The organism is Collimonas sp. OK412, from assembly GCF_900112135.1.
Classification (GTDB): Bacteria; Pseudomonadota; Gammaproteobacteria; order Burkholderiales; family Burkholderiaceae_D; genus Collimonas; species Collimonas rhizosphaerae.
Genome location: NZ_FOLC01000015.1, coordinates 1 through 57490, shown reverse-complemented (window position 1 = coordinate 57490; position 57490 = coordinate 1). Strand labels below are relative to the sequence as shown.

The 57490-nt window shown below is 61.7% G+C and carries 51 protein-coding genes and 1 pseudogene (1 of these 52 cut by a window edge); 37 read left to right on the top strand and 15 right to left on the bottom strand.

The annotated features are described in order from the left end of the window. From BM062_RS16190 to BM062_RS16160, 7 genes are all read left to right on the top strand, one after another. Positions 1-2347: the 3' portion of a Tad domain-containing protein gene (locus BM062_RS16190; protein ID WP_254785109.1), read on the top strand. The gene continues 56 nt to the left of window position 1, outside the view; only the last 2347 of its 2403 coding nucleotides appear in the window; its start codon lies off the left edge, out of view; the stop codon is at positions 2345-2347. Positions 2348-2358: 11 nt separating this feature from the next. Further along, positions 2359-3534, top strand: a complete 1176-nt coding sequence (locus tag BM062_RS16185; RefSeq protein WP_139220075.1) for a hypothetical protein — start codon at positions 2359-2361, stop codon at positions 3532-3534. Between the two features lie 24 nt (positions 3535-3558). After that, on the top strand, positions 3559-4272 hold the full coding sequence (locus BM062_RS16180; RefSeq protein WP_139220074.1) for a hypothetical protein: 714 nt from the start codon (positions 3559-3561) through the stop codon (positions 4270-4272). A 29-nt stretch (positions 4273-4301) separates the two neighbouring features. After that, a complete protein-coding gene (locus tag BM062_RS16175; RefSeq protein ID WP_092398648.1) occupies positions 4302-4481 on the top strand; it encodes a hypothetical protein in 180 nt (59 codons plus the stop codon). 23 nt (positions 4482-4504) lie between these two features. Then, positions 4505-5803 carry a TadE/TadG family type IV pilus assembly protein gene (locus BM062_RS16170; RefSeq protein WP_092398646.1) on the top strand — a complete coding sequence of 433 codons (1299 nt, stop codon included), beginning with the start codon at positions 4505-4507 and terminating at the stop codon, positions 5801-5803. A 101-nt stretch (positions 5804-5904) separates the two neighbouring features. Next, on the top strand, positions 5905-6888 hold the full coding sequence (gene cpaB, locus BM062_RS16165) for a Flp pilus assembly protein CpaB (protein WP_092398644.1): 984 nt from the start codon (positions 5905-5907) through the stop codon (positions 6886-6888). A 26-nt stretch (positions 6889-6914) separates the two neighbouring features. Continuing rightward, complete coding sequence (locus BM062_RS16160; RefSeq protein WP_175501040.1) at positions 6915-8558, top strand: type II and III secretion system protein family protein; 1644 nt, start codon at positions 6915-6917, stop codon at positions 8556-8558. 15 nt (positions 8559-8573) lie between these two features. On the opposite strand, the gene BM062_RS16155 is transcribed toward BM062_RS16160, so the two are convergent. Further along, positions 8574-8912, bottom strand: a complete 339-nt coding sequence (locus tag BM062_RS16155) for a DUF192 domain-containing protein (protein ID WP_092398640.1) — start codon at positions 8910-8912, stop codon at positions 8574-8576. Here BM062_RS16155 and BM062_RS16150 point away from each other — a divergent pair. Genes BM062_RS16150 through BM062_RS16135 form a run of 4 tightly spaced genes read left to right on the top strand, consistent with a single transcriptional unit; the run spans position 8911 to position 12867 of the window. Further along, entirely contained in the window at positions 8911-10761 is a 1851-nt protein-coding gene (locus tag BM062_RS16150; RefSeq protein WP_092398638.1) for an ATPase, T2SS/T4P/T4SS family, read from the top strand. The two genes, BM062_RS16155 and BM062_RS16150, sit on opposite strands and share 2 nt — an antisense overlap. Beyond that, on the top strand, positions 10754-11611 hold the full coding sequence (locus BM062_RS16145) for a type II secretion system F family protein (protein WP_092398636.1): 858 nt from the start codon (positions 10754-10756) through the stop codon (positions 11609-11611). The genes BM062_RS16150 and BM062_RS16145 overlap by 8 nt, the downstream gene beginning before the upstream one ends. 33 nt (positions 11612-11644) lie before the next feature. Next, a complete protein-coding gene (locus BM062_RS16140) occupies positions 11645-12538 on the top strand; it encodes a type II secretion system F family protein (RefSeq protein WP_092398634.1) in 894 nt (297 codons plus the stop codon). An 8-nt stretch (positions 12539-12546) separates the two neighbouring features. Further along, the gene (locus tag BM062_RS16135; protein WP_092398632.1) at positions 12547-12867 is read left to right on the top strand and encodes a hypothetical protein; all 321 of its coding nucleotides are present in this window, start codon (positions 12547-12549) and stop codon (positions 12865-12867) included. Between the two features lie 7 nt (positions 12868-12874). Here BM062_RS16135 and BM062_RS16130 read toward each other — a convergent pair whose 3' ends face one another. The 4 genes from BM062_RS16130 to BM062_RS16115 all read right to left on the bottom strand — a co-directional run bounded on the left by BM062_RS16130 (position 12875) and on the right by BM062_RS16115 (position 17162). Then, the gene (locus BM062_RS16130) at positions 12875-13774 is read right to left on the bottom strand and encodes an SDR family oxidoreductase (protein WP_092398630.1); all 900 of its coding nucleotides are present in this window, start codon (positions 13772-13774) and stop codon (positions 12875-12877) included. 48 nt (positions 13775-13822) lie between these two features. Beyond that, entirely contained in the window at positions 13823-14557 is a 735-nt protein-coding gene (locus BM062_RS16125) for an SDR family oxidoreductase (protein WP_092398628.1), read from the bottom strand. A 302-nt stretch (positions 14558-14859) separates the two neighbouring features. Next, positions 14860-16164: an LLM class flavin-dependent oxidoreductase gene (locus BM062_RS16120; protein ID WP_254785108.1), complete on the bottom strand. Its 1305-nt coding sequence runs from the start codon at positions 16162-16164 to the stop codon at positions 14860-14862. Between the two features lie 35 nt (positions 16165-16199). Further along, entirely contained in the window at positions 16200-17162 is a 963-nt protein-coding gene (locus tag BM062_RS16115; RefSeq protein ID WP_092398626.1) for an aliphatic sulfonate ABC transporter substrate-binding protein, read from the bottom strand. A 205-nt stretch (positions 17163-17367) separates the two neighbouring features. Between BM062_RS16115 and BM062_RS16110 the strand changes: the two genes are divergently transcribed. Then, complete coding sequence (locus tag BM062_RS16110; RefSeq protein WP_092398624.1) at positions 17368-18027, top strand: class I SAM-dependent methyltransferase; 660 nt, start codon at positions 17368-17370, stop codon at positions 18025-18027. A gap of 32 nt (positions 18028-18059) precedes the next feature. On the opposite strand, the gene BM062_RS16105 is transcribed toward BM062_RS16110, so the two are convergent. Beyond that, positions 18060-19304 carry an alkaline phosphatase family protein gene (locus BM062_RS16105; RefSeq protein WP_254785107.1) on the bottom strand — a complete coding sequence of 415 codons (1245 nt, stop codon included), beginning with the start codon at positions 19302-19304 and terminating at the stop codon, positions 18060-18062. A 226-nt stretch (positions 19305-19530) separates the two neighbouring features. After that, positions 19531-20874, bottom strand: a complete 1344-nt coding sequence (locus BM062_RS16100; RefSeq protein ID WP_092398788.1) for an MFS transporter — start codon at positions 20872-20874, stop codon at positions 19531-19533. 210 nt (positions 20875-21084) lie between these two features. Between BM062_RS16100 and cyoA the strand changes: the two genes are divergently transcribed. From cyoA to BM062_RS16060, 8 genes are all read left to right on the top strand, one after another. Then, the gene (cyoA, locus tag BM062_RS16095) at positions 21085-22026 is read left to right on the top strand and encodes a ubiquinol oxidase subunit II (RefSeq protein ID WP_092398622.1); all 942 of its coding nucleotides are present in this window, start codon (positions 21085-21087) and stop codon (positions 22024-22026) included. Positions 22027-22125: 99 nt separating this feature from the next. Next, entirely contained in the window at positions 22126-24129 is a 2004-nt protein-coding gene (gene cyoB / locus BM062_RS16090) for a cytochrome o ubiquinol oxidase subunit I (RefSeq protein ID WP_092398620.1), read from the top strand. Next, on the top strand, positions 24122-24751 hold the full coding sequence (cyoC, locus tag BM062_RS16085) for a cytochrome o ubiquinol oxidase subunit III (protein ID WP_092398618.1): 630 nt from the start codon (positions 24122-24124) through the stop codon (positions 24749-24751). Before cyoB ends, cyoC begins: the two co-directional genes overlap by 8 nt. After that, the gene (gene cyoD / locus BM062_RS16080) at positions 24748-25233 is read left to right on the top strand and encodes a cytochrome o ubiquinol oxidase subunit IV (protein WP_092398616.1); all 486 of its coding nucleotides are present in this window, start codon (positions 24748-24750) and stop codon (positions 25231-25233) included. The genes cyoC and cyoD overlap by 4 nt, the downstream gene beginning before the upstream one ends. Then, on the top strand, positions 25230-26078 hold the full coding sequence (locus BM062_RS16075; protein ID WP_092398614.1) for an SURF1 family protein: 849 nt from the start codon (positions 25230-25232) through the stop codon (positions 26076-26078). The genes cyoD and BM062_RS16075 overlap by 4 nt, the downstream gene beginning before the upstream one ends. Further along, complete coding sequence (locus BM062_RS16070) at positions 26068-27417, top strand: ATP-binding protein (protein WP_092398786.1); 1350 nt, start codon at positions 26068-26070, stop codon at positions 27415-27417. The genes BM062_RS16075 and BM062_RS16070 overlap by 11 nt, the downstream gene beginning before the upstream one ends. Further along, the gene (locus BM062_RS16065) at positions 27407-27943 is read left to right on the top strand and encodes a response regulator transcription factor (RefSeq protein ID WP_092398784.1); all 537 of its coding nucleotides are present in this window, start codon (positions 27407-27409) and stop codon (positions 27941-27943) included. Before BM062_RS16070 ends, BM062_RS16065 begins: the two co-directional genes overlap by 11 nt. A gap of 192 nt (positions 27944-28135) precedes the next feature. Further along, complete coding sequence (locus tag BM062_RS16060; RefSeq protein ID WP_254785106.1) at positions 28136-28633, top strand: acyl-CoA thioesterase; 498 nt, start codon at positions 28136-28138, stop codon at positions 28631-28633. 33 nt (positions 28634-28666) lie between these two features. On the opposite strand, the gene BM062_RS16055 is transcribed toward BM062_RS16060, so the two are convergent. Next, positions 28667-30124: a sensor histidine kinase gene (locus BM062_RS16055; RefSeq protein ID WP_254785105.1), complete on the bottom strand. Its 1458-nt coding sequence runs from the start codon at positions 30122-30124 to the stop codon at positions 28667-28669. Positions 30125-30317: 193 nt separating this feature from the next. Next, the gene (locus tag BM062_RS25160) at positions 30318-30524 is read right to left on the bottom strand and encodes a hypothetical protein (protein WP_139220073.1); all 207 of its coding nucleotides are present in this window, start codon (positions 30522-30524) and stop codon (positions 30318-30320) included. On the opposite strand from BM062_RS25160, the gene BM062_RS16050 reads away from it, so the two are divergent. Both BM062_RS16050 and BM062_RS16040 read left to right on the top strand, forming a co-directional pair. Further along, a complete protein-coding gene (locus BM062_RS16050; protein WP_092398609.1) occupies positions 30523-31086 on the top strand; it encodes an energy transducer TonB in 564 nt (187 codons plus the stop codon). The genes BM062_RS25160 and BM062_RS16050 overlap by 2 nt on opposite strands. A gap of 275 nt (positions 31087-31361) precedes the next feature. Further along, positions 31362-32516 carry a JmjC domain-containing protein gene (locus BM062_RS16040; RefSeq protein ID WP_175501039.1) on the top strand — a complete coding sequence of 385 codons (1155 nt, stop codon included), beginning with the start codon at positions 31362-31364 and terminating at the stop codon, positions 32514-32516. 12 nt (positions 32517-32528) lie between these two features. Here BM062_RS16040 and BM062_RS16035 read toward each other — a convergent pair whose 3' ends face one another. Then, entirely contained in the window at positions 32529-33473 is a 945-nt protein-coding gene (locus BM062_RS16035) for a LysR substrate-binding domain-containing protein (RefSeq protein ID WP_092398606.1), read from the bottom strand. A gap of 177 nt (positions 33474-33650) precedes the next feature. Here BM062_RS16035 and BM062_RS16030 point away from each other — a divergent pair, with 177 nt between their 5' ends. The 6 genes from BM062_RS16030 (at position 33651) to BM062_RS16005 (ending at position 39600) form a co-directional block, all read left to right on the top strand. Further along, positions 33651-34967: an MFS transporter gene (locus BM062_RS16030; RefSeq protein WP_092398605.1), complete on the top strand. Its 1317-nt coding sequence runs from the start codon at positions 33651-33653 to the stop codon at positions 34965-34967. Positions 34968-35018: 51 nt separating this feature from the next. Then, entirely contained in the window at positions 35019-36266 is a 1248-nt protein-coding gene (locus BM062_RS16025) for a CaiB/BaiF CoA transferase family protein (RefSeq protein ID WP_092398603.1), read from the top strand. Beyond that, a complete protein-coding gene (gene scpB, locus BM062_RS16020; protein ID WP_092398601.1) occupies positions 36263-37066 on the top strand; it encodes a methylmalonyl-CoA decarboxylase in 804 nt (267 codons plus the stop codon). Before BM062_RS16025 ends, scpB begins: the two co-directional genes overlap by 4 nt. 163 nt (positions 37067-37229) lie before the next feature. Continuing rightward, positions 37230-38333, top strand: coding sequence for an ABC transporter substrate-binding protein (locus BM062_RS16015; RefSeq protein WP_175501038.1), 1104 nt, complete (start codon positions 37230-37232; stop codon positions 38331-38333). Positions 38334-38374: 41 nt separating this feature from the next. Further along, positions 38375-39193, top strand: coding sequence for an alpha/beta fold hydrolase (locus BM062_RS16010; protein ID WP_092398782.1), 819 nt, complete (start codon positions 38375-38377; stop codon positions 39191-39193). Between the two features lie 2 nt (positions 39194-39195). Then, the gene (locus tag BM062_RS16005) at positions 39196-39600 is read left to right on the top strand and encodes a VOC family protein (protein ID WP_092398597.1); all 405 of its coding nucleotides are present in this window, start codon (positions 39196-39198) and stop codon (positions 39598-39600) included. Here BM062_RS16005 and BM062_RS16000 read toward each other — a convergent pair. Next, entirely contained in the window at positions 39597-40805 is a 1209-nt protein-coding gene (locus BM062_RS16000; RefSeq protein ID WP_175501037.1) for an IscS subfamily cysteine desulfurase, read from the bottom strand. The genes BM062_RS16005 and BM062_RS16000 overlap by 4 nt on opposite strands. A 280-nt stretch (positions 40806-41085) precedes the next feature. Between BM062_RS16000 and BM062_RS15995 the strand changes: the two genes are divergently transcribed. Next, the gene (locus BM062_RS15995) at positions 41086-41469 is read left to right on the top strand and encodes a DUF427 domain-containing protein (RefSeq protein ID WP_092398595.1); all 384 of its coding nucleotides are present in this window, start codon (positions 41086-41088) and stop codon (positions 41467-41469) included. Here BM062_RS15995 and BM062_RS15990 read toward each other — a convergent pair. Further along, positions 41466-42944, bottom strand: coding sequence for a MocR-like pyridoxine biosynthesis transcription factor PdxR (locus tag BM062_RS15990; RefSeq protein ID WP_092398593.1), 1479 nt, complete (start codon positions 42942-42944; stop codon positions 41466-41468). The genes BM062_RS15995 and BM062_RS15990 overlap by 4 nt on opposite strands. 119 nt (positions 42945-43063) lie before the next feature. Here BM062_RS15990 and BM062_RS15985 point away from each other — a divergent pair. The 5 genes and pseudogenes from BM062_RS15985 to BM062_RS15965 all read left to right on the top strand — a co-directional run. Continuing rightward, positions 43064-43768, top strand: a pseudogene (locus tag BM062_RS15985) (GNAT family N-acetyltransferase); the annotation flags it as partial. Positions 43769-44008: 240 nt separating this feature from the next. Then, positions 44009-45631, top strand: coding sequence for a gamma-glutamyltransferase (gene ggt / locus BM062_RS15980; protein WP_254785113.1), 1623 nt, complete (start codon positions 44009-44011; stop codon positions 45629-45631). 61 nt (positions 45632-45692) lie between these two features. Next, on the top strand, positions 45693-46910 hold the full coding sequence (locus tag BM062_RS15975) for an aspartate aminotransferase type Ic (protein WP_092398587.1): 1218 nt from the start codon (positions 45693-45695) through the stop codon (positions 46908-46910). A 212-nt stretch (positions 46911-47122) separates the two neighbouring features. Next, positions 47123-48154, top strand: a complete 1032-nt coding sequence (locus BM062_RS15970) for an MBL fold metallo-hydrolase (RefSeq protein ID WP_092398585.1) — start codon at positions 47123-47125, stop codon at positions 48152-48154. Between the two features lie 290 nt (positions 48155-48444). After that, on the top strand, positions 48445-49638 hold the full coding sequence (locus BM062_RS15965; RefSeq protein ID WP_092398583.1) for a glycerophosphodiester phosphodiesterase family protein: 1194 nt from the start codon (positions 48445-48447) through the stop codon (positions 49636-49638). Positions 49639-49670: 32 nt separating this feature from the next. On the opposite strand, the gene BM062_RS15960 is transcribed toward BM062_RS15965, so the two are convergent. After that, the gene (locus BM062_RS15960) at positions 49671-50300 is read right to left on the bottom strand and encodes a TetR/AcrR family transcriptional regulator (RefSeq protein WP_092398581.1); all 630 of its coding nucleotides are present in this window, start codon (positions 50298-50300) and stop codon (positions 49671-49673) included. 176 nt (positions 50301-50476) lie between these two features. On the opposite strand from BM062_RS15960, the gene BM062_RS15955 reads away from it, so the two are divergent. The 3 genes from BM062_RS15955 (at position 50477) to BM062_RS15945 (ending at position 56216) form a co-directional block, all read left to right on the top strand. Further along, positions 50477-51922, top strand: a complete 1446-nt coding sequence (locus BM062_RS15955; protein WP_254785104.1) for an efflux transporter outer membrane subunit — start codon at positions 50477-50479, stop codon at positions 51920-51922. Positions 51923-51987: 65 nt separating this feature from the next. After that, entirely contained in the window at positions 51988-53133 is a 1146-nt protein-coding gene (locus BM062_RS15950; RefSeq protein ID WP_254785103.1) for an efflux RND transporter periplasmic adaptor subunit, read from the top strand. Beyond that, positions 53130-56216, top strand: coding sequence for an efflux RND transporter permease subunit (locus BM062_RS15945; protein ID WP_092398577.1), 3087 nt, complete (start codon positions 53130-53132; stop codon positions 56214-56216). Before BM062_RS15950 ends, BM062_RS15945 begins: the two co-directional genes overlap by 4 nt. Before the next feature lie 145 nt (positions 56217-56361). Here BM062_RS15945 and BM062_RS25155 read toward each other — a convergent pair whose 3' ends face one another. Together BM062_RS25155 and BM062_RS15940 are read right to left on the bottom strand one after the other, a co-directional pair. After that, the gene (locus BM062_RS25155) at positions 56362-56868 is read right to left on the bottom strand and encodes a hypothetical protein (protein WP_139220072.1); all 507 of its coding nucleotides are present in this window, start codon (positions 56866-56868) and stop codon (positions 56362-56364) included. Positions 56869-57182: 314 nt separating this feature from the next. Then, positions 57183-57490: transposase (locus tag BM062_RS15940; RefSeq protein WP_139220071.1), on the bottom strand; the 308-nt coding region annotated here is incomplete at its 5' end.

The window sequence follows — 57490 nt, the reverse complement described above, 5'->3', positions numbered from 1 at the left end:
GCGCCAGCGCGGCGCGGTGCTGCCTATTGCCATCTTCTTTTTTGCGGTGCTGTGCGTGGGCCTGTTTGCCGTCTACAACATGGCGCAGGTGACCAGCGAGAAGCGGCAGCTGGTGAACGCCGCCGACGCCATCGCTTTCAGCACCGCTAACGTTGCCGCTGAAGGCTTGAACTACACCGCATATACCAACCGCGCCATGATTTCCAATTACCAGGCGGTGGGACAGATGACGGCGATGTGGTCGAGCGTCGGCATGTCGGACCAGTACTGGAAAAACAACAGCAAGGTATTGAAGGGCATCGCTGCCCTGACCAAATTCATTCCCTATATCGGCTCCGCCTTGTCGGGCGTCACCAACGCCATCTCCAAGTTCGGCGACTTCTGGGAAAAGATAGTGAACGGCGTGCGCCTCACCAGCCAGGTGCTGGCCAATGCCGGCACCGCCACCGTATCCTTGTCGAACTATGCGATCTTCGCCTCGCAGCAGGTGCACCTGGCGACCACGGTGTCCTCCATGATCAGCATGCAGAACGACCTGCTGGCAGCCAATGCGCCGCAAGCCGAATACATCCCGCAAACCATCGTCTACCAGATCGGCAAGAGCATGGTCGATTTCGGCAGCATGATCAAGCTGCACCAGCCGCCGCGCAAATTCCTCGGCCTGACCAAGATGCAGGAGGCCGGGGAAAAGGACAAGGACAAGATTGAATTCAACCTTGTGCATCATATGATGATGAAGGAAATGTTCAACTTCACCAGCGGCAGCGGCGGCCGCCGCCTGTTTCCGAATGCCGTCGGCCTGTGGGCGGTCGACGGCTGCAATCTTTCTGCCATCAACGGCATGCTGACCGGCCTGGAAACCAACGGCCTGGAACAGATCGTGCCGGCGCTGAAAGGCAATGTCGCCGCCGATGTCATCGGCCCTGTGATCGAAGCCTTCATGAATACGGTGGGCGTCATCGTCAGCCCCATCATGTGCCTGTATGAACGCACCGGCGGCACGCGCATGATGCAGATGCAGGACGGCACCTACGGCTGGAGCAACTTCGATGTGATCGACATCAATCCGCACCTGTTCAATATCCACATTCCGCTGGCCGGCGCCGTGACCATGTCCAAGGTCGGCCGCCAGGGCGTGGATGCAAACCAGGAAATTCCCGAGGACATGAAAAAATTCTCGGATGTGGTGAAGGCCGACGACGCTGCCAAAAAAGCCTATTGGGGCGAGGCGACCGGCCTCGACGATTGCATGTATTTCACCTTGCCCAGCGGTGAAATCTATGCGCCTCGCCTGGGCGGCAAGAGCGGCGCATGCGCTTCGCTGGCCGCCGGTTCGGCAAAAAAATACTACAACCGCGGCGTCATGAATATTGCCAGGGCGGCCGGCAACAGCGCCATGAAAGGCCAATCCGCCAACGCCAACGCCACCAGCACGCTCAACAACTCCATCGTGGCGCCGCTGGAGCCGGCGCTGGAAGCCGCCGGCAACGGCCTTAACTCAAGCAATTCGTCAGGAAGCGTGATCAACATGCCTAACGGCAGCACCAGCACCGTGCTTGGCGGTTCTCCCGCGGGCATGCCGGCTTCGGGCTCATCGCTGAATGCACCCAGCCCGGGCAGCGGCGATCCGGAAGTGCAGCTGGCGACCGCACTGGCGCAGCAGGCGGCGAATTTCCAGAATCTCTCGAACCTGGGCGGCAATGTGGCAACTTCCGTGTCGAACATGCTGGGACAAGGCTTTTCAATGGCCCAGGAAGCTGCCGGCGATCCGCTCAACAATGTCAACGGTTTCCTGAAGTTCCTTCTGAATGCGCTGGGCCTGGGCGATCTGATCGATGTCATCAACATGCGTACATCGCGCGGCACCGAAACCTTGTTCCAGCGCCCCGGCCTGGGCGGCGTGGTCGCAGCCGACATGGGCTTGCCGGCGGAACGGTTCGGCTTCTGGGAAATGCGCGACGCCAATATCGGCAACTACAAAATCGGCGACCGCGGGGCCAGCAACCTGTTTGTCGCTTCCAAGGAAATACAGGACAACGCCTTGAAGGACCTGGGGCCGTCGTTTGTAGTGGGGCTGCAGGAATCGGTAGGCGCAATGAAGTCGCCGTTGAGAGAGGAAGGCAAATTCAACCTGGGCCGCGCGCCGATCAAGGATTACGACACCGAAATCAAGCAGGACTACCTGCAGGCAATGGGCAAGGCGCGGGTGTATTACCGGGCGCCGGTTGAACGCTGGACCAGCCGCATGCAAGTGATATCGCACGCCAATTTGATGCTGCCTTACTGGAATGCGCGGCTGGAAGGCTTGAATTATCCGGAAAAATTATTGTTCTTCACAATAAATTGAACAGCGACCCCATGCCTATCTCATCCAGAATTTTCACATTGCCGCGCAAGGCCGGACCCGGCCAGCGAGGACAGGCCTTGTTCGAGTCGATCCTGGCCTGCAGCGTGCTCATGCTGTTCCTGTTCGGTTTGCAGTGGGTCTGGCGTTTCGGCGAACTGAAGCAGCTCAATACCGAAGCGGCGCGCTTCGCGGTGTGGGAGCGCACCGCCTACAAGGCGAACGGCGATGCCGATTACAAATCGCTGTACAGCGGCGACGCCGCCCTTGCTCCCAATGTGTTCCGCAACGTCTACCTGACGCCGCGCGGCGCGCGCCAGAGCCAGGCCGACGGCAGCACCGCGCTGCTGCAGGACCATGCCGACTGGATGAGCACCGCGGCGCGCTTCTTTACCGACAAATTCGAGAACGCAACCTTTGGCTCCATCGCCAACGGCGCCTTGAGCGTTTCCACCAATTCCAGCAAGTCGCCGGGCGGGCCGATGGGATTCGACCCGACCGGCAATACCCTGACCAACCTGACGCTGGACCGCGAACCCTACGAACGGGTCCAGGTCAGCGGCACGATCGGCCTCAGCGATTTCATCAAGAATTACATGGAAAAAACCTTCGGCATCGCCAAAGGGGAAACCGGCACACCTGCCGGCGGTCTCAATCCGCGCAGCCTGGGCAGCCTGACCATGGTCACCAATTCCTGGTCGGCGCCGGTGCCGGTGGCGAACCACCGCATCGCCGAGCAGCTCAGCCCGTTTTACGACGGCGCCGCCAGCTCCGGCAGCACCGGCAATCCGGTCGGCAAGATACTCAACAGTAATTACTTCAACCTGCCGGGACTGATCGGCGGCGCTTCCGGTTTCGGCGGCAATTTCCGGGTCGACCTGGCCGGCATCAACCCGGCCCAGGTCTCGACCCTGGTCTCGCAGGGCATGGGCCTGGATTTCAACAGCCTGAAAAATCCCAGCGGCATCATCAAGGCATACAAATCTACCGACGACTACAAGGAAAATCTCAGCCTCGCGGGCAGCATGGCCGAAGCAGACTATATGGCGGTGAACTGCACGGCCGATCCCGGACGCGCCATCCGGCTGACCCAATACACCCAGGATGAGCTGTGCCCGGCCGGCATCATGCGCGCGCGCACCATCTCCATGTTCGACAATCCAGCCTGGCGCTTTTCTCCGGCGCCGTAGCAGACAAGGTAAAAGGGGATTTATTTGAAAGTGTTGATGGCGGTTTGCTGGTGCCTGTTGCTGTGCACCGGCGCATATGCAGCGGATAAATGGAAGTCGGTGGAAGGTTTGATGCTGGACGGCGTGCCGGACAATTGGCAACAGACCCGCCTGGCCGATGAAATCGAGGTGAATGGTTTACCGATGCTGATCTATGAAATCGAGGGGCCGCAGCCGCTGCGGGAAGCCGCGGTGATATTGGCGGCGAGCTGGGCCAAGGCTAAATGGAAAGTCACCACCAAGGCGGCCGGCCATGAAGTGCAGATCGTTGGCGTCAAGGACGGCTGGCTGAAACAGGCCAACCTGAGCAGCAACAACCGCAAGCAGACCCAAGGCTACCTCAGCATGTCGGACCTGCCTGCGCGCATGGAGCAGGACATCGACACCAAGGCGCCGGTGCTTGCCAAGCATCTGCGCAAGCCCCCGGGCACGGTGATCTTGAACGAAGTACGCACGGTGGACATGGTGGGCGAATCGATCCTGACCACCATGACCAACAATTTCGACATGGAACAGAACATTGCGTTTTACCAGGAAGACCGCGCTGCGGAAGCGTGGAAACTGAGCTTCAAGAAAGCCGCCGAAGACAACGGCGGCACGGTGATGCGCTATGTCTCGCCCAAGCAGCAGGAAGCGACCTACACCTTTACCAGGGGTGCCGGCCAGACCTTTGTCGTGGTCAACTGGATTACACGATGAAGAGGCGGCCGATGCAGCAGGGAACAGCAATGAAGCGCCGCCAGCAAGGGCAGGCCGCGGTTGAATATTCGATCCTGCTGGTGTGCGTGGCGCTGGTGCTGTTCGTGTCGGTGGACGGGGTGTCCTTGCTCAGCCTGCTGCTGGACGCCATACGTCATCTGAATTTCAGTTACATCAACGGCTTAGGTGTCAGCGCCACGCCAATTTAGCAAACAAGCCGAGAGCGTAATATATGTTGATCAAAGTCGGAAGAAATCTGAAACTGGGGCGTGGCGCCAGCCTGGCCGAATTCGTCGTCGCGATCCCGGTGGTGCTGATATTTGCCTTGCTGTGCCTGCAAATGGTCTTGATGTACCGGGCCAAGCTGGCGCATAACTTTGCGGTGCAGGAAGCGGCGCGCATCGGCGCCATGAGCAACGGCCGGGTGGTGCCGCGTTTCGTCACCGATCCGCTGACGGCGCAGCTGGGCAACCTCGGTTATGCGGCGGTCGGCAAGATCGTGCACAGCAAGGACTCGTCCGGGCGCGATGTAACCTCGACTGTCACTACCCCGGGCAATGAGCTGGCCGGCTCCGGCCAGGCCGAAGCCGCCAGCAACGGCGTGCCGGTCAACAATGCGGCCGGTTCGTCCAGCGGCGATCCCGACGAAGCGGCAAACCGCGCAGGTCCTATCTCCGGCTTCCTCGGCAAGGCCAAGCAGAAAATCGGACCGGCGGTATGGGCCTTCGTCAAGGGCCTGATGCGCTATGGCGACAGCTCGGTGCTGCAGGGTTACATCAACGGCATCACGCCGATGTACATGGGTAACGACACCGGCAAGGGAGCAGTAGTCGAAGCCCAGGTCGAAGCCTACAAAGACGCGATGTTCAATTCCTGCATCCTGTACCACAACCCGACCCAGGCCGCTTTCCTGGAATCCGGCGTGATTGAATTGCAGGGGCTCGATTACGGCATCCTCAAGCTGCCGGCCGACTACATGCGTTTCCGTACGCCGCTAGGCACGGTCGCTCCCGACGGCGGAGAAGATCTGTCCGACAGCAAGCTGAAAGGCGACATCACCAACAAGAGCATCCAGGAAAATACCGTGCTGTCGATCGAGATCTGGTGGAGTTATCCGCTCAAGGTGCCTATCGCCAACAGCATCATCATCGGCCTCACACGCCTGTTCGGCGACAGCAGCCAGAGCTCCGGCATTGCCGCATCGTTCCAGGCCAAGGCGCTGGAGCGCGGCCGCTATCCGTTTTCCTCATCGGCCAGCTACCGGGCGCAAAACGCCTTGCACTGGCATCCCTTCTACCCGTTGGGAACCAAATCGCCGCCTATCGGCGGCAGCGGCGGCTACCAGGCCTTCGACGTGGTCAGGCTGATCTGGAACAGCATCCTGAGCCGGCTGGAAGGAAAGTTCGATCCGGCCGAGCCGCAGATCGGCTTTTGCCTGGGCGCGATGGACATGGGCGACTGGGCCGCCGGCGAAAAGAACGATGTGAAGGAACACTGGTGGGGCGAGGATTATGACAAAGCTACCCACTAGGCTGTTGCGCATTTTCCGCCAGAGCCGCAATACCTCCGATTTTCCAAGACCAGCAGCGACTCCCGCCAGTTCGCAACGACGATTACTTTTACTCTCACATCATGAATATAAAACGTTTCATCAACCTGCAAAAAATCAAGAAAGCGCTGCCGCTGGTCATCATCGTCCTGATTGCCGCATTCGCCGTCTTCCTCGCCAACAGCTACCTGAAAACCCGTTCCAGTGAAATCGAAAAAAGCCTGAGCGACGAAGCCAGCAAGGTGCGCACCACGGTGACGGTGCCGCGGATCGACCTCAACCCCGGCGACGTGCTGACCATGGAGCAGCTGGCCTCGCGCACGGTGCCCAAGGAATACATGAACTTCGACGTCATCTCGCCGGAGCAGATCGATGCCTATATCGGCAAGAAGATCATCCGCCCGGTGCGCAAGGGTACGCCTTTGCTGGAATCGTATTTCCTGATGTACGAATCGGTGCCGTTTTCGAAGTCGATCGAGGCCGGCAGCCGCGCCATCACGATCCCGGTGGACGAGATCAATTCTTTCTCCGGCCTGCTGCGCGCCGGCGACCACATTGACCTGTTCTACATGATGAAGCGGCCGCAGGAAGGGCCGCCCAGCGCCGGGCCGCAGCAGGAAGACACGGTGCTGGCGCCGTTGCTGAAAAATATCGAAGTACGCGCCACCGGCCAGACCACGGTGCGCGAAGTGCTGGCGGCTGACCGCGCGCGTGAAGCCGGTCTGGGCGAGCGCCAGGGCCAGGCCGGACGCGCTACCTACAGCACGGTGACCATCTCGGTGCCGGCGGCAGACGCCCAGAAAGTCATCCTGGTGCAGACCGGCGCCCGCATCGTCGCCGTGCTGCGCAGTCCTGACGACCAGGGCGACGCCGAGAAAAGGCTGTTCCTGTCCGATGTCATCGATCCTGACGCCAAGCGCCGCCTGCAGATGCCCGGCCCGCAGGTCGACTACATCATCGGCGGCCGCTTCAAGACTGGCGAATATGCCGACAACAGCGAGGACCAGGCGAGGAAGCTCGAAGCCTTCAAGCGTCTCCTGGGCAGCGCAGCCGGTAATCCACAATGATATCCAACAAAAAGCCACGCAATAACATGACTAATCCAAGAACCTTCCGCTCCTGCCTGCTGTTGTCCGCCCTGATTGGCAGCCGCGCCTTTGCCGCTACACCTTTGCCGGAGACGTTGCAAAACCAGAACAAGGCACAAAAAACCAGCCAGAACCAGGTCCGCAGCAGCAGCAACGGCGGCGTCGAATACCTGGACGGCAATGCGATCGAACAAAGAAACCAGATGAGCGGACCAGAAGGGATTCCTATCCGCAATGCCGGCGACCTGGTCGCTTTGAGTCCTTCGACCAGCCATGGCGCCCCGAGGGTGCAGCAGGCGGTGGATGATGAACTGGTCATGTACGCCGGCGAGGCGCGCGTGATCGAGGTAGGCGCGGTTAACCGCATCGCCATCGGCAACGGCAAGATCGCTTCGACCGCGGTGATTGAAAAGACCCGGCTGCTGATCATTGCGCAGGAAGTCGGCCTGACCAACATCCTGCTTTGGAACAAGCCGAACTTTTCGCGCGAAATCCGCTTGCGGGTGACTGCGCTCAACGTCATCAAGCAGCAGCGCGACATCAAGGCTGCACTGGCCGGCCTGCCGGATGTGGATGTGGTGCGCCGTGGCGACCGTCTCTACGTCGAGGGCAATATCCGCTCGCGCGAAGATCTTTCCAAAATCACGGCATTGACCGACCAGTACGCCAACCTGATCAACAGCACCAAGCTCGACATCGACACCGTGCCGGCTTACAAGCAGGAATCGCAGATGCTGGTGTTCGACCTGTATTTTGTCGAATTCAAGAAGGGCTACCTGGAAAACCTCGGCGTTAACTGGGCCAAGAGTTTCAACGGTTTCAATATCGGCATCTTCGGCGAAGCCTCGCGCGGTGCGGTCAACCTGCGGCCTTTGCCGCAAGACACCGGCACCGGCGGCAAGTTCGATTTGCCGAATGAGAAACTGCGCGGCGTCAGCGCCAGCGTCAATGCCTCGATTGCGATTCCCTCGGTGATCCAGCTGGCGGTCGACAGCGGCGACGCCTTTGTGCTGGCTTCGCCCAGCATTGCTACCCGCAACGGCGGCCAGGCCAGGTTCGTCGCCGGCGGCGAGGTGCCGATCCCGACGGTCAGCCAGAACGGCACCAACGTCACCTTCAAGCCTTACGGCATCCTGATCGAGATCGCACCGAAGCTGGATGCGTTCAGCAACATCACAGGGATCCTCAAGGCTGAGGTCAGCAAGATCGACCCGACCGTCAGCGTCGGCGGCATTCCAGGTTTCACCACACGCCGCACCGAGACCGATTTTTCCGTGAAGACCGGCGACGCCATCATCTTGTCAGGCTTGTACAGCCAGGACGGCAGCACCGATATCCAGAAAGTGCCGGGGCTGGGCGACGTGCCGTTGCTGGGAAACCTGTTCAAGAGCACCGGCACGATCCGCAACCAGACCGAGGTATACCTGGTGGCGATCCCGCACACGCAGGATGGGGAGTCTGGGGAAAGTTCGAATGCCTTGCGCAACATAAGCAACCGCATCAACCAGTCGCGCAAGGCAGTGGGCATGCCGGAGGAAGCCGAGTTGCCGACACTGCGCAACCTGCAGAAGGAAATGCCGGTCAAGCCGCCGGTGCAGCCGACGCCGCGGCCGGAACCGGCATTGCCGCCTGAGTACGGCAGTCACTGATTCGGCGGCGGCCGGCTAGAAGTGCAGCCGGTCGCCGACGCACAGGGACAGCGCGGCAAGGGTGGCGGGATGGAGTTCAAGGGTGTGGCGCGCGGAGCGGTCGGAGGACAGGCTGCGGCGCTCCAGGACCGGGACGATCTTGGTAATGGCGAAGTCTTGCGACAGATACACCACGCCGATGGTGAAATGCATGAAAAAAGTATGGACGGAATTGCAGTCCTTGAGCAGGTAGGCGCTGTCAGGCGCTAGCGTCCTGGTGAACATCAGGCCGCGCGCACGGCTTAAAAACGAGTCGCCGATGGTGACATTGGCGATGATGATCTGATCATTTTTATATGCGGGAATAATTTTCATGGCAGAGAGCCAAAGTGGATTTGTGTTGATGGTGGTCGCGGACGATTATGACATACTCGATGAAGTTTTCGTCGACAAGGATCGCTTCGTCCTCGGCAAGGCGGAGAGCTGCGACCTGCGCCTCAAAGGCTGGAATGTCAGCAAGCTGCATGCGACTTTCCTGCTCAACGAGGGCAGCGTCTTCATCGAAGACAGCGGCAGCATCTTCGGCACCTGGGTCGACGGCGAGCGCATCAACCGTCTCGGACCGCTGAGCAGCAACACCGTGATCAAGATCGGCAATTACAGCCTGACCTTGCATACCAACCAGGAAAGGCATGAAACCGGCGCCGGCCGCGAGCGGCAGAACCACGCCGTCAACCATGCGATCAGCGCCATCGAGCATGACTACGAAGAAGTGCTGGTAGCGGAACGCCCGCTGAAACAGGCCAGCCAGGCTCCTGCCGCGCCGCGCCCGCACATCGCAGCGCCGATCCAGGCGCCGCCGCCACCACCGCCTCGCTCGGCGCCGGTCGCAGCTGCGGCAGCGCCTGCGCCTGCGCCAGCGGCGCCGCATCCCGGAACCCGCCCAGGCGCCGGCGGCAAGCAAATCGCGAATATCCCGGCGCGCGTGATCGATTTCGAGTTTTCGCGCTGGCGCAAGGCCTTGCATGAAGCAGTGCTGCATGAAATCGATTTGCGCCGTATCGACGCCAACAAGATGTCGGAGCACGACCTCAAGGCCAACGTCAAGAGCCTGATCAAGGAATTGCTGAGCACCACCTTCACGCTGCCGGACAACATCGACACCGACCTGCTGACCAAGGAAGTGCTGGACGAGGCGGTCGGGCTGGGGCCGCTGGAGCCGATGATCGCCGACGAAAGCGTGACCGAAATCATGGTCAACCGCCACGATGAAATATGGGTCGAGCGCGGCGGACGGCTGGAGCTCTCCAGCGCTACCTTCACCAGCGACCTGGCGGTGCTGGGCGCGATCGAACGGATCGTCACGCCGCTAGGGCGGCGTATCGATGAAAGCTCGCCGATGGTCGATGCGCGCCTGCGTGACGGCTCGCGGGTGAATGCGATCATTTCGCCGCTGTCGCTGCGCGGACCAACCCTGACCATCCGGAAATTCTCGCGGCGCAAGATGGTGGCCGAAGACCTGATCAAGTATGGATCGATGACCGAGGACATGCTCAACATCCTGCGCAGCGCGGTCGAACAGCGCCTGAACATCGTGGTCTCCGGCGGTACGGGCTCAGGTAAAACCACCTTCCTCAACATGATGTCGGCCTTCGTGCCGGACGATGAGCGCATCGTCACCATCGAGGATGCGGCCGAGCTGCAGCTGTCGCAGCCGAACCTGGTGTCGCTGGAAAGCCGGCCGCCCAATGTCGAGGGCAAGGGCCATGTGGCGATCCGCGACCTGGTGCGCAATTCGCTGCGGATGCGGCCTGACCGCATCATCGTCGGCGAGTGCCGCGGCGGCGAAGCGCTGGACATGCTGCAGGCCATGAATACCGGCCACGATGGCTCGATGACCACCTTGCACGCCAATTCGCCGCGCGACGCGCTGGCGCGGATGGAGGTGCTGGTGCTGATGGCCGGCATGAACCTGCCGGTGCGGGCGATCCGCGAACAGATTTCTTCGGCGGTGCACCTGATCATCCAGCTCACGCGCTATTCCTGCGGCGCGCGCAAGGTGACGGCGATCACCGAAGTGGTCGGCATCGAATCGGAAACCGTCCAGCTGCAGGACATCTTCAAGTTTCATCGCGAGGGCCTTGACCACAACGGCAAGACTTATGGCGAATTCCGGCATTCTGGGATGAAACCGGTCTTTATGGAGAGATTGGAAAATGAATAACCAGATATTGCTGTTTTCAGGGATCCTGTTTGCGCTGGTGCTGTTCGTCGCCTGGTCTTTGATGAACTCGAAGAGCTACTTCCTCAAGGTGCTGTTCGACATGCACGTGCGCTACATCGGCCACATCAAGGAATGGACCGGACTGCGCGACGGTCGCGTCTACATGGTGCTGTTCGCCCAGGTGGCGGCAGCCCTGATGCTGGTGCTGGTGATCTATTTCGTGCTGCGCAACATATTCCTGGTGCTGCTGATCGGCTATTTCATCTTCAAGGCGCCGCTCTGGATCAGCAACTACAAGCGCAAGCGCCGCCTCAACAGCATCGAATACGAATTGCCGACGGCGCTCACCGTGATCGCTTCCAGCCTGACGGCCGGCGTGTCGCTGAGCATTGCCTTGCAGTCGTATTCCAAGGAGAGCAGCTCGCCGCTGGCCAGCGAGTTTGCGCATGTGATCCGGCTGCAGAAGGTCGGCGTCGATTTTGAAACGGCGATCGAAGAAGTCGGCAAGCGCATCGACCTGGTCGATTTCCAGCTGCTGGTGATGACCTTCCGGATCTCGAAATCGGTGGGCGGCAACCTGTCGGAAACGCTGATGAGCCTGTCCAACACCATCCAGCAAAAGCTGACGATCGAAGGCAAGATCAGGTCGCTGACGGCGCAGGGCAAGATGCAGGGCTGGGTCATGATCTGCCTGCCGGCGCTGGTCGGGATTGCGCTGTTCTTCATCCAGCCGGCCGAAATGGGGCTGCTGCTGACCACGTTTTACGGCAAGATCGTACTCTTCATCTGTCTCACCATGGCCTATATCGGCCACAAGGTGATCCAGAAAATCCTGGCCATCGATGTCTGACGGCCGCGGACCTATCGTTATCGGACAAATGCCATGAGCAGCTCAATCTATCTTTACGGCGCGATCATACTGGCCTTCGGCAGCCTTAGCGTATTCATGTTTTACCTGTTCCGGCTGGTGGCCAACGTCAAGGTCACCAAATTCCGGCCGAACATGGATCCGCTGCCGCCGTTGCTGAAAAAAGTCTGGAATGGCGTGATGTTCTTCGATTTCTATTTTGGCGCGACAGTGTCGGAGGCGCGCCTGCAGAAACGCAAGCAGATGCTGAACACCGCTGGCCTGGAATATTTCATGACGCCCGGCGAGACTTACGCCTTGCAGTTCTTCTCGCTGGCAGTGACGCTTTTTTTTGCGGCGCTGGTCGGCCTGGCAGCGTTTGGCGTCGACTACATCGTGCTCATCATCATGCTGGTGCTGGGCCTGATAGGCTGGTTTTATCCGCTGATGTGGATCCGCGACCAGAAGAAGAAGCGCAATATTGAAATCTCACGCTATTTCCCGTCTTTCGTCGATATCGTGACGCTTTGCTGCGAATGCGGCCTGACCTTGAACACTGCCATCGTCAATTTCTGCGAACGCGGCCCGGAATGCATCTTGCGCCATGAGATCGAACGGGTGGTGCGCGACATGAAAACCGGCGCCGGCCGCGCCGACGCCTTGGGCAAGTTCGCGCGCCGCACCGGCAACATCGACATTTCGCGTTTTGTCGGCATCGTCCTGCAGTGCGACAAGCTCGGCGTGCCGCTCGGCCCCACCTTGCGCAAGTTCGCCGAACAAAAGCGCACCGAACGGTTCCAGCGCGCCGAGAAGCTGGCGATGGAAGCGCCGATGAAAATGATCGCGCCCCTGATCATGTTCATCTTCCCGATTACCTTTATCATCATTGCTTTCCCGATCGTGATGACTATCCTGATGAATTTCAAATAAGAGAAAAGATGAAAAAAATCGTCGCCGCGATTGCCGCATTTTCCCTGGCCGCCGCCAGCCAGCTGGCATGGGGCGCCAAGGTCATGCCGGAATTGAAGAAAGCCAATACCGACATCTGCCTGAAAATGGGCGGATCGGCGCGCGGTGCGCCAAAGGCGCCGGAAAAAATGCCGGCCTTTTGCGGCTGCGTATCCGATGCCTACTGGGACAGCGTGCCGCAAAGCGAGTACAACCTGCTGGTACAGACCGGTAAATCGCCGTCGCTGGAAGCCAACCTGGAAAAACGCCTCGACCTGGCCAAAGCGGCTTGCCTGAAGAAGGCCGGCTAAAACCGCATCAGCCGATTACCTTCGGGCGCAGCAGGTCTTCCAGGCCGATGCGGCGGAACATCTCGCTGCGCACACGGTCGGCGATGCCGTTGACGATCTCGCAGCCGTCTTGCGAAGGATCGATATGGGTCCGCAACGGGCGGCTGCCGAATGGCATGCCGATCACTTCGACGATGGCATCGGCCACCGATCCGGCATCGGCGTCGGCCGGTTCCAGCGCCGCCAGTCCTTGCAGCGCCTGCTGCGGCACGCCGGCGTAGGGACCATTGTCATACTCGGCTGCGCGCGCCTTGTCGGCCGGTGCGCCGGAGTGAGCGAAATGATTGGTGCCCTTGGTGAAAGCGCCAGGCACGATGATCGAGGTCTCTATGCCCCAGCGCGCCAGTTCTCCCGCATACGACACCGCCAGCGAATCCATGGCAGCCTTGGCCGCGAAATACGGCGACAGGTAAGGCGGCGTGCCGCCGCGCGCGCTGCTGGAAGAAATCCACATGACCAGGCCCTTGCCTTGCTTGCGCAATTGCGGCAGGGCGGCGCGGTTGACGCGTTGCGTACTGAGCACGTTAATGTCGTACAGCTGGGCGAACTGTTCCGGCGTAAATGCTTCCGCCGGGCCGAACGACATGTGGCCGGCATTGTGGATCACCACGTCGAGCCGGCCGCAGTCGGCGACGATGCTGGCGATGCCGGCGTCGACCGAATCGGCGGCGGCGACGTCGAGCTCGACGCTGCGCAGGTCGACCTTGTGTTCGGCGGCATAGCGCGCAACTTCGGCGACCTGGGGCGCATTGCGGCCCTTGGTTTCGCGCATGCTGGCATACACGATATGCCCGGCGTCGGCCAGGGCGCGGGCGGCGAGGGCGCCGAAGCCGCTGGAGGCGCCGGTGATGACGATGACTTGCTGCATGATGTTTTCCTTTCGCAGGTATCTAAAAATGGCGCGTCGTTCCAGCGCTCAGATGATGCCGCCGTTGGCGCGCAGCACCTGGCCGTTGATCCAGCCGCCGTCGGCGCCGGCCAGGAAGGCGACCGTGGCGGCGATGTCCTGCGGCTGGCCCAGGCGTTCGAGCGGCGCCAGCTTGGCGAGGCGCTCGACCACTTCTTGCGGTTTGCCGTTAAGGAACAGATCGGTGGCGGTCGGCCCTGGCGCAATGGCGTTGACCGTGATGTTCTTGCCGCGCAGCTCCTTGGCGAGCACGCTGGTCATCGCTTCCACTGCTGCCTTGGTGGCGGCGTACACGCCATAGGACGGTTGCAGCATGCCGACCACGCTCGACGAGAAGTTGATGATGCGGCCGCCGTTGCGCAACCGTCTGGCGGCTTCGCGCAGGGTGTTGAAGCTGCCTTTGAGGTTGATGGCGACCTGGCGGTCGAAGCCGGCATCGTCGGTGTCGGCGATAGCGGCATTGAGCATGATGCCGGCATTGTTGACCAGCACGTCGACGCCGCCGAATGCCTGTTCCGCGGCATCGAACATGGCGCGCACCGCGGCCGGGTCGCTGACATCGGCCTGCACTGCGAGCGCCTGGCCGCCTTGCTGGACCAGCTGCCGGGCCAGCGTTTCGGCCGCCGCGGCGCTGCCGGCGTAATTGACGATGACGGCAAAGCCGTCTGCGGCCAGCCGTTGCGCTACTGCCGCGCCGATGCCGCGCGACGATCCGGTGACGATGGCTACTTTTGCGTTGTTCATGTGAAGCTCCTTGAGATTGGTTTGAGGGTTGTTTTTAACCACCCTGGTGTGCCTGGATATCGGTTTGCCGGGCAGTGGATACATCATGCCGGTTAATTTTTTATGGATAAACTGGCTGCAATTGACAATACTATTCAATAGTCATCAACAATTGGGTGAGCGGGGCCGGCAACTGGCACCCGGCGTTCAAGGAAGGTGGTGGAGGCTACGGATAGGAAAATTGCAGGCTTCACCTGCGCGCGGCAGGTGAATGCAGGACGGCGCGGCAAGCCGCGGCGGGATATTTCCGGGCTTGGGGGGAATCAGCCTTGCAGGTAGCTGCGCAGGGTGTCGCCCCGGTAGTCAAGGCGGAACTGTTTGCGTTCTTGCAATTCCGGCACCACCAGGTCAACAAAATCTTCAAAGCCGTTCGGTAAATGCACCGGCGTGATGACGAAACCGTCAGCGCCTTGCTGCGCCACGATATGGGCCATCCAGTCGGCGATGTCGGCGGCGGTGCCGGCTACTTGCGGCACCAGCACGCCGCTGGCATACATGCGGCCGATGTCCGCCAGCGTGAGCTGGCGTTCGGCGGACAGCTCGCGGATCAGGCTGAACAAGCCTTGCATGCCGGCTACTTCCAGGTCGGCGATGGGCGCATCCAGCGCGTAGCCTGAAAAATCCACGTTCATGTGGCTCGACAGCGTCGACAGCCCGACGATAGGATCGACCAGCGCGTTGTGCCGGGCGCGCTTGTCTTCGGCCTCGGCGCGCGAAGCGCCGACAAAAGGCATGACGGCGGTCAACACCTTGATGTCGCCAGGCTTGCGGCCGAATTTGGCGGCACGGCTTTTCAGGTCCTGGTAAAAGCGCTGCATGCGGGGCAGGTCGGGCTGTATGCCGAACACCACTTCCGACCAGCGCGCGGCAAAATCCTGTCCGCGCTGCGACGATCCGGCCTGGATGATGACCGGCCCGCGCTGCGGCGAGGCTGGAATGTTCAGCGGTCCGCGCACATTGAAGTAGGCGCCGCCGTGGGCAATCGCAGACACCCGGTCGGCATCGGCGTAACGGCCGCTGCTTGCCTCCAGCAGCAGCGCGTCGGGCGCCCAGCTGCCCCACAGCTGATGCACCACGTCGAGGAATTCGTCGGCGCGGTCATAGCGGGCGTCGTGGCTCAAGGTATGGCGCAAGTCGAAATTGTCGGCTTCGCCCTGGTTGACCGAAGTCACCACGTTCCATGCCGCGCGTCCGGACGAAAGGTGGTCCAGGGTGGCGAACTCGCGCGCCAGGCTGTACGGCTGGCTGTAGGTGGTTGAACGTGTCGCGCCCAGTCCTATCTTGCTGGTAAGGGCAGCCAATGCGCCCAGCACCGGCAAGGGATCGAGCCGGGTCGCATCCTGGTCGCCGTGGCTGACGCCATAGCGGTGGTCGCCGCCGAAGCGGGTCGAGACTGCCAGGCGGTCGGCAAAAAACAGCAGGTCGAATTTTCCGCGTTCCAGCGTTTGCGCGATGCGCGCGTAATAATCGAGTTTCAGGAAACCGCCCGGGCTGCTTTCCGGATGGCGCCACAAAACCTGGCTGTGGGCGGCGTTGCCGGCGATCAGGAAGGCGGCAAGGTGCATCATGGTTCATTTTCCGTAACGGGTCGGGTCAACAGGCGCTACAGCAAAGCCTCGGCGTATACCTTGTCTTTGACTTGCACCTGCGCCTTGATCAGGTTCAGTTTGTAGAAGGCTTCCACGATCTGCTGCTGTTCGGCGATGATGGCGGCGTCGATCGGCACCACGGTGTAGTTGCGGCGCTCGGTCGCCAGCTGCAACACCTTGGGGTCGACGCCCAGCTGCGGCGCCAGCAAGGCCGCGGTTTCCTGCGGGTGGGACTGGGCCCAGGCATTGGTTTTTTTCAGTTCGGCAAACAGGATGCGGATGATGTTCTTGTTGCGATCGACGAAACCGGGATTGGCCAGGTGGAAGGTGCGGTTGCTGGACAAGCTGGTGCCGTCGCGCAGGATGCGCGGACTGGTCGAAACCTGCTGGCCCGCCAGGTAGGGATCCCACAGCGTAGCGGCGTCGACATTGCCGGACTGGAAAGTGGCGCGCACGTCGGCCGCGTTGGTGACGTAGACCGGGACGATGTCGCTGTAGCTCAGGCCGGCTTCCTCCAGCGCCCGCACCAGCAGGTATTGCACATTCCAGCCGCGTCCCAGCGCGACTTTCTTGCCCTTCAGCTCCTTTACAGAGCGGATCGGCGAATCCTGCGCGACAAAAATCCCGATGCCTTTCGGATAAGGCTGTTCGGCGGCCAGGTACACGGCATTGACGCCGGCGGCGTTGGCAAAGGCGGAGGGCGTGTCGGCGGCATGGCCGAAATCGATGGCGTCGCCATTCAGGGCTTCGGTCAGCTGCGGGCCGGCCGCAAACTCGAACCATTTGACTTTCCATCCCAGCGGCTGCAAAGCCTGTTCCAGGTTGCCGCTGCCTTTCAGGATGTTGAGCGTGTTGAACTTCTGGTAACCGATGCGCAGCGTACGCTCTTCGGCCGCCAAGGCCGGCAGCGCAGCAACCGCCGCGCCGGCGGCCAGTCCCTGTAAAACAAGCCGCCTCTGGCTGGATATGGTCTTCATCTCTACGGGTTCCCTCAATCGGTCTGGCGCATGCATCCTGCATGCAAACGACCATGCTAGTCGCAGCGGCAGGGAAGGGGAACGAAGCGTTTCGACGATGCTAAATTGGTTTCTGTATAAGCGCCGCCTGCCGCGCCATATCCGGCGGCAGCCGGCCCATGGCGGGTATGGTAAATTGATTGCCTTCATTCCAGGAACGCATGCCATGTCCAGCCGCACGCTGAATCTCGACGATACTCTCTACGATTACCTGCTGACGCATTCGCTGCGTGAGCATCCAGCGCAAACCGCGCTGCGCGCAGCGACCGCCAAACATGCGCGCGGCGGCATGCAGATTTCTCCCGAGCAGGGCCAGTTCATGGCCTTGCTGATACGTTTGACGGGGGCGCGCAACACGATTGAAATCGGCGTGTTCACCGGCTATAGCGCGCTGTCCGTGGCGCTTGCGCTGCCCGACGACGGCCACATCCTGGCCTGCGACATCAGCGATGAATACACCAGCATTGCGCGCCCGTATTGGGAAGCGGCCGGAGTCGTGCACAAGATCGACTTGCAGCTGGCGCCGGCGCTGGCGACGCTCGACGCCCGCCTTGCCGCCGGCGCCGCGGGGCAATACGATTTTGCCTTTATCGACGCCGACAAGACCGGCTACGATGCCTACTATGAGCGCTGCCTGCAGTTATTGCGTCCAGGCGGACTGATCGCCATCGACAATGTGCTGTGGGGCGGCAGCGTCGCCGATGTCGCGGAAGATGACGACACCGCCGCCTTGCAGGACCTGAACCGCAAGCTGCACCGCGACGAGCGGATCGACCTGTCCATGCTGCCGGTCGGCGACGGCTTGACGCTGGCGCGCAAACGCTGAGCGTTCAGCGCCGCCGTCCATATTTCCCTGGCTCAGTTCAAGGCCGGCGCCAGCGTCATTTCACCGTCCGACGGCAGCGGCTGCAAGCCGATCAAATTCATCATGAGCGGATAGACGTCGACATTGTCGAACGGCGCCAGGACGATGCCGGTCTTGAACGCCGGCCCCGCTGCGATGAAAATCGCCTGCATCTCGGCCGCCATGTTGTCATAGCCGTGACCGCCCGCCGGCGTCCGCTCGGCAGAACCGGCGTCGGCTGCAATCTGCCAGCCGGTTTCAGCCAGGCAGATGAAGCTCGGCACGCGCGGATTCCGGCCGTAGTGGAAGCGCGGCGGGATTGCCTCTTTGCGCCAGCACTGCATATGCGCTTGCGGCTTCAGCAGCGCATCAGCTAACACGCCATCCTTTCCCGGCGTTGCTTCAAGTCCGGCGTAAGTCCCGCCCGTCACTACCCGATAGCTGCCGGCCGGCGCTACCTGGTCCAAGCGGATAACCCTCTGCTTGCTCATGGCGGCCATGCCGTGGTTGGACACGACCACGATGTTGGCCTTGATGCCGCGCGCCTGCAGTCCGGCTGCCAGCCTGCCTATCGCTTCGTCGACGTGCGCCGCAGCCTCGGTGGTCTGCGCCGCATCCGGGCCGTATTCGTGCCCGGCGTGGTCGACATCTTCGAAATACAGCGTCAGGAAAGCCGGGCGCGATGCGACCGGCTTGTCCAGCCAGCCTAGCAAGGTGTCGACGCGCTGGTTCGCCGGCAGCTTGCTGTCGTAACTGCGCCATTCGCTCGGACGAACGCCATGGATGGCAGCCTCGGATCCCGGCCAGAACATGGTCGCGGTGCGCACGCCGCGGTGCTCGGCGGTGACCCATATCGGCTCTGCTTCGTCCCACCAGCGGCGGTCATTGGTCGCTTCCCGGTTGCCCAGGCTGAAACGGGCGCCCGGAATCCTGCTGTCTTCAATGGTGTTGCCGACGATGCCATGGCGGTCTGGCCTTGATCCTGTCACCAGCGTGTAGTGATTGGGGAAAGTGATTGACGGAAAAGACGGCCGCATGGCCTCGGCCCTGGCGCCTTGCGCCGCGAGGGCGTTGAGGTTCGGCGTGACGCCGCGGGTCAGGTAATCCGGCTTGAAACCGTCGATCGATACCAGGATCAGCGGCGGTCTTGCGTCTTGTGCCGGCGGCTGCAGCGTGGCTGGCGCGCAGCCGGCAACGATTGCCGGCAGCAACAGGCAAAACAGGTTGCGGAGAAGCGGGTGGAAAAGCGAATTTTTCACGATGTTTTTCTGAGGACGGAAGGTGATGGCGTGGCCGGGATGGAAGCCTGCCGAAGATACATGCCATTTGTTACGGCCGAATGAATTTGGGCGTGGCGGGAAGAGGTGCGCACGGAACAATGATGCCGATCATGCCTTTGACAACTTGTCTTAGGACGGGTCACGGAAATAAAAAAAGCCTGTTTTCATGTGAAAACAGGCTTTTTGCATTGTCAGCGGAAGGTCGTCAATCGCGGATTTCCAGGGCGCGGTTCAGGCTCAATGCGGCCAGCGAGCAGGCCGCGCCCGACAGCAGGTAAAAGCTGACGTAAGCCAGGCCGAAATGGGCCGAAAGGCCAAGCGCCACCAGCGGTGCGAAACCGGCTCCCACCAGCCAGGACAGGTCGGAGGTGAGGGCGGCGCCGGTGTAACGGTATTTCGCCGGGAAGTTGGCGGTGACGGCGCCTGCGGCCTGGCCGTACGACAGGCCTAGCAGGATGAAGCCCAGCAGGATGAAGACGTTCTGGCCAAATTCGCCGCCGTTCATCAGGGTCGGCACAAAGGCGCTCAGCACCGCGATCAGCACCGCGCAGGCGCCGAGGGTGGTGCGGCGGCCGAGGCGGTCGGCGATCAGGCCGGAGGCGACTACGCCCAGCGCCATGAGTCCGGCGCCGATGACCTGGATGATCAGGAAGTCGCTCACGGAACGCATCGAATACAGGGTGATCCAGGACAGCGGGAACACCGTCACCAGATGGAACAGGGCGTAGCTGGCCAAGGCCGCCAAGGCGCCGATGATGACGTTGCGTCCTTGCGAGCGCGTCATTTCCAGGGCGTTGGTCGGCTCCAGTTCGCGTTCGTCGAGCAAGCGCGCATATTCCGGCGTCGATACCAGGCGCAGGCGGGCGAACAGGGCGACGACGTTGATGGCGAACGCCACATAGAACGGATAGCGCCAGCCCCAGTCAAGGAAATCTTCCGTGGTCAGGTTCGACAGCAGGTAAGCAAACAGGCCGCCGGCGATCATGAAGCCTACCGGCGCGCCCAACTGGCCCAGCATGGCGTACCAGCCGCGCCGGTTCTGCGGCGCATTCAGCGCCAGCAGCGAGGGCAGGCCGTCCCAGGAGCCGCCCAGCGCAATGCCTTGGCCGATGCGCAGCAGCGCCAGCAAGACGATGGCGTAGAATCCCAGGTGCTGGAAGGTTGGCAGGAAGGCAATCCCGGCCGTGGAGATGCCTAATATGAAGAGCGCTGCCGTCAATTTGACCTCGCGTCCGAGGCGGCGCTGGATCGCCATGAACAGGACCGTGCCGAACGGCCTTGCCAGAAAGGCAAAGGAGAAAATCACGAATGCGTAAAGCGTGCCTTCCAATTGCTGCTCGAACGGGAAGAACACCGAGGGAAACACCAGCACCGAGGCCATGGCGTACACGAAAAAGTCGAAATATTCAGACGCTCGGCCTATCACTACGCCGATAGCTATCTCGCCGGGGGCGATGGAGTCTGGTTTAGCGTTTCGCGCATCACTGGCGGTCGAGTGCGACGAGAAATCAGCGGAAACTTCGCCATTGTGGCTATGGGTGCTCGTCATCATAATTTTGTCTCTAGTGGGTTTCTGTCAATACTGGCCATGCCAACCGGCCGTGCCGAACCCTTCCTGAGTGTGCCGCTTCGCAAACCTGAAGCCTCATTATTTACGAAACAACACACTGGTAAGGGTAGGACAAAACGTCCAATCGCCAACGCATACCAGTCAGTGTACATTATCACAATCTGATAGCTTCGACGGTACTTTTACTCTATGGTTTCCCTCTTATCCCGGCGCGGATTGCTCCTCCTTCCCCTCATTTTGCTGGCTGGCTGCAATACGGTGGTGATGAATCCGTCAGGCGACATCGCTTCCCAGCAGGGCCGCCTCATCGTGGTTTCCACGATCCTGATGCTCTTGATCATCGTCCCGGTGATTGCGCTGACCATATGGTTTGCCTGGCGCTACCGCAAGAACAATACCGCCGCACGCTACGAACCCGACTGGGATCACTCGACCCAGCTGGAGCTGGTGATCTGGGGCGCGCCGCTGCTCATCATCATCGCGCTCGGCCTGCTGACCTGGATCAGCACCCACACCCTGGATCCTTACCGGCCGCTGTCGCGCCTCGATGCGAACCGCCCGATCCCCGCGGATACCAAGACACTGACGGTAGAAGTGGTGGCGCTGGACTGGAAATGGCTGTTCATCTACCCGGAACAAGGCATCGCCACCGTCAACGAACTGGCGGCGCCGGTCGACATGCCGATCCGCTTCAAGATAACTTCGTCGGCCATCATGAATTCCTTCTTCATTCCAGCACTGGCCGGCCAGATCTACGCCATGCCCGGCATGCAGACATCCCTCAATGCGGTGATCAACCGGCCGGGCGAATACGACGGCTTTTCGGCCAACTACAGCGGCGCCGGATTCTCCGACATGAAGTTCAAGTTCCACGGCATGACCGCGGAAAATTTCGACAACTGGGTAAAAACCACCAAGGCCGCCAGCGGCAAGCTGGATCGGGCCGACTACCTGCAGCTTGAAAAACCGAGCGAGAAGGAACCGGTGCGTTACTACGGTGCTGTCGATCCAAGCCTGTACCACGCCATCCTCAACCGCTGCATCGAGCCGGGCCAGATGTGCATGGACCAGATGATGGCGGCCGACGGCGGCCACAGCATGGCTGGGCACCAGGCCAAAGACCATGAATAACCGTTTGCAGCAAGAGCCGGCAGTGTTCTGTTCTGCCAGCGGCGGCGCCGCAACATGCACGGTAGGCGCCGTGTTTCCCTTTTTTACCGGAAAGTAACGATGCTAGACCATATTGATCTGACCAAGCTGATCTTCGGCCGTCTCACCTGGGAAGCGATTCCCTATCACGAACCGATTCTTATCGCGACCTTCATCATGGTCGCCATCGGCGGCGCGGCCGTGCTTGGCGCGCTGACCTATTACAAGGTATGGGGCACCCTGTGGCGCGACTGGTTCACCAGCATCGACCACAAGAAGATCGGCATCATGTACGTGGTGCTGGGCCTGGTGATGCTGCTGCGCGGCTTTGCCGACGCCCTGATGATGCGCGCCCAGCAGGCGTTTGCCTTCGGCGATTCCGCCGGTTTCCTGCCGCCGCACCACTACGACCAGATCTTCACCGCGCACGGCGTCATCATGATCTTCTTCGTCGCCATGCCGCTGGTGACAGGCCTGATGAACTACGTGGTGCCGCTGCAGATCGGCGCGCGCGACGTGGCATTTCCTTTCCTGAACAATTTCAGCTTCTGGATGACGACCTTCGGCGGCATGCTGGTGATGGCTTCGCTGTTCGTCGGCGAGTTCGCCCGTACCGGCTGGCTGGCTTATCCGCCGCTGTCGGGCATTCTTGCCAGTCCGGATGTGGGGGTCGATTACTACATATGGGCATTGCAGATTGCCGGGGTAGGGACGCTGCTGTCCGGCATCAACCTGATCGCGACCATCGTCAAGATGCGCGCGCCAGGCATGAACATGATGAAGATGCCGGTGTTTACCTGGACCGCCTTGTGCACCAACGTCCTGATCGTCGCCGCCTTCCCGGTGCTGACCGCGGTGCTCGGCATGCTGTCGCTGGACCGCATCTTCGGCACCAACTTCTTCACCAACGACATGGGCGGCAACGCCATGATGTACGTCAACCTGATCTGGATCTGGGGCCACCCTGAGGTCTACATCCTGATCCTGCCGGCGTTCGGCATCTTCTCTGAAGTGGTTTCGACGTTCAGCAGCAAGCGCCTGTTCGGCTACACCTCGATGGTTTACGCCACCGTGGTGATCACCATCCTGTCCTACCTGGTGTGGCTGCATCACTTCTTCACCATGGGCTCGGGGGCGAGCGTCAACTCCTTCTTCGGGATCACGACGATGATCATCTCGATCCCGACCGGCGCCAAGATTTTCAACTGGCTGTTCACCATGTACCGCGGCCGCATCCGTTTCGAGCTGCCCATGCTGTGGACCATCGGCTTCATGATCACCTTCGTCATCGGCGGCATGACCGGCGTGCTGCTGGCGGTGCCGCCGGCTGACTTCGTGCTGCACAACAGCCTGTTCCTGATCGCCCACTTCCATAACGTGATCATCGGCGGCGTCCTGTTCGGCATGTTTGCCGGCATTAACTATTGGTTCCCGAAAGCCTTCGGCTACAAGCTCGACGATTTCTGGGGCAAGTGCTGCTTCTGGTTCTGGACCATCGGTTTCTACGTCGCCTTCATGCCGCTTTACGTGCTGGGCCTGATGGGCGTGACGCGCCGCCTGGGCCACTTCGAAGATCCGTCGCTGCAGATCTGGTTCCAGATCGCCGCTTTCGGCGCCGTGCTGATCGCACTCGGTATCGCTTCCTTCATCGTGCAGCTGATCGTCAGCTTCCGCCGCCGCGAATCGCTGCGCGACACCACCGGCGATCCATGGGGCGCGCGCACGCTGGAGTGGTCGACTTCGTCGCCGCCGCCTGACTACAACTTTGCCTTCACGCCGGTGGTGCATGACAACGACGCCTGGACCGACATGAAGGCCAACGGCTATAGCCGTCCGCTGAAGGATTTTGTCGCTATCCACATGCCGAAGAACACGGCAGCCGGTTTCATCATCGCCGCGCTCAGCGCAGCCGTCGGCTTTGCCCTGATCTGGCACATGTGGCTGGTGGCCGGCCTCGGCTTCGCAGCGATGATGGCTGCGATCATCATCCACACCTTCAACTACAACCGCGATTTCCATATCTCGGCGGACCAGGTCGTCCGTACCGAGGGCGAACGCACACGATTGCTGGCTAGCCATGTCTGATATCACTATGAACCCCGCCGGCGCGGCTGATCCAAGCGCGCGCTTCTACACCCGCGAACATCACCCGGAGAACGGCACGCTGCTCGGTTTCTGGCTGTACCTGATGAGCGATTGCCTGATCTTCGCCTGCCTGTTCGCGACCTACGCCGTATTGGGCCGCAACTATGCAGGCGGCCCCACCGGCGCCGAACTGTTCGACCTGCCGCTGGTGGCGGTCAACACGTCGCTGCTGCTGCTGTCGTCGATCACCTACGGTTTCGCCATGCTGGAGATGCAGCGCAAGCGCCAGGGCGCAACGCTGGCCTGGCTGGCCGTCACCGGCATCCTCGGCGCCTGCTTCATCGGCTTCGAACTGTATGAATTCGCGCACCTGATCCACGAAGGCTACGGACCGCAACGCAGCGGCTTCCTGACTTCCTTCTTCGCCCTGGTGTCGACCCACGGCCTGCACGTCAGCTTCGGCATCGTCTGGCTGGTCACGCTGATGTTCCAGGTCAAGCGCCACGGGCTGACCGCTGAAAACGGCCGGCGCCTGATGTGCCTGTCGATGTTCTGGCACTTCCTGGACGTGGTCTGGATCGGCGTCTTCACCTTTGTCTATCTGATGGGAGTTTTGCCATGAGCGGCGGACATCAACAGCACCCGGCGCGCGTCGTCGCCCATGGCCACGACGATCACCACGGCCACACCCATGCCGACCACGGCAGCCTGAAGAGCTACACCACCGGCTTCGTGCTGGCGGTGATCCTGACGGCGATCCCGTTCTGGCTGGTGATGGGCAAGGTCTTCGACAAATCCAGCACCACCGGATTGGTGCTGCTCGGTTTCGCCGCGGTGCAGATCGTGGTGCACATGGTGTATTTCCTGCACATGAACACCAAATCCGAAGGCGGCTGGTCGATGCTGGCGCTGATCTTCACGATCATGCTGGTGTTCATCATGCTGAGCGGTTCTCTGTGGGTGATGTACCACCTGAACCACAACATGATGCCGGGCATGATGCCTGACACCACGGAAGTGGTGCCGGAATCGATGCAGGCGATGCCCGAGATGCCTGGGATGCCAAAAACGCACGACATGCAGCATATGCAACACATGCAATGAAACAGGCGCCGCGCGGCATGGTGACGGACAGTCAGGATGCGGCCCCGGCTGCGCCAAGGCCGCGCTCCACAACCGTGCTGCTGGCGCTGGCCATCTGCGCCGGGCTGGTGTTTGCCGGTTTCGCCGCGCTGGGCACCTGGCAGCTCAAGCGGCTGCAATGGAAGCTGGCCCTGATCGAACGGGTTGAACAGCGGGTGCACGCGCCCGCCGTGGCCGCTCCCGGCCCTGAACGCTGGCCGCAAGTCAATGCCGACGCCGATGAATACCGGCGCGTGCGTCTCAGCGGCACATTCCTCTACGCACTGACAGCCAGGGTCCAGGCTTTGACCGAACTCGGCGGCGGATTCTGGCTGCTGACGCCGCTGCGCAGCGCGGACGGCAGCGTGGTGCTGGTCAACCGCGGTTTTGTGCCGGCCAAGGCCGGCGCCGAGCAGGACGACCCCGATGTCGGTCCGGCCGAGGTAAGCGGACTGCTGCGCATGAGCGAGCCGGGCGGCGGTTTTCTGCGGCACAACGATCCGGCCGGCGACCGCTGGTTTTCGCGCGACGTGCAAGCGATAGCGGCGGCGCGCAACCTGTCGCCGGCGGCGCCTTATTTCATCGATGCGGACGCGGCGACAGCCGGCAGGGACACCGGCGGCAACCGCCCGGTCGGCGGCTTGACGGTGATTGCCTTTCACAATAACCATCTGGTTTATGCTCTCACTTGGTATGCTCTTGCCTTGATGGTGGCGGGCGCCTGTTTCTGGGTAGGGCGCGAGGAAAGGAACCTGCGCCGGCGTTATCGGCCGGGCGCCGGCGCCAATGCGGATGGTATCGACCGTGAAAGTGAAGATGGCAAGTAAAATTGATATTCTTGCAAATACAGAAGATTTGAAGCGGCGCTGGACGCTGGCGGCCGGCGTCGAAAACGCCGCCGGCCACAAGAACATGCTGCAATTGATCCAGCTGCGCTGGATCGCCGTGGTCGGCCAGATCACCACCATCGCCATCGTCATCGTCGGCTTCGGCATCCAGTTGCCGCTGCCGCACATGCTGAAGGTGCTGGCCTGCCTGGTAGCGTTCAACATCGCCAGCCACCTGCGCTGGCACGAGCGGCGCGTGGCGAGCAACGGCGAGCTGTTCCTGGCGCTGCTGGTCGACGTCGGCATCCTGACTGCCCAGCTGTACCTCAGCGGCGGCATCAACAATCCTTTCGCCTTCCTGTTCCTGCTGCAGGTGATCCTCAGCGCCGTGCTGCTGGAAACCTGGTCGACCTGGACCATCGTCGCCGTCACCAGCGTCTGCCTGGCCGGCCTGTCGCTGTTTTGCGAGCCTCTGGCGCTGCCGCCGGACCATGGCAGCGGCTTGTCCAGCCTGTATGTGGAAGGCTTGCTGATCTGTTTTGTGCTGAATGCGGCCCTGCTGGTGTTCTTCGTTACCCGCATCGGCCGCAACCTGCGCGCCGGCGACGCCCAGCTGGCCGATTTGCGCCAGCGCGCGGCGGAGGAAGACCACATCGTGCGCATGGGGCTGCTGGCGTCCGGCGCCGCGCATGAGCTCGGCACGCCGCTGGCCACCTTGTCGGTGATCCTGGGCGACTGGCGGCGCATGCCGGAGTTCAGCACGAACAGCGAACTGCTGGAAGAAATCGGCGAGATGCAAGCCCAGCTGCAGCGCTGCAAGAGCATCGTCAGCGGCATCCTGCTGTCGGCCGGCGAGGCGCGCGGCGAGTCGTCGGTGAAAACCACCATCAGCACTTTCCTCAACGATCTGGCCAAGGAATGGTGCGCGACCCGGCCGATTGTCTCGTTTGCCTACGAAAACCGGATCGAGCAGGATATGCCGGTCGCCTTCGACTCGGCGCTGAAGCAGATGATCTGCAATGTGCTCGACAACGCGCTCGAAGCATCGCCGCAGTGGGTCAGCCTGGAAGCGACGCGGGAAGACGATGCGCTGACCCTGGTGGTGACCGATAGCGGCCCTGGTTTTGCGCCGGCGATGCTGGCGCACCTGGGCAAGCCTTACCAGTCGAGCAAGGGGCGGCCAGGCAGCGGCCTGGGCCTGTTTTTCGTGGTTAACGTCGCCCGCAAGCTGGGCGGCACGGTAACCGCGCGCAACCGCGAGCAGGGTGGGGCGCTGGTCCAGCTCACGCTGCCGCTGGCGTCGATCAGCCTTGAAAGGGATGCCGGACATGGCAACTGACCGCCTGCTGCTGATCATCGAAGATGACGCCACTTTCGCGCGCACGCTGGGCCGTTCGTTCGAGCGCCGCGGCTATGCCGTATTGCTGGCGTCGAACCTGGACCAGGCCGCTGCGCTGCTGCGCCAGCATTCGCCCGGATATGCGGTAGTCGACCTCAAGCTGAACGACAGCACTTCCGGGCTGGCGTGCGTGCAGATGCTGCATAAGCACGATCCGGCCATGCTGATCGTGGTGCTGACCGGCTTCGCCAGCATCAACACGGCGGTGGAAGCAATCAAGCTTGGCGCCTGCCAGTACCTGGCCAAGCCTTCCAACACCGATGATATCGAAGCGGCTTTCGGCCATGTCGCCGGCGCCGCGGCGATTGAACTGAGCAACCGCTCGACCTCGATCAAGACGCTGGAATGGGAACGCATCCATGAAGTGCTGGTGGAAACCGGCTTCAATATTTCGGAAACGGCGCGGCGCCTGGGAATGCACCGGCGCACGCTGGCGCGCAAGCTGGAAAAACAGCGCATCAAATAACCATCGCCAATAAGCGGCGGCAATTACCACATATCGCCGTTTGCCGCCTCGCGGCTGTTTATGGCGTCGTTCCTTGTAAGTGGCGTCACATGATTAACACTATAAGCTGCATCCTCGTGCCCGGACCGGGCGGGGAGGCAATAGCGGCTGTTGAAACCAGCCATTTTCCATTTGCTTATGGGAGTTACCATCATGTCTGCCATCTTGACCCAGCGTCCTGTTGTCCAAGAAACCGAAATAGAAGCCATTCCTTTCCCGCTCACTTATCTGCGGCCGCGCCAACCCAAGACCTTCCACCATTCGATCGACGTTTACCTGAAAGATTCGAACGCCACCGGGAACATTTATTTCGCCCGGCATTTCGAGTGGCAGGGGATTTGCCGCGAGCGCTGGTTTTTCGAGTGCATCTCCGCCGACATGCTGCAGTCGCTGGGCGTCTTCATCACGAAAGAGGCGCAGCAACAGTATGTCTGCGAGACATTCGCATTCCAGAAGATTGCGTGTGAAGTCAATACTTTCGCCATCAAGCAATGCTCGTTTTCGCTGGCGTTCCGGTTCCTGGTAGAGGGCAAGCTGGTGGCGACCGGCCAGCAGCAGATCGTTTTCGCCAACAAGGAGAAAAGGATTTCGCGGCTGCCGGAGCACATCCTTGAAAAGATCCGGCAATATGAAATCGAGATGGGAGAGTAACGGTGTAACGGGCTGTATCAGCCTGTCCTTGACCTAGGGACCATGCGGAGGAGAGGCAGCAGCCTCTTGCTCCGCCTGGCGCGGCGCCGGCGCCGCAAACAGATCGTCCGACGGGTGGTCCTCCACCATCGGGAATTCCAGGGTAAATGTCGTATATTGCCCGGCCACGGAATCGCACAGTATGCGTCCGCCGAACGACGCCATCACCCGATGGCAGAACGTGAGGCCGACCCCGGTGCCGCCGCTTTGCTTGGTGGTGAAGAAGCCGTCGAAAATGTTCGGCAGCGCCTCGCCCGTTATGCCAGTCCCGGTGTCGCTGAAATACATGCGGTTGACAGTCGGGCCGCGCGCCGTCGATATGCGGATTTCACCCTTGCCGGCCATCTTGATGGCGTACAGCGCATTTTTCAGCAGGTTGAACAGCACCAGTATCAGCAGCGTATCCGATCCGTAAAACCGGAATTCCTCGGCGTTGGCGACCACGATGCGCTCCCGGTCCTGGCGGTCATAGGTATAGCGGTCGACCGCTTCCGCCAGGCAGTGTCCTATGGCGTGCTGGCTGAAATTGGTCTTGTCGATCTGGTCCATCTTGATCGACGCCAGCATCATGTCCAGCACCGCATTAGTACGGTCCACTTCGTGCGTCAGCGTCTTCCCTATGGTGGCGAGATAGGTCATCGCGAACGGCGGCAGCGACGATTCGCACAGGTTGTTGGCGACCGCCAGCTCGTAGCTGTGCAGGAGCGTCGGGATATATTTGTTGATGCCTTGCGCCTGGTTGCGGATGGAGAGCAGCGGCGTGCGCATTTCGTGGGCCACGCTGGCGGCAATCGCCATGGGGTTGAACAGTCCGTACTTCACGATCGCCACCGTGATGATGCCAAGGCTGACGGCGATGAACAGCACGCCGGGCGGATAGAACTCGAAGCCGTAGTTGCACAGGTAATCGACCGCGGCAAAAAAATAAGTGAGGATGCCGGCGATGCACAGGCGCAGCCTGATGCGTTTGTTGGGCGGCGCATTTTTCTGCTGCAGGAAGGTGATATACAGGCCGCGGTTGACCACCACTACCGTCTGCAGTACATGGATGGGGTGGAGCAGTCCTGCCTTGGGGTAGTAGCCCCAGAAATATTGGTAGAAGCCGGAAATGAACAGGTCGCCGCCAACCAGGAAAAGCGCCAGGACCGAGGCGATCCCGTAAGACAGGTAAACCAGGTGGCGTTCCTTGGTGCGGTCCGAGACCTCGGTCAGGAAGTGGTACAGGCTGGTCGGCAGGAACAGGATCAGCAGGTAGCCGAACTTGATCAGGAACATCGCCAGGCCCGGCGTATGGACCTGGAACAGCACCGCCCAGGTTCCCTGCCAGAACGCGGAGATGATGCACAGCGCGGAAAAGCTGATGCCGATGCGGGTGAATCCCTGCGTGCAAAGTACGTACAAGCCGTAACCCAGGAAAACCGAGGCTACCAAGGCGGGTAATAATGAGTACATTGGCAATGTCTAAGGGTGGGTATCCGCGTGGTGGACCTGAACCAAGTTATCCATTATACAACTCACAATGCCGCATGGGGCCCCGCCGGCATTGAGAGGCGCAAATTACGCTGTTCCTGACCCAAACAATAAGTTGCAATAGGGCAATATATCACTCAAGTGCTGCGGATGGCGTTTTTACTGCCAATTATAACTACCGCTGCCGGACTGCTTCGATTCCAGGCTGCCCGGTAAACTGGAAAACAGGACAGCTTTGCAATTGCAGCCGGTTTCCAGTTTGACAGGGCAGCCTTCCTGCAATGAAAATGCCGTGGCAACTGATTCCATTCGCGCTGTCTTTTTTTCGTAGCGGGCACAGCGCGCCATTTTCTTGATTTTTCTTGGCGGAGATTAGATACATGGTCATTTTTCAGGCTCGGACGGTTTTACCGGTTGTCATCGCCAGCTGCCTGTTGTTGCCCGCGCATGCGTCGGAAGCGGAATATTCCATCGCTGTCGGCGATGCGAGGACCGGGTCATCCATCAGCAAAAGCCGTGCATCGCTTGGGATCGCTGTGGACGTCAATAAAAGCTGGGATGAGCTGTCGCCTAATGAGCAGTCGCTATGGCGGAAATTTGTCGATATCACCGATGAAAAGGTGATTCCTCCATTCCCGTCGCCAAACATTCGCAGCTTGTTGCGCAATTTGGGAGTGTCGCGAGGAGTCCGCATGGATAATTCGATGTCCCATAAAGAAGATGTGAAATTGATCGTGCATGTCGACGAAACCGGATCTGTCAGCGCCGTCGATATCCTTGGCGCCAAAAACAATGGGGAACTCATGCTGAGCGACGATCAAAAAATCCTGGCGTACACGGCAATCAAAGGGCTGCAGTCAACGCAGTTTTCTCCGGCAAGGCTGGATGGGGCGCCGGTAGCCTCGGCCTTTGCCTATCACATCGTACATACCACCAAGCGATAGCCCTTCACGGCGATAGCCATCGGATGGCAAACCACACCGAGCATCATGCCCGGCGTGGCCGACGCTTCGTTTGCGGCCGCAATGGACGGTAGCACAAAAATAATATTGCTATATGGAAATATTGAGCTAATCTTAACCATGCATGCGTATCAAGTCCGTGCATCAAGTCCGTGCATCAAGTTCCTGAATAAGCTTCTGGAAGGGCCAGGCGCAAGCGGGCCCGGTTTCTGAATTGTCCCTGGTAATCCATGGTTCCGAGACGAGGGGGAGCGACGATGAAAAAGCTGGGATTAGCCGATCTGATACATCCGTTAGCGGTAGATACCTTCATGGCGCGCTATTGGCAAAAGAAACCTTACATAGGCCACGGTTCGCCGCAGCGTTTCGCCGATATCGCCGCCATCCCGGAGCTGTCCAGCATCGATGCACTGCTGGAAGCCTGGCGCGGCGACGCCGACGCCTGGGCTCCGCGCGACACCAAGAACCCGCTGATCAACGCCACCGCGCGCCAGTTGCCCGCCTTCTATGAAAGCGGCTACACGCTGTACCTGAGCAAGGTGGAAGACCACGTGCCGGCGCTGGAACCGATTGCGCGTGCGCTCGAGCGCGACCTCGGCCTGCGCCAGGACGATGTCTATTTCGAAGCGTTCATTTCGCAAGGCACCGGCTCGACCTTCCATTTCGATCCCAACGTCACCATCAACATACAGCTGATCGGCAGCAAGCAGTGGAGCGTCGCCGCCAACCGGCATGTGGTCAACCCGCACGTCGGCTGGTCTGCCGGCGCGGCGGTCAACGAACACATGCAGCGATACGCGCGCCAGCCGTTTCCGACCCGCATGCCTGCCGGCTGCAAAAGCTTCGAGGCCAAGCCCGGCACCCTGGTTTACCTGCATCCGGGCTACTGGCATTGCACCCTCAACCACGAACCGTCGCTATCCCTGCTGTTCACCATCAACCCGCCATCCTGGACTGACCTGCTGATGGAAGAAATCAAGGACCGGATGCTGAAGCACGACGCCGGCCGCGAACTGGCCTTTGGCCTCGGTTCCACCATGGGCCACGAAGAAAAGCGGCAGCGCCTGCAAAACCTGATCGATGCCACCGGCGACGCTGTGGCGTCGCTGTCCGCCGCGGATTTGCTGGCCGACTGGGGCGGGGCGTTTACTGCTTCGTTTGAGCGGAACCCCGAGGTGGAATTCGAGATCGGCCGTGGCCGCGACGACGATGTGCTGGTCACCAAATCGGGCCGCAAGCGCGAGCGCAGCTTGCTGGCGCCCGACGCACGGCAAGTGCTGCAATGGATACGCGCGCGGAAAAAGCCCTTCCACGGCCACCAGGCGGTGCAGGCGCTGGACGCGGTGGCGACCGCGCGCATCGGCGAGATACTGGAGGAGTTCGCCGAGATCGGCCTGATCCTGCGCCGCTAGCCTTGATCGCAGCTACTTCAGTTTTTTTGCCGGTTTGCTGCGCATTTCGGTGGTCCATTCCGGGCGCCGCCCCAGCACATCGAACAGCTCAACAATGATCGCCTTGACCTTCTGCACGGCATTGCTGAGCAGCTCGGTATCGTGCCAGCACAGCGACAGGTCGCGCGAGAACAGGGGATGGTCGACCTGCGCCAGCTTGAGCTTGCGCTCATCCAGTTCGACATGCGCAGCCGACCACGGCAGGATTGTGACGCCGAGCCTGGCGATCACCGCCGCGAACAGCAGCGCGGTGGAACTGGCCTCGAACAGCACCTCGCACGAGAGGCCGGCTTCACGCAGCGCCCAATCGACCCGGCTGCGTATCGAGTTCGGCGCGCTGGGCAGGATCAGCGGCATGCGCGCCAGCTGGGCCAGTTTCACCGGCCCGACCGGCAGCGCAAAATCCGGCCATGCAATCAGGTGCAGCACCTCGGTGACCAGCCGCTGCACCGCCACGCCGCGCGTTTCGACGGCATCGGCCACCACCGCGATTTCCACCCGGCCGTCGCCGATCAGGCCGCCCAGGTCTGCGCTCGGCGCTTCGATCAGTTCCAGCACGATGCCGGGATAACGGTCGCGCACCAGGCGCGCCAGCGGAATCGCCAGCACCCGCGCGGTGCTGGACGGCATGCCGACCGATACCTTGCCTTGCGGCAGTTCAGCATCCTGGCGCAACAGCTCGCGCGTGCCGTCGGCTTGCCGCAGCAGCTCGGTCGCGTGCCGGTACAGCGTGCGTCCGGCCGCCGTCGGCGCCACTCCGTGCACGCTGCGTTCCAGCAGCTGCATGCCGAGATCCCGTTCCAGGTTGCGCATCTGCTGGCTGACCGCGGGCTGGGCGATATGCAGCAGCTCGCTGGCGTGCGTGACGTTGCCGCACTCGACTACCTTGACGAAATACCGCAGTTGCCGCAAGTCCATTCCATTCCCCCTCAAGCGATTTATTCCATACGTTAATCCTATAGCGGGAGAGTAATAACATATTTTTAAATTATTTACCGCCTCCCTATACTGACTCCACAAAAATGCGACGCAGGCCCGGCCAGGCAGTCCGGAATCGCGTCACCACGGCCGACACAGGTTGGCAAGGAGACAGGAATGGTCAAGGCGATTGCACTACAGGAGCCGGGCGCCAAGCCGCGGCGCACACCGTTGAGCCGCGAGCAGGTCGGCGGCTTCTGGGCGGTATATGCGGGGTGGGTGATGGACGGGGTCGATTCCGTGATCTATGCCTTGGTGCTGATCCCGGCGCTGACCGAATTGCTGCCGGCGTCGGGCATTGCCGCCACGCCTGGCAACCTCGGCATGTACGGTTCCATACTGTTTGCCTTGTTCCTGGTCGGCTGGGGGCTGTCTTTCATCTGGGGGCCGCTGGCCGATCGTTTCGGCCGGGTCAAGGCCCTGGCCGCCAGCATCCTCATCTACTCGGTGTTTACCGGCGCGGCCGCGTTTGCCGACAATGTCTGGGCGCTGGCGGCGTTCCGCCTGATTGCCGGCATCGGCGTGGGCGGCGAGTGGGCGCTGGCCGGTACCTATGTCGCGGAAAGCTGGCCGGAGGACCGCCGCAAGATGGGCGCCGGCTACCTGCAGACTGGCTACTATGTCGGCTTTTTCATCGCCGCCTGGCTGAACTACACGGTCGGCGCTGCCTACGGCTGGCGCGCCATGTTCCTGTGCGGCCTGGCGCCGGCCTTGCTTGCAATCTTCACCGTGCTGCGGGTGAAGGAGCCGGGGCAGTGGCGCAAGGGCAGCCATAATTCGACCGCCATGGCCAACGCGCGCAGCGCGTTGCGCGAACTGTTTGCCCCGGCCTACCTGCGCCGCACGCTGACCAGCGCCACGCTGGTGGGCGTAGCGATCATCGGTTTGTGGGCAGGTTCGGTCTATGAAGCCAGCGCGGTGGTTACGCTGGCCAAGCGGGCCGGCATCGACGGCGTCGGCGCCGTGCACCTGGCGTCGGTCGGCGCGGCGATCCTGTCGTTCGCTACCATCCTCGGTTGCCTGGCGGCGCCGTGGCTGGCCGAACGGCTGGGCCGGCGCATCGCGCTCGGCATCTATTTCGGCGGCATGGCGCTGTCCATCGTGTTTGCGTTCGGCTGGGTGTTCTACCTGCCGGACGGGCTCAACCTGTTCATGGCGTCGCTGCTGTTCCTGGGTTTCTTCGGCGGCAATTTCGCCATCTTCTCACTGTGGCTGCCGGAACAGTACCCGACCCGGATACGAGCCACGGCGTTTGCCTTCAACGCCTCCGTCGGCCGTTTTCTCGGCGCCGGCGTGAACTTCCTGCTGGCCGCGGCGATTCAATGGCACGGCTCGCTCGGCCTGCCGATCGCCTGGACCGCGGCGGCTTTCGTGGCCGGCCTGCTGATCCTGCCTTTTGCAGTGGAAACCCGCCATCAGGAATTGCCCGGATAGCACCGGCTGCGCCGTCATTCACCCGTTACCAGTCATCAGTTGGAGAAGCAGATGCAAGCATTAAAGGGAATCAAGGTAATCGACCTCAGCCGCGCGCTGTCCGGACCGTTCTGCACGATGACGCTGGCCGACCTCGGCGCCGACGTCATCAAGGTGGAGCAAGGGCCGGACGGCGACATGAGCCGCGGCTGGGGGCCGTTCGACCGCGGCGTCAGCACTTATTACCTGTCCTGCAACCGCAACAAGCGCGGTGTCTGCATCGACCTGCGCCAGCCGCAAGGGCTGGCCGCGCTGCAGCGGCTGATCGACGGCGCCGACGTGGTGATCGAGAATTTCAAGCCGGGCACGGTCGAGCGCATGGGTCTCGGTTTCGACGTGCTGAGCGCGCGCAACCCGCGCCTGGTGATGGGCAGCATCAACGCCTTTGGCGCCGACGGCCCGCTCAGCGACTGGCCCGGTTTCGACCAGATCGCGCAAGGCTATTCGGGAATGATGAGCCTGACCGGTTTCGCCGACGGCGATCCGACCCGCACCGGCACCGCCATCGGCGACATGAGTTCCGGCATGTGGCTGGCGATGGCGGTGCTCGCCGCGTTGCTGGAGCGGGAACGCACGGGGCGCGGCCAGCATGTCGGCAGTTCGCTGCTGGCAAGCCTGGTGGGGCTGCTGAGCGTGCACGGCCAGCGCTACCTGAGCCTGGGTGAGATTCCCCAGCGCACCGGCAACGCCCATTCGGTGATCGCGCCCTACGGCGTGTTCGAGACCGCCGATGGTCCGCTCAACCTGGCCCCGATCACCGCCGACATGTGGCTGCGCCTGTGCCAGCTGCTCGACTTGGCGGCGTTGCCGGACGATCCGCGTTTCGCCAGCAATGAGAAACGCGTGCTCCACCGCGATGCGCTGAAGGCGATACTCGAAGAGCGCCTGAAGAGGCGCAGCAAACGGGAGTGGAGCGAGCTGTTCATCGGCGCCGGTTTGCCGGCAGGGCCGATCAATACCTTGGCCGAAGTGTTCGACGACCCGCAGGTGCGGCATTGCCGGCTGGTCGAAACGGTCGAGCATCCCTCGCTGGGCGCGCTGCGGCAGGTAGTCACGCCGGTGTCGGCCTATGGCGCCGGCACGGCGCCGCCGCTTACCCGCAGGGCGCCGCCCGGCCTCGGAGAGCACACGGTGGAAGCGTTGCGCGAAGCCGGTTTCGACGATGCGGCTATCGATGCCTTGCTGGCAACAAACATCGTGCACCAGGACGAAGCCGGGCCGCCGCCGGTGACGGAACAATATGCGGAGGTGGTGCAATGATTCAGGCAACGGACGGATCTTCGGCCACGGTCAGCGCTCGCATCGTCGAAGCGGGAATAGGGCAGGTCGTGTTCAGCAATCCTTCTCGCCGCCATGCGCTCAGCGCCGAACTGCTGGGGGCGCTGGAAGCTCGCCTGGATGAACTGGCGGCGCAACGGTTGCCGGTGATACTGCTTGGCAGCGGGATCGGCCAGGAGGTGTGGAGCGCCGGCCACGACCTGGGCGAACTTGCACACGACCGCGATCCGCTTGCCTATGGCAAGCCGCTGGAGCGCGTGCTGCGCAGCGTGCGTGCCTACCCGGGCGTGGTCATCGCGACGGTCTCGGGATCGGTTTGGGGCGGGGCGGTCGACCTGGCGATGAGCTGCGACCTGGTGGTGGCGGACCGCAGCGCACGCTTCGCCATGACGCCGGCCAATATCGGCCTGCCGTATACCACCAGCGGACTGCTGCGCTTCTTCCATAACCTGCCGATCCATGTGCTCAAGGAGATGTTCTTTTGCGCCCAGCCGCTGGAGGCCGAGCGCGCAGCCCATTTCGGCGTTGTCAATCGGCTGGTCGAGCAGGATCAGCTGCAAGCGACAGCGCTGGAGATGGCGCGCGGGATCGCCGCCAAGGCGCCGCTGGCAGTGCGGGCGGTAAAGGAACAGCTGCGCATCCTGGAAGACTTGCAGCCGCTGCCGGTGCAGGCGCTGGAACAGATCGCCGAACTGCGGCGGCAAGCCTGCGCCAGCGAGGATTTCAGCGAGGGACTGAGCGCTTTCGCCGGCCGCCGCCAGCCGCTGTTCCGAGGCGCCTGAACCAGCTGCAATGGTGATTGTTGATAAAAACGCATTCGCCAGCTCTTGTCATTGTCTTATCTCTGCCTTGCAAAGATCAAATAGCCTGAAAAATGAAAGCTATTTGCAAGGTTCGGGAGTGTATTGTCGACCGAAAATAATCATAATCAGGGAGACAATCATCATGAAGACGCTATTTGCGCTTCTTTTCCTGGCGGCCATGGCCACCGCCGGCGCCCAGGAAAAGATCGTCATCGGACAGTCCGTGGAGTTATCGGGCGAAGCTACCGGCAAGGAAAACATGGAGGGCGCGCTGGCTTATTTCGGCTGGGTCAATGCGCAAGGCGGGGTGCATGGTCGCAAGATCGAGCTGAAATCCTATGACGACCAGCGCAAGCCGGAAACCACCAAACGCAATACCGAGAAGCTGCTGGCCCAGGATAACGCGCTGGCCCTGTTCGGTTATCGCAGCACGCCGACGGTGGAAGCCGTCCTGCCTTTGCTGCAGGTGGAGAAAGTGCCGCTGATCGCGCCGTTCTCCGGCGGCCAAAGCCTGCACAGGCCATTTAATCCCTACCTGTTCAACCTGCGCGCCAGCTACCAGGATGAAACAGCGAAAATGGTGGAGCTGTTCAGTTCCCTGGCGATCCGCAAGGTCGCGATCCTGTACCAGGACGACAGCTTCGGCCGCGATGGCCTGGCCGGTTTTGAGCGCAACCTGGCGGCGCACAAGCTGAAGGCCCTGGTGACTGCCAGCTACGACCGCAAGGACCTGAAAATCGACAAGGCGGTCGACACTATCATCGCCAGCAATCCGCAGGCCGTGCTGATGGCTTGCACGCCGTCGGCCTGCGCCGATTTTGTCAAGCAGGTCCACAAGAAAGGATTTCATCCCTCCTTCATGATGCTTTCCAATGTCAGTTCCGATACCTTCTTCGAGTCGCTGGGCGAGGATGGCCGAGGGGTGAGCGTGATGCAGGTGATGCCGTACCCGAAGAATTTCAGCGCCGGCGTGAGCCGCGAATTCCAGAGCGTCCTGAAAGGCATGCCGAAACCTCCGCCGGCTTCTTATTCGGCATTCGAGGGTTTTGTGGCGGCGAAGCTGCTGACCGAGGGGCTGCGCCGCGCGGGCCCGAATCCGACCAGGCAAAAACTGATGGCGGCGCTGGAAACCATGCGCGATTTCGACCTGGGCGGAGTGCGGGTATCGTATACGCCGGACAATCATGACGGCTCGAAATTCGTGGAAATGATCATGATCGGCAAACACGGCGCGATTTTGCGTTAAGCCTTGCATCGGGCCTGGCGTTGAACCTTGCAATGGACACGATGGAAACATTCGACGACGACCTCAGGAATTTCTCAGCGCATGGCGCCGCGCCGCTGCCGGCGGCGGACGACCAGGGCCATGTGACCCGCGACGGCGCGCGCATCTGGTACGCGACCTACGGTTCCGGCCCGCCGGTGATCCTGCTGCACGGCGGCCTTGGCCACAGCGGCAACTGGGGTTGCCAGCTGCCCATGCTGGTCGGCTTGGGACGTAGCGTGGTGCTGATCGACAGCCGCGGCCACGGCCGCAGCACACGCGATTCGCGGCCCTTCAGTTATGAGCTGATGGCGTCCGACGTATTGACCGTGATGAATGTCTTGCATATAAAAACAGCGCCGATCGTAGGCTGGAGCGACGGCGCCTGCACCGCACTGGTCCTCGCCATGCAAGCCCCGGCGCGCGTCGCCGGCGTGTTTTTCTTTGGCTGCAACATGGATCCGAGCGGCGTCAAGGAATTCCAGCCGACGCCTGTCATCGACCGTTGCTTCAGCCGTCACGCCAAGGACTACGCCCAGCTATCGGCCACGCCGGATCAGTTCTCTGCGTTTGCCGACGCGGTGGGGCTGATGATGAAGACGCAACCCAATTATTCGGCGCGCAACCTGGCTGAAATCCAGGTGCCTGTCGCCATCGTGCAAAGCGAGCATGATGAATTCATCAAAGCCGAACATGCCACATATCTGAGTCGCAGCATTCCAGGAGCGGAGTTGATCGTGATGCCGGGCGTCAGCCATTTCGCGCCGCTGCAGCGGCCGCGGCAATTCAATGGTGTAATGCAGGCTTTCCTCGACAAGGTTAGCGCACACCAGGAGCGATGACGATGCAGCAATCCAACTACCTGTTTTTCACCACCGGCTGCGAACAGGCGCTGGCCTTCTACACCGAGTGCGGGCTGGGGCAGGTGACCGAAGTCATGTATCACGGCGCCGGCGGCATGCCGTTGAAGAACGAGGCGATGCGCGGCAAGATCATGCATTCCAGGTTCGAAGGGCCGGGCGTCCTGTTTTATGCTTCAGACAATGACGACGCCGAACCCATGCGCGGCTCGGCGCACATCCTGATGACCGACAGCCGCGAGCAGACCGACCAGCTGTTCGCGCGTTTGAGCCAAGGCGCAAACATCACCACGCCGCTTGCCATCCAGCCCTGGGGCGACTACTTCGGCAAGCTGACGGATCGCTTCGGAGTGCAGTGGATGCTCAACTGTCCCATCCGGAGCGATTAGGCATTCAGCAACTGCCTCAGCGTCGCCACCGTATAGTCGATTTCCTGCTCGGTGGTGTAGCGTCCCAACGAAAAGCGGATCGCGCTGCGCGCCAGCGCGTCCGGCCGTCCCAGGCTCGACAGCACGTAGGATGGCGCGGCGTTGGCCGAGTTGCAGGCGGAGCCGGCCGACACCGCAATGTCCAGCAGCTGCGCTGCGATAGGCGTGCTGCCTGGAATCTCAAAACTCAGGTTCAGGTTGTGCGGCACGCGCTGCCGGCGATCGCCGTTGAGCACGACCCCGGGGCAATCGCTCAAGCCTTCCCACAAGCGATCCTGCAAGCTGCGTATCCTGGCGTTTTCGCTGTCCAGCAACTGTGCCGCCAGGCTGAATGCTTCGCCCATGCCGACGATCTGGTGGGTAGCCAGGGTGCCGGAGCGCATGCCGTTTTCATGGCCGCCGCCGTCGATCTGGGCTTCCAGCTTGAGTGCCGGATTATGACGCACGAACAGCGCGCCTATCCCTTTCGGACCGTAGACCTTGTGCGCGCTGAACGACATCAGGTTGACCTTCAGGCTGCGCAGGTCGATGGCGACCTTGCCGGCCGCTTGCGCCGCATCGACGTGGAACACGATATCGCGTCCGGCGCAGATTTCTCCCAGCTCGGCAACCGGCTGGATCACGCCGATCTCGTTGTTGACCATCATGACGGAGGCGATGATGGTGTCGCTGCGCAGCGCCGCCTTGAATGTTTCCAGGTCGAGCAGGCCGCTCGGCTGCGGTGCCAGGTAGGTGACTTCAAATCCTTCGCGCTCCAGCGTGCGCATGGTGTCCAGCACCGCTTTGTGCTCGGTGCTCATGGTCACCAGGTGGCGTCCGCGGCCGCTTTCGCGCAAGGCGTGGGCGGCGCCTTTCAGGGCCAGGTTGTTCGATTCGGTAGCGCCCGAAGTCCAGACGATTTCGCCGGCCTGGGCGCCCACCAGCGCGGCCACCTGCCTGCGCGCCCGTTCCACGGCCGCCCTGGCTTCCCAGCCGAACGCGTGCGAACTGCTGGCCGGATTGCCGAATTTTTCAGTCAGGTATTCGCACATCTTGGCCGCCACGGCCGGGTCGACTGGCGTGGTCGCTGAATAGTCGAGGTAGATGGGAAGCTGCGGCGTTGCTGTTTCTGCTACGGCGCGCGAGTTGCCGGGAACTGCGGTGGTACAGGCACTGGTTGCGGTCATGTCGGGAAATCCTGAGTTGGCATGGCGATACTTTACGCCTAATACGTTATTTGAAAAACAAATATTATTTCATTTTGATATGCGTTTATTGATATTTCTGAAGTTGTTTTTCGAAAAGCATCCAGAGATTTAAGTTCGCTCGCCAATGCGCCGGGCAGCACCATTCCGGTGTCTGACAATCGTTTGGCTCGGAACTGAATGCCGTTCCGGCACCGTCGCCCGCTGCGTGCTATCGTGTCCAGCACACGTTTAACGCAAGCCACAGGAAAGGATTAGCGCCATGACTGAGAAGCCGATAAAGATCCCGGGCCCGGATCATCCGATCACGGTGACGCCGAACCTGGCGCGGGTCCGTGTCACCGTCGCCGGGCGCGTCGTCGCCGACACCGGCAAGGCGCTGACGCTGCGCGAGGCGGCATATCCGGCGGTGCAATATATCCCGCGCCAGGATGTCGACATGTCCCAGCTGGCGCCCAGCACGCATACCACCTACTGTCCCTATAAAGGAGAGTGCTCTTACTACAGCATTCCTGCCGGCGGCGACCGTGCCGTGAACAGCGTCTGGAGTTATGAAGCGCCTTATGCGGCGGTGGCCGAGATCAAGGATCACTTGGCGTTTTACCCGGACCGCGTCGACGCCATCGAAGAATATCAGGCCGGCTAGGAAATTTCCGCGGCGTGCGCCAGCTGCGACAGGCGGCGCACCAAGGGTTCGAATAGTTCGGCGGAAGTGTTGCCGTAGCCTAGCACCAGGCCGTTGTCTTCCGGCTTGGGCTGTAGCGCGAAACCCGACAACGGGTAGGGCGAGATGCCATAACGGCGCGCGGCCGCGGCGATCTTGCGGTCTGGATAGCTGGCCGGCAGCCGCACCGTCAGGTGCAATCCGCAGTGGCCGCCTTCGATCATGTGCGGTACCTGCAGGTGGCGCGCGATGGCCTCGCGCAGCGCCTGCTGGCGATCGCGATACAGGCGCCGCATGCGTCCCAGGTGGCGGCTGAACTGGCCGCTCTCGATGAACTCGGACAGCGCCAGCTGTTCGTAGCGGTGGCCGCCGCGCAGCATTTCTTCCAGCGGCGTCTGCATCTCGGCCAGCAGCGCCGCAGGCAGCACCAGGAATCCCAGCCGCAGCGAAGGGAACATGGTCTTGCTGAAGGTTCCCACATACAGCACCGGCGCCTGCGCCACCAGTCCCTGCATGGCGCCGATGGGTTCGCCGGCGTGGCGGAATTCGCTGTCGTAGTCGTCCTCGATGATCCACGCGCCATGGCGCCGCGCCTGCGCGATCAACTCCAGGCGCCGGGCAACCGTCAGCACCGCGCCCACCGGGTATTGATGCGAAGGCGTGGTATAGACCAGGCGCGGCGGGGATTTCCAGTCGTCTTCCGTTGCGATCACGCCGTCGCCGTCGATGCGCAGCGGCGCGATGTGCAGGTCGCCGGCATGCATCGCCGCCTTTGCGCCGCGATAACCGGGGTCCTCGACCCAGGCCGTGTCGCCGGGATTGGTCAGCAGCCGCACGCACAGCGCCAGCGCTTCCTGCGCGCCTTCGGTAATGATGACTTGCTCCGCTTCGCAGCGTACGCCGCGGGCGATGCCGAGATGGCGGGCGATGGAAGCGCGCAGCGCCGGTTCGCCCAGCGGATCGCCGTAACCCAGGGCCGACGGCCCGCTGCGGCGGATCGCGCGGTCGACGGCGCGGCGCCAGGCCGCCAATGGAAAGTGGGACAAGGCTGGAACGCCCGGGCGCAGGGTCGCGCTGGCGTCGGTGCGCGGCGGGCTGGCCGGGATGCGGTTCAGGCGCAGTGCTACGGCAGGGGCAGGCGATGTGCCGCGCTGCAGATGCCGATGCGGCGGCGCCGGGCGCGATAGCGTCGCCACCCTGGTGCCCTGGCGGTCGGGCGCGACATAACCTTCGGCGGCGAGCAGGTCGTAGGCGGCGGTCACGGTATTGCGCGAGATCGACAGCGCTTCAGCCAAGGCGCGCGATCCGGGCAGGCGGCTGCCGGGGGCAAGCCGGCCGTCCAGGATCGCTTCCTTGATGCGATGATGCAGCTGGCGCTGCATCGGCGTTGCGCCGCTGTCTTTGTCCAGCGGGGCTTCGAGCAGGGCTTGCGGCAAGCGGGTGGGGGCGGTCGTCATGGGAATGTCAGTGTGGCACCATGAAATATGTGGGATGTGGATCTTTTTCCAGGGCCACGAAGGGCTTACTTTAGCACATGCCCGGCGCATGCCTGGCCTCATCCAGCAAGGAATCTTTTATGCCCAGCATTTTGAATACGTACCAGCAGCCGATCGGCGAACCGTTGCCAGGCTGGACGGCCCGTGCGCGCCCTCCGCACAACGCCGCCATCGAAGGACGCTACTGCCGCCTCGAGCCGCTGGATGCGCAACGCCATGCCGCCGACCTGTATGCCGCCTACAGCCAAGCGACAGACGGCCGCGACTGGACCTACATGTCGGTCGGCCCGTTCGCCGATGCCGCCGGCTACCGCAGCTATGCCGAGCTGGCCGCCGCCGGCAGCGATCCTCTGCACTATGCGGTGATCGAGCGCAAGACGGGAAAAGCGGTCGGCACCCTGGCCCTGATGCGGATCGACCCGGCCAATGGCGTCGTCGAAGTCGGCTTTGTAGCGTTTTCACCGTTGCTCAAGCGCACGCCGGTGTCGACCGAGGCCCAGTACCTGCTGATGCGACATGCCTTCGATGACCTCGGCTACCGGCGCTACGAGTGGAAATGCGACAGCCTCAACGCTCCGTCGCGCCAGGCGGCCGGGCGCCTCGGTTTCCAGTTCGAGGGCGTATTCCGGCAGGCCATCGTCTACAAGGGACGCTCGCGCGATACCGCATGGTTCTCGATCGTCGACGGCGAATGGCCGGAACTGCGCGCGGCTTTTGAACAATGGCTGGCGCCCGGCAACTTCGACGGGCAAGGGCAGCAGCGGGCTTCGCTGACGGCGCTGCGCAAGCCCGGGCCGGCAGCGGCTTAGTTGCGCTTTTCCGCGTCCAACCACTATAGAATGTGGTGCACGGTCTCGGCGCCGCTGCGCTGCCGGGCCGCAGCTGACAATGTCCCTTTCCCCAGCACTGGAGACCTGCACATGAAATCGAATCCCCTGGCCAAGTCGCTGCTTGCGACCGCATTCGCCCTTTGTTTTGCCTGCGCCCAGGCTGCCTCGCTGGCCCCGGCGGCGGCCGAGAACGGCATGGTCGTCACGGCCCAGCACCTTGCCACCCGTATCGGCGTCGACGTCCTCAAGGACGGCGGCAATGCGGTCGATGCCGCAGTAGCGGTCGGTTATGCGCTGGCGGTGGTGTACCCGGCCGCCGGCAACATCGGCGGCGGCGGTTTCATGACCATCCAGCTGGCCGACGGCCGCAAGACCTTCCTCGATTTCCGCGAAAAGGCGCCGCTGGCGGCCACCGCCAACATGTATCTGGACCAGAACGGCAATGTGGTTCCCAACCTGAGCACCAAGGGCCACCTGGCGGTCGGCGTGCCGGGCACGGTGTCCGGCATGGAGCTGGCGTTGAGCAAATACGGCACGATGAAGCGCGCCGCGGTGATCGCGCCGGCCATCAAGTACGCTGAAGACGGCTTCGTGCTGGACCAGGGCGATGTCGACATGCTGGACACCGCAACCGCTGCCTTCAAGAAAGATGCGGCCGACTCGGGCGCCATCTTCCTCAATAAAGGCGAGCCGTTCCGCGTCGGCCAGAAGCTGGTGCAAAAGGACCTGGCCAAGACCTTGCGCGAAATCAGCGCCAAGGGCAGCGACGGCTTCTACAAAGGCTGGGTGGCGCAAGCCATCGTCGCCTCCAGCCAGGCCGGCAAGGGCATCCTCACCCAGCCTGACCTCGACCAGTACAAAACCCGCGAGCTGGCGCCGGTCGAATGCGATTACCGCGGCTACCACGTAGTCTCGGCGCCGCCGCCCAGCTCGGGCGGCGTGGTCATCTGCGAGATCATGAATATCCTCGAGGGCTACCCGATGCAAAACCTCGGCTTCCGCTCGGCGCAGGCGATGCACTACCAGATCGAAGCCATGCGCCACGCCTATGTCGACCGCAACAGCTATCTGGGCGATCCCGACTATGTGAAAAATCCCTTGGCGCGCCTGCTCGACAAGGGTTATGCGGCAAAGATCCGCGCCGCCATCGATCCGCACAAGGCCGGTATATCGCAGGACATCAAGCCTGGGGTGGCGCCGCATGAAGGCAGCAACACCACGCACTATTCGATCGTCGACAAATGGGGCAACGCGGTATCCGTGACCTACACGCTGAACGATTGGTTTGGCGCCGGCGTCATGGCCAGCAAGACCGGCATCATGCTCAACGATGAAATGGACGATTTCACGGCCAAGATCGGCGTGCCCAACATGTACGGCCTGGTGCAGGGCGAGGCGAACGCCATCGCTCCCGGCAAACGTCCGCTGTCGTCGATGAGCCCGACCATCGTCACCAAGGACGGCAAGACGGTGATGGTGGTCGGCACGCCTGGCGGCAGCCGCATCATCACGGCGACCCTGCTGACCATGCTGAACATGATCGACTACGGCATGAACCTGCAGGAGGCGGTCGATGCGCCGCGCTTCCACCAGCAGTGGCTGCCGGAAGCGACCAATCTCGAACCGTTCACGCTCAGCCCCGACACCCAGAAAATCCTCGAAGGCTGGGGCCAGAAGTTCACCGTGCCGCAACCGTTCAACCATGTCGCCGCCATACTGGTCGGGGCGCCATCGCTGGGCGGCAAGCCGGTTGGCAAGAACCGTTTCTACGGCGCGAACGATCCGCGCCGCGACTCGGGACTGGCGCTGGGCTATTGATTGATGTATTGATTGATTAACGCGCAGCCCCGCCCAGGGGCTGCCTTTGCAGGAAAAACCAATGACTTCACAAGAGATTCAAACGCAATACGATGCATTCAAGCAGCTTGGCCTCAAGCTCGACATGTCGCGCGGCAAGCCGGCGCCGGAGCAGCTCGACCTGTCCAGCGCCTTGCTGCAGCAGCTCGACGGTTTTACCGCGGCCGACGGCACCGACACACGCAACTACGGCATTGCCAGCGGCCTGCCGGAAGTGCGCGCCCTGTTTGCCAGCCTGCTGGACGTGCCCGCCGGGCAGGTGGTGGTGGACGGCAACGCCAGCCTGGCGCTGATGCACGACGCCATCGTGTTCTGCCTGTTATACGGGATTGCCGGCCATGCGCCTTGGAGCCGGCAGCAGCCGGTGACTTTCCTGTGCCCGGTGCCAGGCTACGACCGCCATTTCTCGATCTGCGAATCGCTCGGCATCAAGATGATCAGCGTGCCGCTGAGCGACGACGGCCCGGACATGGACCTGGTGGAAAAACTGGTGGCCGGCGACGCCAGCATCAAGGGCATGTGGTGCGTTCCCAAATACAGCAATCCTTCCGGCGCCATCTATTCAGCCGAAGTGGTGCAGCGCCTGGCCGCCATGAAGACCGCCGCGCCGGATTTCCTGCTGCTGTGGGACGATGCTTACCGCCTGCATCACCTGAGCGAGCAGAAGCACACCACCATCAATGTGCTGGAAGCTTGCGAACGCGCCGGCAATCCGGACCGCGCCATCGTTTTTGCCTCGACCTCCAAGATCACGCTGGCCGGCGCCGGCCTGGCCGCGCTGGCTTCATCGGCAGCCAACATCGCCTGGTGGCAACGCAAGACATCGGTGCGCACCATCGGCCCGGACAAGATCAACCAGCTGCGCCACGTGCGCTTCCTGAAAGACCGCGCCAATGTCGAAGCGCTGATGGAACGCCACCGCCAGCTGCTGAAACCGAAATTCGACGCCGTGCTGGCGCAGTTCGACGCCTACCTGGGCGGGATCGACGGAGTAACCTGGACCAGGCCGCACGGCGGCTATTTCATCGACCTCGTCACGCCGCCTGGTTGCGCCAAGCGGACTATCGCACTGGCCAAAGAGCTAGGCATCACGCTGACGTCTGCCGGCGCTGCATTCCCTTATGGCAACGACGTCGAGGACCGCCACATCCGCATCGCTCCCAGCTTCCCGTCGCTGGACGATATCTCGCAAGCAGCCAAGGGGATTGCGCTGGCGCTCAGGGTTGCCATCGCGGGGTAGGGTGCTGCAAGGATTGCTGTACGGCGGCATTAGCGTCCGGGCGCTGCTGCCGTCAGTTTCATGATTTTTGGGCTGGAGCGCAGGCGCCGGTTACAAATTAATTGCACTAATAAGTTTACTTTTTTCCTGTTTAAACTACACTGTGTAGTGTAAATATTCCTTGCCATTGCAGGGGATCGTTAACCAGCCACAGCGGCAACAGGATAAACGGCATGGCAAGCGAAACACTCACAGCACTCGATACGAATCTTCTCCCCAAGCCGTCGCAGCGGCGCGACGGCAAATTCCGCAACCAGCTTCCCAGGCACAAGAACGGCTTGTGGAAGACCTTGCAGATCATTTGGCGGTTTGCCTTCCACAAGCCGCCCGGCACGGTGCCCGCCAGGCCCATCCCGGTGCAGGCGCTTAGCCGCGAGCAGCTGCTGGCAGCGCCGGACCGCTCGCTGTTCCGGCTAGGGCATTCCACCATGCTGCTCAAGCTGCGCGGCGAATTCTGGCTGACCGATCCGGTGTTTTCCGAGCGCGCCTCGCCGTTCCAGTGGATCGGCCCCAAGCGCTTCCACCAGCCGCCGCTCGGCATCGCCGAGCTGCCGCCTATCAAGGGCGTGATCCTGTCGCATGACCATTACGATCACCTGGACTATGACGCTATCCTGCAGCTGGCCGGCAAGGTAGAGCATTTCCTGACGCCGCTGGGGGTAGGGGATACGCTGGTCAAATGGGGCGTGCCGGCAGAAAAGATACAGCAGCTGGACTGGTGGCAAAGCACCATGGTAAGCGGCCTGCAGCTGGTGGCCACGCCCGCGCGCCACTTTTCCGGGCGCGGCCTGAGCGACGGCAACCGCACCTTGTGGGCTTCCTGGGTAATTCTGGATGACGACCTGCGGCTTTTTTTCAGCGGCGACAGCGGCTATTTCGGCGGCTTCAAGGAAATCGGCGACCGCTACGGCCCGTTCGACCTGACCATGATAGAAACCGGCGCCTACGGCGTTGACTGGCCGGATGTGCACATGCAGCCGGAACAGACCCTGCAGGCTCACCTGGACCTGGGCGGCAAGCAGTTGCTGCCGGTGCATAACGGTACTTTTGACCTTGCCTTGCATGTCTGGCAAGACCCGTTCGAACGCATCATTGCGCTGGCCGAACGGCAGGGAGTGGCGGTCAGCACGCCGCAGATGGGCGAACTGCTCAGCCTTGCCGAGCCGCAAGAGGGGCGGCGCTGGTGGCGGGAGCAGGTGGCCTGACCAAGGTCGAACATCATCGAAGTTAAAGCAAAATATTAAAAGTAAAATATTTAAAGTAATAAATTAAATATATGCAATAACATGCTGATTTATATGATAAATTAAATCAGCTCGTCGACTAAACATTCCTCCAGACAATCATTTCACGCTACCAGCATGGGTATGGATCTTGCTCGCATTTCCAGGCAAAGTTGTGTCCCAACCAGACATATATCTTGCAACGCGCAGACATTGTGTAATAGTCGCTGTGCCGTTCCAGACACTTTCCCTGAACAACCTGCAGGAGCCCTATGAAATACGTACTGACAGCTTCATTGTTTGCCGCAGCCGCCCTGGCTGCGGGCTGCGCCAGCCAGCCGACGTCCGGCGGCGCCGCGCATTACCCCGGCCTCAAGACGCTCGACGGCAATCCGCCGCTGGTCATCGGCCACCGCGGGCTGGCCGGCCTGTATCCGGAAGAAATCATCGCCGGTTACCAGGCGGCGATCGCCGCCGGCACCGATTCGCTGGAAATGGACTTGATGTCGTCCAGCGACGGCGTGCTGTTCGTCTGCCACAACCCGTTCCTGAGCGACACCACCGATGTCGCCAGCCACCCTGAATTTGCGTCGCGCAAGAAATCGCGCACGGTCGACGGCGTGGCCGTGGCGCCGGACTGGTATATCAGCGATTTCACCGCGGCTGAACTGAAGACCTTGCGCGTCAAGCAACCGATCGCGGTCCGCAGCCACCAGTACGACGGCATGTATCCGATGGCGACATTCCAGGAAGTCATCGACCTTGCCAAAGCCACCCGCGCCGCCAATCCCCGCAGCACCCTGACGATCTATCCGGAAACCAAGAATCCGATCTACCAGCGCGCGCTGGGCGTGCCGCTGGAAGAAAAACTGCTCGCGATGCTGGAGAAGGAAGGCTGGAACACCCATGATTCCCCGGTGTTCGTGCAATCGTTCGAGCCGGAGAGCCTGAAGCTGATGCGCCGCCTCGGCCTCAAGACCAAGGTGGTGCAGCTGATGGATGGCGACGGCACCGATTTCAAGACCGGCGTCATGACCTACGGCTCGCCGGACACAGCCAAACCTTTCTCCTGGCTGCAAAAGGGCGATCCGCGCACCTTCGCGGCAATGGCGACGCCGGAAGGCCTGGCTGAAGTCAAGACCTATGCCGACGGCATCGGTCCATGGAAACTTTACATACTGCCGCCGCAAGGCGTGGACGCCGCCGGCAATGCGGTGAAGAAGCTGTCGGACGCCTCCAACATGGCGCCGACCAGCCTGGTCACCGACGCCCACCGGCTAGGCCTGTTCGTGCATCCGTTCACCTACCGCGATGAACCGGCGCGCTTGACGCGCACCTATAACGGTGACCCGAAGGCGGAGTACAAGGCGTATTTTGAGCTCGGCGTGGATGGCGTGTTCACCGACTTCACCCCGACTGCCAGGGCGGCGCTGAACGAATGGCTAGCGGTGAAGCAAGCCAGGTAACAAGATCGATGACTTAAACCCGGGCTCTATTTTTATTTACCTGAGCTCGGTGTCAGGAAACGCTTGATCAGCGTGCTCAGCATCTCCAGTTTCTTTTTCATGTCGAGCTCTGGATCGCGCATCGTCATGTTGCCGACGCCTTCCATGGCGCTCAGCAGAATGGCGGCGGCCAGGTCTGGATCCAGGGTCTGGTCGATCTGCCCGCGTTTCTGGGCTGTTTCCAGCAGGGTGGCCAGCATTCCGCGTATTTTCGTGGAATGCTGGTTGACGATTTCGGCCATGGCGGGATTGCGGCCGGCTTCGGCCAGCATGTCCACATGCAGCTGTTTTTTTGCGCGCATGTCGATCTGATGCTGCTGCGCGGAGCAGCTCTGGGTGTTGGCTTGCTCGATTTCGGCTATCAGGCCTTCGATCGGATTGTCGCTTTTCATCAAGTGATTGAAACGCGCTTCCGCGTGTTCGAGGCCGGTCGCAGCCATGGCCTCGATGATCGCTTCCTTGCTGGCGAAATAGTGATACAGGTGGCCGGCGCTGATTTTTGCTTCGGAGCAGATGCTGGAAATGCTGGCGCCGCGGAACCCGTCCTTGGCAAAGCAGCGGCCTGCGGCTTCGAGGATGTCGCGCCGCTTTTGCTCATGTTTTACCGGGTCGATTTTGCGCATGCGGCCTCCTTAAAACCAAAAAGATACAAAATAGAGCGATCAATCTAACATAAATTGACGGCGGCTTATTCCTGCATATAATAGATAGAATGCTCGATCTATTAAATAGTGTCAGTCGGACAAAACCCATCGGGCTCCAGGTAAAGCAGGAATGGATTGAAACGGATATGCCAAAAATGAAAATCTTTGCCGCCGCCGCGGCAGTTGCCTTGCTCCTGAGCGCGTGCGCAACCCAGCCCGCCTATGCACCGCCCAAGCAGCCGGTCCCGGCCGATTGGGAAAACAATCCGCATCCCGGCAAACGCAGCGCAGTGGCCGCGAATGGGCAGTGGTGGACCCAGTTGGGGGATCCCGCCATCGACAGCCTGGTGTCCTCGGCGTTTGCCGATAACCCGACCCTGGCCCAGGCTGCGGCCAGGGTAGACCAGGCCAAGGCCGCGGCCGGCGTCGCCAATGCGCAGCGCCTGCCTGCGGTGAACGGCAACGCCAGCGCCACGCGCGCGCAGACCCAGAACACGCTGGGCGGCAGTTCCACTACCATGCTGGAAAGCTCATCCTCGGTCGGCGCCGATTTCAGCTGGGAGATCGACCTTTGGGGGCGCATCAGGGAATCGGTCTCGGCGGCGCAACGGCGCCTCGATGCGCGCACGGCCGATGCGCAAGGCGCCCGCCTGTCGCTGGCGGCGCAAGTCGCCAATACCAGTCTTTCGCTGCGCGCCTGCGCCTATTCGCTGCAGGTGCGCGACGCTGACATCGCTTCGCGCGAAACCGAGCTGACCCTTACCCGCAAGCGGCGCGCAGTCGGTTATATCGCGCCTTCGGCGGAATTCAGCGCGCTGACCAACCTGGCTAACGCCCGCACCGCACGCATCAGCCAGCAGGAACAATGCACGCGCAGCGTCGATGCGCTGGTAGCGCTGACCGGACAGCCGGCGGCAGCGGTGCGCCGCTTGCTGCTGCCAGCGGCAAGCAATGCCGATCCGCAGGAAAGCAGCGCGATCCTGGACGATGTCGCGCATGTCATGCCGACCCCGCCGGCCATGCAGCCGGAGCTGCCGGCGACGGTGCTGCGCGATCATCCGAGCCTGGTATCCGCCGAGCGCTTGCTGGCCGCGGCCTGGTCGGATATCGGAGTGGCGCGCGCGCAGCGGCTGCCGACCATCAGCCTTAGCGCCATGCTGTCGGGGAATTGGCTGCGCGCCGTCGGCAATTCGGTCAATTTCACCAGTTGGTCGGCCGGGCCGGGATTGAGCGTTCCTTTATTCGACGGCGGCGCCGGCGCGGCCAATGTCGATGCCGCCACCGGACGCTACCGGGAAGCTGCCGCCACATTGCAGTCGACTTTACGTACCGTGGTCCAGAACGTCGAAGATGCGCTGGCGTTCCAGACTTCGGCCGAAGAACGGGTGAAATCGTCGCAGGATGCGGTAGACGCCGCCCAGCTCAGTTTCCGCGCCAGCCAGGCGCAGTGGCGGGCCGGCGCCATCAGCATGTTCGAGCTGGAAGACATCCGGCGCCAGCGCCAGACCGCCGAAGAGAATTTCATTGCCGCCAAGCGCGACCAGGGGCAAGCCTGGATCAGCCTGATGCAGGCGACCGGGCAAATCGATAACCCGGGCTAGCACGGTGCATGTCCGCACCAGCGCCATTACAACCATACGATAGCAATACACCAGGAAACCCAGCCATGAATGCGTCCGAACCAATGGTAGCACCCGTCAAATCCTCCCCGCGGCGCAAGGGCGTCGCCATCGCCGTTGCCCTTGTATTTGCCGTGGCAGCGGTCGCCGCCGGCGTAACCATGCTGGTGAAATCCGGCAAAGCCGAAGCCAAGCCGACCCAGACCACGCCGGCGCTGACAGTGACGATCGCCCGGCCATCCCAGGCAAGCTGGGCCGAGACCCTGACCGCGTCCGGCGCCGTCGCGCCCTGGCAGGAAGCGATCATAGGCAGCCAGATCGGCGGCTACCAGCTGGACCAGGTGCGGGTCAATGTAGGTGACCATGTCAAGAAGGGCCAGGTCCTGGCGCGTCTCAATCCCGACCTGCTGCGCGCCGAAGAAGCGCAACTGGTGGCCGCTTACGATCAGGCCGAAGCCAACGCCAAACGGGCCATTTCGCTGCAGGGCAGCGGCGGCATCAGCGACCAGGACGTGCTGCAGTCGACCACGCTGGCCAAGACGGCGCGCGCCCAGCTTGCGTTCAAGCAGCTGCAGCTGCGTTATACCGATGTGATCGCGCCCGACGACGGCGTCATCAGCGCGCGCTCCGCCACCGCCGGTTCGGTAGTATCGACCGGGCAGGAACTGTTCAGGATGATCTTGAAAGGGCGCCTGGAGTGGCGCGGCGAAGTGACGGCGGAGCAGCTGGCGCGGATTGCGGCCAGCCAGCAGGTGGCGCTGGCGCTGCCCGGCGGCGGCACGGCGTCTGCCGTGGTCCGGCAAACCGCACCGTCGCTGGACAGCAGCTCGCGGCTCGGACTGGTGTATGCCGATATCGCCGACGGCCTGCAAGTGCGGGCCGGCATGTACGCCAACGGCGCGATCGCGCTCAATCCGAAGCAGGCGCTGGTGGTGCCGGCGCAGAGCATCGTCATCCGCGACGGCCATACCTATGTGCTCAAGTTCAAGGGCGACGGCAGCAATAAAGTAGAGCGGCTGGCGGTCGTCACCGGGCGCCGGCAGGGGACCGACATCGAGATCGTCAACGGCGTTGCGCCATCGGACCAGGTCGTGGTGCTTGGCGCCGGTTTCCTCAATGAGGGCGATACCGTGCGGGTTGCAAGCAGCGCCGCGGATACCGCCGCTGCGCCGGCAGCCAAGGAGGCCAAATGAATTTCGCCACCTGGTCCATTCGCAACCCGATCCCGGCGATCCTGCTGTTTGCCTTGCTGACCATCGCCGGCATCATGGGTTTCCATAAGCTGCCTATTCAAAACTTGCCGGATATCGACCTGCCCACCATCAATGTCACGCTGACCCAGCCCGGCGCGGCGCCGGCGCAGCTGGAAACCGAAGTGGCGCGCAAGGTGGAAGACGCGCTGGCGACCATGAACGGGCTCAAGCACCTGCGCACCTCGATCACCGACGGCCAGGTGCAGATCACGGTCGAATTCGTCCTTGAAAAAAATCTCTCGGACGCCCTGATCGACACCAAGAATTCAGTCGACAGCGTACGCTCGCAGTTGCCGACCGACCTGCAGCAGCCGACCGTCAGCGCCGTCACCGTCGGCGGCGATGCGGTGCTGGTGTACGCCATCGCCGCCGACATGAGCGAAGAAGCGCTGTCCTGGTTTGTCGACGACACCGTCGGCAAGGCGATCCTGGCAGTGCCGGGCATCGGCCGCATAGACCGGGTGGGCGGCCTGACGCGCCAGGTGCGCGTCGCCGTCGATCCGGTGCGCATGGCGGCGCAGGGCGTGACCGCTGTCGATGTCTCGCAGGCGCTGCGCAACATGCAGCAGGAATCGTCGGGCGGCCGCGGGCAGTTCGGCCAGGAAGAACAATCTGCGCGCGTGATCGCTACGGTGCACCAGGCTTCAGAGCTGGCCGCGTTCCCGATAACGCTGGCCAACGGGCGCAAGCTCAGGCTGGACCAGATCGCCACCATCAGCGACGCCAACGCCGAGCGCGCCCAGATTGCCTTGTTGGACGGCAAGCCGGTGGTCGGCTTCAAGGTATTCCGCGCCAAGGGCTACGACGAAACCGTGATCGCCAAAAACGTCGGCGCGGCGCTGGAAAAGCTGCAAGCCAGCAACCGCACATTGAAGTTCACGCGGATTTCGGGAACGGTCGGCTACACCAAGGAGCAGTACGAAGGCTCGATGGACATGCTGTACGAAGGCTCGATCCTGGCGGTGCTGGTGGTGTGGTTTTTCTTGCGCGACTGGCGCGCGACCCTGGTCGCGGCCTCGGCGCTGCCCTTGTCGATCCTGCCTGCCTTTGCCGCCATGGCGTGGTTCGGGTTTTCCCTGAATACCCTGACCTTGCTGGCGCTGGCGGTGATCGTCGGCATCCTGGTGGACGATGCGATTGTCGAAATCGAGAATATCGAGCGCCATGCGCATATGGGCAAGCCGATCCTGCAGGCGGCCGGCGACGCGGTCACCGAGATCGCGCTAGCCGTGATGGCCACCACCATGGCCCTGGTCGTGGTGTTCCTGCCGACGGCCATGATGAGCGGCATTGCAGGCATGTTTTTCAAGCAGTTCGGCTGGACCGCGGTGATCGCTGTCCTTACTTCGTTGCTGGTGGCGCGCATCCTGACGCCGATGATGGCCGCCTACCTGTTGAAATCCAAGCCTGCGGTTGAACAGCAGGATGGCCGGATCATGCGCTGGTACCTGCATGCGGTGCGCTGGTGCATGACATACCGCAAGACCACGATGCTGGCGGCGACGCTGTTTTTTGTCGGTTCAGTGGCCCTGATTCCCTTCATCTCGACCGGTTTGATGCCGCCGGCCGACCGCGGGTATACGACAGTCAACGTCGAACTGCCGCCCGGCAGCTCATTGCAGAATACGCTGGCGGTAGCCGAACGGGCGCGCACCGCGCTGGGCAGCGTGGGCGGCATCGACGCTATCTTTACCACGGTAGGCGTGTCGCAGGTGGTCGGCGGCGGACAGCTGCAGGCTGGCGAAGTGCGCAACGGATCGCTGACGCTGTCGCTGGCCGATCGCGCCAAACGCCCGCGCCAGACCGAAATCGAGAAAGCGGTGCGGCGTGCCTTGCTGAATGTGCCCGGCGCCCGTTTCACGGTGGGTGCGGGCGGCCCTGGCGAGAAAATGCAGCTGATCCTTGCCGGCGACAATGAAAATGCGCTGAAGGCGACGGCCCAGGCGATGGAGCGGCAATTGCGCGGCGTCGGCAGCTTGGCCAACATCAGTTCCACCGCCAGCCTGGAGCGCCCGGAAATCATCGTGCGGCCCGACCTGCAGCGCGCCAGCGAACTGGGCGTGTCGACCGCTGCCATCGGCCAGGTGGTGCGGATCGCCACGGCCGGCGATTTTTCGGCAAACCTGGCCAAGCTGAATCTCGACAACCGGCAGGTCGATATCAATGTCAGCGTGCCGGACGTCGATCGCCAGAACGTGACCACGTTTGCCAACCTGCACGTGCTCGGCCGCAACGGCCTGGTGCCGCTTTCCTCGGTGGCGAGTTTGTCAGTGGAGAGCGGGCCGTCGAAAATCGAACGATACGACCGCCGGCGCTACGTCACGGTCAGCGCCGATCTCGGCGGCATGCCCCTGGGCGAAGCGCTGGCGGCGGCGAAAGCGCTGCCGGCGGTCAAGCAGATGCCGTCCAGCGTGCAGCTGATCCAGACCGGCGATGCGGAAATCGCGGCTGAGCTGGGCGCGGGGTTCATGATGGCGATTGTCATCGGCGTGCTGTGCGTGTTTTGCGTGCTGGTGCTGCTGTTCCGCGATTTCCTGCAGCCGGTCACCATCCTGTCGGCCATTCCCTTGTCGCTTGGCGGCGCTTTCCTGGCGCTGCTGATGGCGCGCAGCGAGCTGGACATCCCGTCGATGATCGGGCTGGTGATGCTGATGGGGATCGTGACCAAGAACTCGATATTGCTAGTCGAATACGCCATCGTCGGCAAGCGCGACCGCGGCCTGTCGGTGTTCGAGGCATTGATAGACGCCTGCCATAAGCGGGCCCGGCCGATCGTGATGACCACCGTCGCCATGATCGCCGGCATGGCGCCGATCGCCCTAGGGTTTGGCGCCGACTCCAGCTTCCGGCAACCGATGGCGGTGGCCGTCATCGGCGGCCTGCTGACCTCGACCGCGCTAAGCTTGCTGGTGGTGCCGGTGGTGTTTACCTATGTCGACGAGTTCGAGCATTGGCTGAAGAAGCTGTTTTCCGGGAAAAAGGAAGCCCAGCTCAAGGAGGCGGTTGGGGGAGGTTTACTTTGATCCGGCCGTACAACGCGGCAAGGCGTACGGCGTAATACGCTTCGCTATTACGCCCTACAGGGTAGGCTTTACCGCGTTGGCGGCGCTCGATGAAAATATCAATACAGGAAAAATATTAGCTTGGTTTATAGAGGCTTGCACATATTTAATCCCATTCAACGGGTACTGTTCTCAAGGCGTTAACGTATATAAATCGAATACCCCGTTCGTCAGACAAAAAAACAATGCTGAGATCGTGGCCATCTTTGTTGTTCCACATAAGTAATATGGTATGAGAATCGGGCGGCGCCTCATAATCGGGTTTTCCAAGCAGCGTCTTGGCTTCAGCGGGCGTACATTCAAAACGCAGTCCATGTGGTAAATCACCAGCATAACGACGATACGCCCTGTCTCTTGAATGAAGGCCACTGTACAACTGCAATTTTTTGAAAATCATCTCTCCGCCTTCTTTTGCGGGCCCGCAATATTCCTCATACCCATGCTTAACTTCAAAAACCAATGTAAATCCTTCTCGTGGATTGTCTGTAGAGACATACGCATTTCCCTCAAACACGGGGCGCTCGCTCAGCCCACAACTGGTTAGATAACGATCAAAGTCAGGGTGTTGCGGCGGATAGCCAAAAAATTGTGTTACATCCTTGACGGTCAGCATAGTGTTATTTCCCGAAACAGATATCAATACTTATTGAGTACTTCTTTGGATTGAATCGAAAACAATACACATTCGCCCCTAAGACAAATATAGGAATGATCTTAAAAAATCGATTCGCGGAAAACGCAGAGCAGCCGATTAGAAAAAACCACAGGCGGGGCCTGTGGCTTCATGACTAATGAACGCGTCGGACCGTCAATTTAAGCTGATGGCCACCAGATTGAGGTCGGATTGGAGTCAAATCGAATTACGGAATATAGAGCTCTGACGCAAACGCGGGAAGGCGTAGGGTGTAATAGATTCTATGGTTTTCGTCAAATTTTTATGGGAACGAGGTTAGGGTCGAAGCTTGATCCGTTCTTCGTCAAGATGTAAGCGATGCGCAGGATTTTGCGTGCAATGATCACGATGGCCGCAGTGGAAGCCCACCCGAGTTGGCGATAGTGGGCATAGGTAGGTGCCCAAATCGGTGATTTTGCTGCTGCCATTGCCGCATTGAACAAGAGCCGTCGACCTTCCGACGGACCGCGCTTGGACAGACGCCGCCGTCCCCGCTTTTGGCCGGAGTCGCAAGGACGTGGATCCATTCCGACAAATGCTACAGCGGCATCGCTGTTTTTGA

What these genes read in the sequence shown, in the direction of transcription:
- BM062_RS15960 (WP_092398581.1), bottom strand. Translation starts at nt 50,300, where the DNA reads ATGCGCAAAATCGACCCGGTAAAACATGAGCAAAAGCGGCGCGACATC.
- BM062_RS16160 (WP_175501040.1), top strand. Translation starts at nt 6,915, where the DNA reads ATGACTAATCCAAGAACCTTCCGCTCCTGCCTGCTGTTGTCCGCCCTG.
- BM062_RS16035 (WP_092398606.1), bottom strand. Translation starts at nt 33,473, where the DNA reads ATGGACTTGCGGCAACTGCGGTATTTCGTCAAGGTAGTCGAGTGCGGC.
- BM062_RS16005 (WP_092398597.1), top strand. Translation starts at nt 39,196, where the DNA reads ATGCAGCAATCCAACTACCTGTTTTTCACCACCGGCTGCGAACAGGCG.
- BM062_RS16010 (WP_092398782.1), top strand. Translation starts at nt 38,375, where the DNA reads ATGGAAACATTCGACGACGACCTCAGGAATTTCTCAGCGCATGGCGCC.
- BM062_RS16015 (WP_175501038.1), top strand. Translation starts at nt 37,230, where the DNA reads ATGAAGACGCTATTTGCGCTTCTTTTCCTGGCGGCCATGGCCACCGCC.
- BM062_RS15970 (WP_092398585.1), top strand. Translation starts at nt 47,123, where the DNA reads ATGGCAAGCGAAACACTCACAGCACTCGATACGAATCTTCTCCCCAAG.
- ggt (WP_254785113.1), top strand. Translation starts at nt 44,009, where the DNA reads ATGGTCGTCACGGCCCAGCACCTTGCCACCCGTATCGGCGTCGACGTC.
- BM062_RS16050 (WP_092398609.1), top strand. Translation starts at nt 30,523, where the DNA reads ATGGTCATTTTTCAGGCTCGGACGGTTTTACCGGTTGTCATCGCCAGC.
- BM062_RS16030 (WP_092398605.1), top strand. Translation starts at nt 33,651, where the DNA reads ATGGTCAAGGCGATTGCACTACAGGAGCCGGGCGCCAAGCCGCGGCGC.
- BM062_RS16040 (WP_175501039.1), top strand. Translation starts at nt 31,362, where the DNA reads ATGAAAAAGCTGGGATTAGCCGATCTGATACATCCGTTAGCGGTAGAT.
- cyoA (WP_092398622.1), top strand. Translation starts at nt 21,085, where the DNA reads ATGGTTTCCCTCTTATCCCGGCGCGGATTGCTCCTCCTTCCCCTCATT.
- BM062_RS15950 (WP_254785103.1), top strand. Translation starts at nt 51,988, where the DNA reads ATGAATGCGTCCGAACCAATGGTAGCACCCGTCAAATCCTCCCCGCGG.
- BM062_RS16170 (WP_092398646.1), top strand. Translation starts at nt 4,505, where the DNA reads ATGTTGATCAAAGTCGGAAGAAATCTGAAACTGGGGCGTGGCGCCAGC.
- BM062_RS16145 (WP_092398636.1), top strand. Translation starts at nt 10,754, where the DNA reads ATGAATAACCAGATATTGCTGTTTTCAGGGATCCTGTTTGCGCTGGTG.
- cyoB (WP_092398620.1), top strand. Translation starts at nt 22,126, where the DNA reads ATGCTAGACCATATTGATCTGACCAAGCTGATCTTCGGCCGTCTCACC.
- BM062_RS16140 (WP_092398634.1), top strand. Translation starts at nt 11,645, where the DNA reads ATGAGCAGCTCAATCTATCTTTACGGCGCGATCATACTGGCCTTCGGC.
- BM062_RS16070 (WP_092398786.1), top strand. Translation starts at nt 26,068, where the DNA reads ATGGCAAGTAAAATTGATATTCTTGCAAATACAGAAGATTTGAAGCGG.
- BM062_RS25160 (WP_139220073.1), bottom strand. Translation starts at nt 30,524, where the DNA reads ATGTATCTAATCTCCGCCAAGAAAAATCAAGAAAATGGCGCGCTGTGC.
- BM062_RS15995 (WP_092398595.1), top strand. Translation starts at nt 41,086, where the DNA reads ATGACTGAGAAGCCGATAAAGATCCCGGGCCCGGATCATCCGATCACG.
- cyoC (WP_092398618.1), top strand. Translation starts at nt 24,122, where the DNA reads ATGTCTGATATCACTATGAACCCCGCCGGCGCGGCTGATCCAAGCGCG.
- BM062_RS16065 (WP_092398784.1), top strand. Translation starts at nt 27,407, where the DNA reads ATGGCAACTGACCGCCTGCTGCTGATCATCGAAGATGACGCCACTTTC.
- BM062_RS16000 (WP_175501037.1), bottom strand. Translation starts at nt 40,805, where the DNA reads ATGACCGCAACCAGTGCCTGTACCACCGCAGTTCCCGGCAACTCGCGC.
- cyoD (WP_092398616.1), top strand. Translation starts at nt 24,748, where the DNA reads ATGAGCGGCGGACATCAACAGCACCCGGCGCGCGTCGTCGCCCATGGC.
- BM062_RS15990 (WP_092398593.1), bottom strand. Translation starts at nt 42,944, where the DNA reads ATGACGACCGCCCCCACCCGCTTGCCGCAAGCCCTGCTCGAAGCCCCG.
- BM062_RS16100 (WP_092398788.1), bottom strand. Translation starts at nt 20,874, where the DNA reads ATGACGAGCACCCATAGCCACAATGGCGAAGTTTCCGCTGATTTCTCG.
- BM062_RS16155 (WP_092398640.1), bottom strand. Translation starts at nt 8,912, where the DNA reads ATGAAAATTATTCCCGCATATAAAAATGATCAGATCATCATCGCCAAT.
- BM062_RS15945 (WP_092398577.1), top strand. Translation starts at nt 53,130, where the DNA reads ATGAATTTCGCCACCTGGTCCATTCGCAACCCGATCCCGGCGATCCTG.
- BM062_RS16055 (WP_254785105.1), bottom strand. Translation starts at nt 30,124, where the DNA reads ATGTACTCATTATTACCCGCCTTGGTAGCCTCGGTTTTCCTGGGTTAC.
- BM062_RS16150 (WP_092398638.1), top strand. Translation starts at nt 8,911, where the DNA reads ATGGCAGAGAGCCAAAGTGGATTTGTGTTGATGGTGGTCGCGGACGAT.
- BM062_RS16115 (WP_092398626.1), bottom strand. Translation starts at nt 17,162, where the DNA reads ATGAAGACCATATCCAGCCAGAGGCGGCTTGTTTTACAGGGACTGGCC.
- BM062_RS16175 (WP_092398648.1), top strand. Translation starts at nt 4,302, where the DNA reads ATGAAGCGCCGCCAGCAAGGGCAGGCCGCGGTTGAATATTCGATCCTG.
- BM062_RS16120 (WP_254785108.1), bottom strand. Translation starts at nt 16,164, where the DNA reads ATGATGCACCTTGCCGCCTTCCTGATCGCCGGCAACGCCGCCCACAGC.
- BM062_RS16185 (WP_139220075.1), top strand. Translation starts at nt 2,359, where the DNA reads ATGCCTATCTCATCCAGAATTTTCACATTGCCGCGCAAGGCCGGACCC.
- scpB (WP_092398601.1), top strand. Translation starts at nt 36,263, where the DNA reads ATGATTCAGGCAACGGACGGATCTTCGGCCACGGTCAGCGCTCGCATC.
- BM062_RS16125 (WP_092398628.1), bottom strand. Translation starts at nt 14,557, where the DNA reads ATGAACAACGCAAAAGTAGCCATCGTCACCGGATCGTCGCGCGGCATC.
- BM062_RS16130 (WP_092398630.1), bottom strand. Translation starts at nt 13,774, where the DNA reads ATGCAGCAAGTCATCGTCATCACCGGCGCCTCCAGCGGCTTCGGCGCC.
- BM062_RS16110 (WP_092398624.1), top strand. Translation starts at nt 17,368, where the DNA reads ATGTCCAGCCGCACGCTGAATCTCGACGATACTCTCTACGATTACCTG.
- BM062_RS15975 (WP_092398587.1), top strand. Translation starts at nt 45,693, where the DNA reads ATGACTTCACAAGAGATTCAAACGCAATACGATGCATTCAAGCAGCTT.
- BM062_RS16135 (WP_092398632.1), top strand. Translation starts at nt 12,547, where the DNA reads ATGAAAAAAATCGTCGCCGCGATTGCCGCATTTTCCCTGGCCGCCGCC.
- BM062_RS16025 (WP_092398603.1), top strand. Translation starts at nt 35,019, where the DNA reads ATGCAAGCATTAAAGGGAATCAAGGTAATCGACCTCAGCCGCGCGCTG.
- BM062_RS15965 (WP_092398583.1), top strand. Translation starts at nt 48,445, where the DNA reads ATGAAATACGTACTGACAGCTTCATTGTTTGCCGCAGCCGCCCTGGCT.
- BM062_RS25155 (WP_139220072.1), bottom strand. Translation starts at nt 56,868, where the DNA reads ATGCTGACCGTCAAGGATGTAACACAATTTTTTGGCTATCCGCCGCAA.
- BM062_RS15955 (WP_254785104.1), top strand. Translation starts at nt 50,477, where the DNA reads ATGAAAATCTTTGCCGCCGCCGCGGCAGTTGCCTTGCTCCTGAGCGCG.
- cpaB (WP_092398644.1), top strand. Translation starts at nt 5,905, where the DNA reads ATGAATATAAAACGTTTCATCAACCTGCAAAAAATCAAGAAAGCGCTG.
- BM062_RS16075 (WP_092398614.1), top strand. Translation starts at nt 25,230, where the DNA reads ATGAAACAGGCGCCGCGCGGCATGGTGACGGACAGTCAGGATGCGGCC.
- BM062_RS16060 (WP_254785106.1), top strand. Translation starts at nt 28,136, where the DNA reads ATGTCTGCCATCTTGACCCAGCGTCCTGTTGTCCAAGAAACCGAAATA.